The organism is Flavobacterium lacus (assembly GCF_003268815.1).
GTDB lineage: Bacteria > Bacteroidota > Bacteroidia > Flavobacteriales > Flavobacteriaceae > Flavobacterium > Flavobacterium lacus.
On the sequence record NZ_QLSV01000010.1, the window covers coordinates 57672 to 115342 of the forward strand.

Below are 57671 nucleotides of genomic sequence, written 5' to 3' on the forward strand. Positions count from 1 at the left end.
TAAAGTTGATTTTTCAACAATAATTTTATCTGTCTTTGCTACCTTCGCAATTTGTCTCGCACACAATTCTACGTATTTTAAATCAGCGGTCATTCCTTTGCCTAATCCATAGGTCTTAGTAGGTGTATTAACAGAAATGAAAATCATATCTGCTTCATCAATTGCCTCATCAACTTTTGTTGAGAAAAATAAATTTCTATTACGCGCCTCCCCAACAACGGTGACTAAACCCGGCTCATATATCGGAATAGCAGCGAGATTGACATTATTCCATTCTGCAATACGTGCTTCATCTACATCAACTACGGTGACATTTAAATGTGGACATTTTTGTGCAATTATGGCCATTGTCGGACCACCCACGTATCCCGCTCCGATACAACAAATATTTTTTATCATTTTTTTATTGTTAAGATTTTGATGTCAAAAAAAAATCTTATCACGCTTTATCTTTCAAATCATCGCCTCTAAAGTTAAATCGCCTCAGTTTTAAAAAAATACTAACACGTAACAGCTGCCAGTTTTTTATCCTAACAAAAACTTAAAATTACTTTATTCTTTATCATCGTAAACTATTATCAATAAGCTTGTGCGATGTAATTCAGCGGTAATAAAACTTTTTTAACAAAACCGAAACGATTTGTTGGAGAGTAAATTTCTGAATTCATCTTCGCAGAAAACAAATTACTCGCTTAGCAATTTATATAATAAAATCAATGAAAATCTAGGTTTTCTTGGATAAAATAACAAGCTAGCACCTAATTCATAAATACATCTTCCAAGATCATTTGTTCATATATGGCAGATAAAAATCGTACTACCCTCGAATCTGCTAAATAAATAATTAAATTAACTGCTAATTAATTGTAAGTGCAAAATAAATTGTTTTTTTTTTACTTTAATGAAGGTCGATTTCACGATCTCTTTTGATTAACAAATAAAGTATCTTAGCGACCCTGTTTGCATGTATTCACAAGGATATTATTCAATATATTAATTGCTATTTTTCTATTGTTAAAAGGTGTTTAATACAAAAATTGAAACGGCTTCGCCCCGTGAGTCACAGTTTGCGTCACATAAAAAACAACAAATAAACATTTAAAGGTTTCTAAAACCCTATTTGTGATTTTGTAAAAAAAACGGCATCCAATTGACTATAGTTCTATTTATAGTTACGTCATTTAGCTTTCAATCAATATTTTCTTCACATCACTATCAAGCCGCTGTAATTTAGACCTCTTAATAATTAATTTAAAACCTAAACTCGGAAGATTTAAATGAACCTTATTATTCGATACATACTCAACAATAGCATTCTGACCTCTGAAAGCCGTTTCTTTTATCTGAATACACTCTCCTTTAACTAAAGGTAAAATCATAACATCATCATTCGGCTTTGCCAGTTCCTGCTGCATTACCTCAATCTCTTTCGCTCGAATTACAGCGGGTTTACCAAGCCAATACACATAATTCATAATTCCGTCGATAATAAAAACTGTTGAACGTTTAGTATCTTCTATCTGTATAAAAACATAGGAGGAAAACAAAGGCGAAACAACCTTCTTTTTTCTATCGCTCCATGATTTAACTTCAATTTTCGTGGGAATATAAACTGTAAAACCAAGTTTTTCGAGTTGCTGTGCAATCTTGATTTCTTTTTTAGGTTTGGTGTATAGGGCATACCAATTAAGCATTTTATATCTTATTTTTTTGTCTATTTAATTTTATTACAAGGCCCGACCTTTAATACCTAAACCTATTTTTTATTTTTAACCACAATTGACTGTATTTTTTTTAGTGCTTAATTTTAGTTAAATAAAAAATCATAAAAAAACACTACAAAAAGAGAAACAGCGCATAGCTATTTCACCACGACATATATTTAAGTACAAAAAATATCTTTTTTCATAGCCATTCGTTGATACTGATAAACAATATTACAACCTAACCTATTGACGAGAATAGTTAATACGTATATTTTCAAATTTTATACCATGGTATTAAAATTTCATAAAAACAACGAACGAACTTGCTATTTAAAATTAAGACTTTGACTAAGAAAGTAGAATATCTACTACCAAAAAGAAGTTCTTAGTGTGGCTAATATCATAGATAAATTTTTGAAAGTATAAGTCTTATAAAAAAAACTCCAGTTAGCACCTTAACAAAAAAGATTTTTTTTTAACAACCAAAGATCTTCAAAGTGGAGTAATTTTTTTTACCGCCAAAGAACCCGGCAAAAGAAAAAAACCACTAGTTTTCTATACTGCTTTTGCTCCCCCAACCCTAAAGGGAGCAAAATCAAACTGCCTTTCAAAAGTAAATTTCATTGATGTAGTAGAATTTATTTCCTCAGTAGCACAGTTTTTTTCCGCAAGTACTGCGCAAAACTCTTCCCAAAACAAATTATAAATTAACAATACAGTTATTTCGACCCTTTGTACAAGACAAAAAAACTACACATTCATAAAAAAAGTCCAACAAAAACTATTTTCATTGAACTTTTCTAAATCTATTAAGTTGTAAAGTGATATAGCTCTAATCTACTTTAAAAGCTACTCTTCGAACCAATTGCCTCGCTAACGCCGATTCTTTAGGAACAGACCTATCCTCTCCTTTAACAACTAATTTTAATCTGTCGGGAGCAATACCAAGTCGCACAATCATCTCAATCACACGCTCTGCTCTTCGCTGTGATAAGCCCATATTGTAATTATAATCACCGTACTCATCAGCATAACCAATAACTTCAGCTTTAGAATTTGGATTGGCTTTCAAATATTTTAGTAAAAAATTAATAGCTGAAATAGTGCCTGTTGTTATTTTAGTTTCATCAAAATCAAAAAACACATTGACATATTGACCATTAATCATATTTCGCATTTGAGCATTCGAATAGTTAGTGTCACCGGAAATTAGATTATTTACTGTAGTCTGTAAATCACCGTACCTGTTATTAATATAGCTTTCTAATTCATCCGGTATACCATTATTATTAAAATCAATAGCTCTACCTTTCGTATCAACAGCAACACCAGCAATTGTATTATTCTCAACATCTAAATAATCCGGAACGCCATCACGATCAGTATCGAGCAGCATCGTTTCAAGTTCATTCATCCTGGTTAACAAACCTTCCAGTTCTTCTTTCTCTTCTTTCTGCTCGTAGTACCAATCCGCATGCCGTTCATGTTTTCCAAAATAAAGGGTCATACCCACGGAAGTAGTGTACATTGCCCCTGATCGACTCGTGCTGGGTGATACTTTAGATTGTCCGTCTAACGTAACATGATGACTAAGATTACTAATCATAGTAAAATCAACATTAAAAACTACATTGTCGGTGGCCTTTATCAAAATAGTTACCCCTCCCAAAAAACTATACATATTATCATAGCCATTAAATATTGTTGTACCGGGAGCTTCCAGAAATGATAATCCTGCACCTAAATGGAATTGTAAACCAAAAGTTTCAGTAAACTCCTCCCAATTCATGACGCGATGCATATTTAAAACACCTTGAATACTCGTCCTAAACAGGTTATTACTAAAATCAGGACTACCGTTATTGGCACTAAAGTTATCAAAACCAAAATCCCATAGCAAACCAAATTTGGTATTAAACATTTTACGCACATTAAAATCAAAATGGTTGAGTTGCGGATTATCTAAATAGTTTTGCGTCGTAGCAAAATAACCATCTGTAAAGGGTCTAATACCTATATTGGCTCCGCCATTCAAATTAACCGACCAACGATTATAATTTTTTTCTTTGTCTTTAGGACGTAAAGAGTCGGTGACTGTTAAATTTTGATTGGTTTGATTTCGAAAAGTGTATTGTTGACTTTCTTGTGCTTTGGCAAAAGAAAATAAAAAAAACGAGGAAATAAGTAATGGTAGTGTCTTTTTCAACATGATAAGAAGTTTAATAAAAAAGTTATTTTGATCTGTTTAAATTAACCTGATTTTTTTCTTTTTAGGCCAAGCGCTCTTAACCATCTTTTCCAAAGAGGTCGACTATTAAATTTGTCAGCACCATACCCATAATTATAGTTATAGTTATAGCTATAACCATAATGATAATTATACGCTTTTTGCTCGCCTATATTATTTAATATCAAGCCTATATTAGTAATCTTATTAATAGTTCTAAACTCATCAATAAAGTGTAACAAATTCATATCGGTATAATTAGACCGCACTAGATAAAGTAAAACATCCGCTTCTTGAACAATAGAAGTTGTATCAGTAACCAATAAACAAGGCGCAGTATCCACGACGATATAATCATAGTTTTGTCGTAAGCTTTCAAAAAATAAAGTCATTTTACCACTGGAGAGAAGTTCCGCAGGATTTGGAGGAATAGGTCCGGAAAATACAACATCAAAATTCACGCCTAGTTCTTGTCCGGATACGATGATTTCATCTAAGTTTGAGACATCAATTAAGTAATTAGAAAGCCCTTTGTCTTTCCGTGAAGTGTCAAATAAATTATGCAATTGGGGATTTCGTAAATCCGTACCCACTAAAACTACTTTTTTATTTAAAGTTGAAAGTGAAAACGCAAGATTTCTGGAAACAAAGGTCTTACCTTCTCCTTTGATAGAGGAAGTTACAAAGAGAACCTGTGAAGACTTTTTATTTTGGGTTAAATAATTTAAATTTGAACGCAATACTCGAAAGGCCTCGGACAAAAGTGAACGATCATCTAAAACAATTTTAGTAGCTAAGTCTTTAATACTGGGTATTTCTGCCAAGATTGGAATATCCTGAATTACATTTAATACATCTTTTTTAGAATATATTTTAGTGTCAAATAAAAATAATAGGTACAATAGTCCAATAGGTAATCCAATTCCTAAGGAAAAGGCCACTAAATAAGTAATGTTGGCGCGTGGACTAATAGGTATTTTATTTACTCGAGCAAAATCGATTACTTTGATGCTCGGATTAATAATAGCTAAATTGATAGCGGCTTCTTCTCGTTTTTGTAACAGCAAGACATACAACATCTCTTTAATTTCTTGTTGCCGTTCAATAGAACGAATAGCTTTTTCTTGAAAAGGTAAAGCGGCATATTGGGAGCTTTGAGTAGAACTTGTTTTACTGATGGCATTGATCTCAGATTGTAGTGCTTTTTTATAAGTGGATAAAGAAGATTTTAGATTATCTAATAACTTAAGCTGAGCTGCTCTGATGTCAATGATAGCAGGATGACTTTCTCCTATCGAGAGTAACATTTTTTGTTGTTTCAACACTAATTCGTTATACTGATTAACTAATGCGGCCACTTCAATTTTATCAATACCAACATTAGCGGGCAATAAATCAGTAACTTTAGCACTGCTCAAAGACTCTGTCAATATTTCACTTAAATAAAGTTGAATTTTAGCTTGATTTAAGGCGTCTGTTGTAATAGACTTGGTAGCTAATAAAGTACCGGCATCAGCCCTGAAGTCAGAAAGTTGCTCATTTCTTTTATAAGTAGCTTTACTGTTTTCAATAGAATCTAGCTCTTTAAATAGAAATGTAAAACGCTCGTTTACAAAATCGATTGTTTTAAGATGTACAGCCCGTCGATCATCAATACCGTCTTGGTTAAAAGCAGAAGAAATAGTGTTGGCAATGGTGGCCGCTAAATTTCTATTTTGCGAAGTGACCGTTATTTTGAGCAATTCACTTTCGTCAGAAACAGGAACTACTGTCAAAATGCTTTGAACCCTTTTGATAGTTTGATCTCGGGTTAGTTTAGTAACCGAATAAGATAAAGATTCATTTTCAAAGTCTTTTTTGGCATCTAATAATAAAACTTTGAAGGGGTGATTTTGATAGGCATAGTTTTTACCATATTCTAAGTCTTTTTGAAACCCTTCTATTGAAAAACTAGCGGGTAACAACTTAAGCTCTAATTGAGTACTAAAATCATGGATAGTAGAGGGATCGCCTAACCAAACAAATTGAAAGGGTACTTCATTCCCTATATCAATACTCTGAAATCTACCTTCTTTACGGTAGATATGATCCAAATCTAACGCAACAATAACTTTTTCAAGTAATATCGAGGATTTAATGACTTCTATTTCATTCTCTAAATTAATTTTGTTACTGGCAAAAAAAGAAATGTTATCGGTGGGCAATTTAAAACCAGACCTATTATTATCTAGAATTTTTATGATGGTAGAAGACTGATAAACTGGAGGAGTGTAACGAATGTAAAGAAAAGCAAACCCTAAAAAAACCAATACGCTCAGCAATATCCAATGAAGTTCTGAAAGGTATTTGAATAGGATCTCACGTAAATCAAAGTTGTCATTCATTTGATTTTGATGTTCAGATTCAGCCATTTATTTATAGATTTTTAATGATAATATAGGTGGATAAGATGACGGATAACAAACCAATAAAATTGCCGGGGTTTTCTATAATACCAGACGCTTTAACTTTCGATATATTGGGATTAACAATGATAACATCATTCGGTTTAATAAAGTAAAAGGGTGAAGTAAACCAATCTTTTTTCGTTAAATCAATGGAGCCGTAGGTTTGAATACCATCTTCAATGCGTACAATTCGAATTTCTTTTCTTTCCCCTTTAATCGTTAAATCACCGGCTAATCCGAGGGCTTGTAACAACGTCATGTTGTTTTCGTAAAAAGTATACGTCCCAGGCGATCGAACCTCACCAAGAACAGTGACTTTAGAATTTAATAACCTACAAATCACCACAGGATTTTTCAAGAATCCTTTATCAATCAATTCGTTTTGAATTTGATTTTGAGCCCGTTCTAGGGTTAAACCTTTAATTTTTTGCGACCCTAAAACTGGAATTGTTACGAAGCCTTCGCTCGTCACCAAATGACCCCTAATGTTCATCATGTCTCCCTGCATACCTCCCGGCTGTTGGGGTGGCACAACATTATACACAGCCGATAATTCCGGAGAATCCGATGTAATTAAAATCGAAACAATGTCACCCGACTGAATAGAAAAATCAGACCACTTAAAAGTATCCGTTTTGTTTACGTCTAAATCATTTAAGTACAAAACATTTTTCTTTGTTGCACACGAGGTAATACTTAACAAAATGACGATGAAAATAAAAAACTTAGTGACGTGTTCCCCTTTTCCAGGTGATAGCCTCTTGGTTATACCTTTTCCTATAATTTCAAACATTGCTATAATTCACTTATGTGGGTTAAAATAATTCTAAATGATAATGGAAAAATACGCAAGAACAAATACTTTTTCATTTGTAATAAAAATAGATAACAGCTGGTTGCTCTGCTAACAACAGCGCGAGAAAACAAAACAAAACTAGCTTTTGTACAGAAGAAGATCCTTTTAATACCAAATTGTTAAAAAAAATTGGCTTAAAGTTAAAAAGGTGGTAGTAATTGATGAAATTAACGTAGAAATACTATGGATTATTCGAAATGCTTTTTATATATTTTTTAGGTGAAACTTTTGTGTACTTTTTAAAGCAAATGGAGAAGTAAGAAAGTGAATTAAACCCCAAACTATCAGCTAAAAATTGAACATTAGTTTCACCTTCTTCAATCAAACGAATAGCGTATCGTATTTTAAATTCCCTAATATATTGGCTGGTACTGCAATCTTTGGCAGCCTTAATTCTTTTAAAAACAGTTGACTTACTAACAAAAAGCTCTTTCGCTATTTCATCAATCTCTATAGTAGAATTAATATTTTTTTCTAAAATAGCATGCAACGATTTAAAAAAATTTTTCTTCAAAAATTTTTCATTTATATGCGGTGATAATTTGTCATTTGTTTTAGTTAGTCTAATGCTATGGTCAATGATATTTTTCACCTTGAGAACTAATTCTTGAAATTTAAATGGCTTCGTTAAGTAACCATTTACCCCATTTTCTAATTGTCTTATTTTCGTATCATAAGCCGCGTTGGCGGTTATGACGATAAACGGAATTTTATCATACTTCGATATTTTTCTAATTCGTAAGAAAAACTCCTCCCCGGACATACCGGGCATCATTAAATCACAGACGATTGCATCGACCACACTATTTTCCAAATAATGCATTGCCTCGTGACCGGACTTACACCATTTGACATTATATCGCTCCGACTTAAATAAATCTAATAATGTTTGTCCAAGAGATAAATCATCCTCAATTAACAAAATACTATAATTTTCACTTTGCATAAGACGAATAGGGTTGAATGTGCATTAATTTTAAATTATTTATAATTAATTTGTTTTATCAGATAAATTTAAATCATCATCTAGAGGTACATTTTATATTTGTTTTGGCTGAATATTAAAAATTTATATATCTGTAAAAAAAAGATTATGCCGAACAAATTACAAAAGAAAGCAGCAAAACAAGAATTCACAGCAAATAATCAACCTGCGGTGTGGGAAGAAAATGATATTTTACACATAAATCAAAAAAACAAAATAATAACATTCGACAAAAGAACAATTACATTTGCAAAGTTAAAACAAAATAAGAAAAAGTCCTATGGTTTTTACGTTATTTTAATGCACTTACTTTTCTTTTCGTCATACATGATCTATTTTAGTTACGTGATTTGTCTACTACATATTTTTACTTATATATTTTTTTATTTCTATCTTACACAGTATCAATTTTATTTTGTTATTTTGGCAGAGAATAAGTGGTATGAGTTAGAAGTAAAGCCAAAGGATAAAGAAATTTTTAACGATTTTCTAGAAGACTTTTCATTTCAAAACCATGCTGATGTAAAACTGACAAAATTTGGCAACCATGGTGGAACTTTTAGAAAGTATATCGAAATCGAATGAAACGCTCCTTAGAGAAAATAACATCGACTTTTCACTCCAAAAATGTGTAAATTTTTTAGGAATTGGAACATCTGCGGACAGATGTTATATTTTTAAAAATAAAATAGCAAACGCGGAAATTATTATAGATTATGAATTTGAATGGTGTAATGATGGGATTATTCCGTACATTGACAATCCTGAACTTAATGGTCTCTCATATGACGCATTTCCGGGATTGTATGATATTTTATCATCAAACCAATCAATACATGGTTTAGTAAGTAAAATCAGTAATGAATATTTCAGAGATTTAATGACGATGCAGGGTATTAAATCCTACCTATTTATGCCGCTATTTTCAAACGATTTATTCTGGGGTTGGATTGGTTTCGATAATTGTAATAATGAGCGTCTATTTTGTGAATCGGAAGTGACTGCTTTAAAGTCGGTAGCAAACAACATAGGTTTAAGACTCGAACAAGAAACTTTTGAAAGAAATTTAACAAATATTATGAACGAACTTAATGCTTTTATCACAAATTCAAATCAAGCTAAATGGGAATGGAATTTAGAATCAAATATCTTTAAATTTAGTCATAATTGGTTTGGTATGCTGGGTTATAAAGAGACGGAGTTAAGTCAAGATTACGAAACTTGGAAATCTTTGGTACATCCTGAAGATCTCCCCGCAGCCGAAAAAAAAATTAAAAACTTTATCGAAGGCAAGTTAAATAAGTATGAAGGAAATCTGCGAATGATTCACAAGAAAGGGCATGAAGTATGGATTAAATATTCGTCGATGAAGTTTTTAAACAAAAAAAATAAGGTAATAAAATTAATCGGAACACACATTGATATAAGCGATTACAAATTAAAAGAAATGGAACTAAAAATATCGGAAGATAAATTTAAGTTTATAGCAGAAAACACAACTGATTTAATCTGTCAGCATAATACGCTGGGGGTTTTTACGTATGTCTCTAATTCGTCAATCGATTTAATTGGATACGATAGAGAAGATCTAATCGGTAAAAATCCTGATCGTTTTATTCATCCGGACGATATTGAAATGTTTGACAAGTTATTTATTGACAAAAAAGTAAATTCTTCAACTTTACGATTCCTGAAAAAAAACGGCGATTATTGCTGGTTGGAGGTCATCGCAAAACCAATTTCGCAAAACGGCAGAACAGTGGCGGTGCAGACTTCAAGTCGTGATGTTACATCCCGAATCACAGCTGAGAGAGAAACTGCAAATGCATTACAGAAAGAGAAGGAACTCAATCAGTTAAAATCCAATTTTGTCACAATGGCTTCGCACCAATTCAGAACACCATTGACAGTGATATACTCAAATATCGAATTAATGTCCTACAAAACTGGTGACGTAAGTAAAAAATTAAAAAGTGACATCGATACTATTTCAACCAGAATTATTAGTGAAGTAGATCGGATGACAGAATTGATGAATAACATACTTATTTTTGGAAAATATGAGTCAGGTAACCTTACCGTAGATATCCAGCAAATTAATTTAGAACTTTTTGTCAGTAATCTTCTTGATGTATATCATAGTAATAAGGTAGCCATAAGAAAAATGAAAGTCGAAGTAGTTGGGCAAACAAGACTAATCAAATCAGACGAAAATTTATTGATGGAGGTTCTAAATAACGTGATATCAAATGCCTTTAAATACTCACAAAATAAAAGAAGCCCAATTCTCAAAATTAGCTACCGCGAAGAGTGCTTCGAAATTAAAATTACAGATTTCGGAATCGGAATACCCGAGGAGGATCAAAAACACCTTTACAAATCCTTTTTTAGAGCAAGAAACACTACAACTATTAAAGGCTCAGGCCTAGGTTTAATCATTGCAAAACAATTTACCGAATTGCTTAACGGAACTATCCACATCGATAGTAAGATAGACGAGGGTACAACGGTTACTTTAAAATTTCCTTATGAAAACTAAAATATTACTTGTCGAAGACGAACAAAACATACGAGAAACTTTATACGAACTGCTAACCTTAAATAATTATGAAGTGCAGTTTGCAGACCAAGGTTTTAAAGCAATGAAAATATTAAGACAGTGGCTGCCTAATATAATAATCAGCGACATAATGATGCCAGGTTGCAATGGCTATGAATTTCATAGGTTGGTGCGCGAAAACCCTGTGTTCAATAATATTCCGTTCATATTTTTAACAGCCAAAAAAGCTGAGGAAGAATTGAGTCATGCCAACATGATTGGCGTTGACGCTTTCATCACTAAGCCGTTTAAATCAAAAGAGTTAATTTCAGTCATCGAAACCCGAATTAGCCGGCACGAAGAAATCAAGAACAATTATGATCTGTTAGATGTACATTTTGATGACTACATGGTGCATGAAATCTACAGTCCGTTAAAACGTATTATGGGTGTTACCAGCTTTCTTATCCAAAATAGTGATAAGTCAGACGAATATTTTAGACATATTACATCCATTGAAGGTTATGCTAATCAACTTAATAGAACCTTAAGCAATATAATCATGTACCAAAAAATTATCTCTGATGCCTATTTTTTTCAAAAAGACGCAATCACCGATCCTCAAAATTGTTACATGGAATTAGTTGCTAAATTACCTCGCGAAAGAAAAAAGAAAATTACATCTTTTTTTAAGAAAGCAAATGTAGCTATTGCTCGAATAGATTTACTAACTGTACTGAACGAAATTCTCGAAAATGCATTCAAATTTACGGACAAAAAAGAAGCAATTTCAATCAAAGGAAGTAGTAGCCTAAAATCATATACGATTAAAATTAAAGATTACGGAAAGGGAATGAATGCCGAACAGATTGAAAAAATTGGCCCATTTGTGCAGTTCTATAACAGCATAGACGACAAACAAGGCCTTGGCCTTGGCTTATTTATCTCTAAAAAAATAATTGAAAACTACCATGGTCAATTAGTTATAACTTCGGAAGAAGGAGTCGGTACGGAGGTTGAAATAACACTTCCAATCATTTTGTAAATAACTAAACATAGTTTAAGATTATTTTAACCCGTTGGGTGTAATTATCTAATTCAAGATTATTTTGTTTTTTTACCACGAATTCTCGAATTATAAATTAATCAAACGCAATAATTTGTTCATCTTCAATGAAAATTCGAATTAAATCGAATAATTATTATAAAAAATTAGTGAATTAGTGGCAAAATTATTTCCAAAATTTAATTACACCCAACGGGTTATCTTATTGAATTCACAGTTGATAAACGCTATTTACTAATAAAAAAAAATAAATCAGATATAAAATTTGAATTTTAATGAGATTTATAGCAACATTGCTTTCGCAAAATATTTTTCTTAATTGCAAAGTAATACAATGAACAATTTTTATACTAATATTATTGTGTTGCTTCGTCAAAATTAAACTATTGCACCAAATCGCTTGAAAAGTACGAATAAAATAATATTTTTTATTTGTCTCTGCAACAATAAACGAACAGAGATAAAATAGGTAAGCAATATAATTAAATGATAAATATTCGCCGCGGTAAAGTAGCCAGAAAATAGCAATTGAATTTATAAAAACATGGAAAATGAAACCACTAATATTTCTGTAACCTTCGTAAATTTTTATTTCGAGATTTCATAACAAAAATTACCAAAAACAACAAATGACAGAACAAATCAACAAACTAAAAAAAAGTATCGAGCCATTAAGGCAAGAAATTATAAGTCACAAAGTTTACGGAGCAATAAAAGACATCGACGACTTGAAAATTTTTATGCAGTATCATGTTTATGCAGTTTGGGATTTTATGTCTTTACTCAAAACATTGCAAAGTAACTTAACCTGTGTAGCAGTACCCTGGTTCCCCAAAGGCTCGCCGGACACGAGATACCTAATAAATGAAATTGTAGTGGGTGAAGAGGCCGACGTAGATTTAAATGGTATCAGAAAAAGTCACTTTGAGTTATACCTCGACGCTATGCACCAATGCGGGGCTGATACATCTAAAATTGAAACTTTTATTGAAATTGTAAAAAAAACAGACAATTTTGCTGCTGCTTTTACAGCATCTAACACACCATGCGAAGCGAAAGAATTTGTTAATTTTACATTCAAAATTATTCAAAGTAATAAAGACTATTTACAAGCGGCTATATTCTCTTTTGGTCGAGAGGATTTGATTCCGGGTATGTTCGTTTCAATAGTGAACGACATTTATAAAAACTTCCCAAATAACATATCAATTTTTAAATATTATCTTGAAAGACACATTGAAGTTGATGGCGGGCACCATAGTCACCTTGCTTTACAAATGACAGAAAACCTCTGCGGAGCAAGTGAACAATTCTGGCACGAATCACAAAAAGCTACAATTGAATCTTTACAAAAACGTATAAATCTTTGGGATGGTGCTTATAAAGAAATAATCAAACGCAAGTCTTAAAATAATAAACCGGCATATCAACTGCAAAATCAGCAATAACACTATTACCCAAATACCACAGTGTACTTTAATGTCATAAAAATAAATTTACTGGCAACTCAACTATTACAAAAAACAACAAAGAGGTCATCTGTCCTCTTTGCTATTTATAAACTTCTACATCTATAATAACTAAATCAAATTAAAAAATCTCCTACCCATTTATCTTTTATTTTTGACTCAGTTTACAAAACATACTCTTTCCTTGTTTTACAATAAACTAAAACGTCCAACGTACAGCCCACAACCTACAACCTAAAACCTACAACCTACAGTTCGCCAGTCAAACGCAGTTCTTGCAATAAACTATGAAGCCCTAATGCGTTAAACTAATCACATAAAGCTGGGAAACTGTCATATGTGGCAAAAATTTTGTGAAGTATAGAAGTAACCTCTAAAAGTGCAGTGTCTTATTGCGTGTTAAAAACGCTAGTGAGCATGAACCGAAAGATTTATCACAAAACAGACCTTTATTAAATGTAATCTTTTCATTTTTGTTTTTATTAGGATTAGTAATACTTTTAATATTAATATTTTATTGAATCCCACTACTGATGTTACGACAAAATAAGGCAAAGCATTGGTTTTTCACTATTGTGATTTTTCCATGTCTGAAAAATTTTCATCCAAAAAATCGGTAATAAATAAATTGAGATTACACTTTCCATAAGCTTCATTTACATTTTCACCAAACACTTCTTTGATCCATTCCAAGAATTCGACATACCTTTTATTACGCTCTCGTAATAGTTTAATTTCAAGCTCTAACTTTGAAATAAAATCTTGATTTTCATTATTCCTCGAATTTAAATCGCTTACTAATTTTAAAATGTTTTTTTCTAAATCAACATAATTTGAAATATCAAATATTTGAAAGGAAGCTCTAAAAAATGTTTCTACCGGCAAATTATCTTTTTTAATTCTTGAATTAAAAACTAGAATTACTTTTTCTAGCTGTAACTCAAAATTTTGTCCATTTAACCCACTAACTATAAAGCTTTCGTTTACTAAATCAAAAAAATTAGATAGTAGTTCTGTATCATTTAGATCATCAATAATAAGGACTTTGGTTTCTTTCGTACAATTCTGAAAACGAAATTCGTTGGTAACTTTAAAAGACAAACCATCAATTAATGCTACTGCAATTTTATTATAGTTTGCAACTAAATCAAATGCTAATCTTAATTTTGCAGATGTATTATCACCAATAATTAAAATCCTTTCTGCCATTTTATATTTTTTTAATAACTACCATATCGATTTAAAATGCCGCTTTCACTAGGATTCATCTATCAATTACACAGTCATATGATAGTATTTACTAAATCGTTAGCTACAAAGTATTTGGCAGTTAAAATGAACGAACAGCTCGTACCCGATTAGTTCCTGTCTTAAGATGGTCAGAATTAGACCCAGTATCGATACGTACCCGCATTGCACGCGTTGCATTATATTGTGTAGAACTCCAATACTGTGAAGTACCGCTACTAAGACCAATAAGTACCCTATTGGCTCGGAGTATATTCATTTCATCTAGACTTGGTAAATACCAATCGCTAAAGCCTCCCACTACTAAATCATTGCAAAGTCTTGCTGCATAATTACCCGAAGTACCTTGTGAGTTTACAATCGCGGTTGTATTTGCCTGACCTGACCCCAATGCAGTAGAAGTTCCATTGATTGAATTATTGTTTATGGACCACCTTATTGAGCCACTTTGGTCACTTGGTGCTGCGATTATACCATGTTGCTGATAGGGATCATAACCAGGATCACTAGGTTGTAAAATATAAACAATTTTACCACCTTGAAAAGTGTCTCCAACAACAAGTGGTACCGTAGGTGCCGCACCACCTAACATAGTAACCCATACAACACCATTAAAGAATTGAGGTTCGCCAGTCAAACCGCAGTTCGTGCAATAAACCATTAAGCCCTCGGCTTTTAAACTAATCGCATCTCGCTGAGCAGCTGTCATACGTGGGAATAAAAAACCTTGCGAAGTTGAAGCAACATCTAAAAGTGCTGTATTGTTTGGAATGTTAGTACCGATACCTACTTGAGCGTAAACAAAGGAATTGACGAACAAGAATACTAAAAAAATAGGGAAATGTTTCATTTATGTTTTAATTTTATTAGGTAGATGATTTGGTTAAAGCTGAACTTATCGCCCTAGAATGGAAGAAATTTATAACAAAAATAAAGAAGGCTTGAAAAAATTAAACTCAAAAGCCGGCCAACTTAATTCTACTTGAACAAAAAGAAGCTTCTATTTTTTTACTAATTAACACTCAATACAAAATCCCTAGTTTTAGCCTTCGTATGTCTTGTTTTGATATCTACCCATTCAACATCATTCCAATTCAATGCCTTAACGCCAGGATTACTGAAATAAAAGTCAGCACCCCACTCAGGATCATAAAACATTAACTCAGAAGAATAGGTTACGGTTAGACCGTTATTCGTAATCAAGGTAATATACGGAAGATCAGTATCTGTAAGAGGTTCTGCAGTCCAGTAAGTCTCTAAATTTTCAAGAATAAACGATGTAAAATCAAAAGAACCTGATGTTGATGTCAAGCGAAAAGTATTTTCATCATAGGCAGAGATTAATTCTGTTGTATCATAAAATAAAATTCCACCCTCGTGCGGGGTCTGCTTTGTAAGTACAAATGGAGAGGCATCTGCGGATTCGGCATCAATGTACTGATTGTAATAGGTAAGCTGCTGATAGGCAGTGCCTGTCGGAACGCCATTGGTATACTGATCAAGGATGGTGTAATTTCCGTCCGTTATAATTTCACCCTCAGTGGTTACAAAATTTGGTAAAACCAGATAATTTAAAGCATCCGACCCCCCAAGTGTATAAGTCACGGTAATCGTTTTTCCGGTGCCTACAAAAGGAGTGTCATAAGTAGCAACAGCACTCACCGTAACATTATCGCCGGGAATTAAACCAATCAATGTCCCAGCCGTCACCTGTGCATTGGTAGTACCGTCAATAATCTTTGAAGTGGTAATAGTGGGGTCGGTTATCGATAGAGACTGAATGATAGGTTCGTTAGAAAACAACGCCCATGCCGTGCCATTAAAATAATTTGGCAGGTGTGTAGTGGTATTATAAATCATCAAACCTACAGCTGGATTGGCGATCAGGTCTCGTTGAAATTGGGTCATGCGTGGCGGCAAAAAACCTTTGGTTGTCGAACTTACATCTAAAATAGCAGATGCATTTGGTGCACTACCATCTACATTAATTCCTACCGACTGCGAAGTGGAAGCAAAAGACACGCAAAAGAGTCCAAACAAGATTATTTTTTTCATAGTAACTTTATTTTTTATGTTTTATTTAATTTCTTTTGATATTTGTTTTTTTTGAATAAAATAGAAGGCTCCGGCTATCCCCAGCAAGAAGACCAGACCAACATGGTCATCAATGGGTGCACCAGGCGGTTCTGATTCTTCCGGAGTAAGATCATCCGTGTCTTCATCAAAACTGTCATCTGCCATCGCTAGGTGTGGTAGTAAACAAAATAATAAAGTAATTACAATTATTCGAAGTGATTTTAAGATTAATAGCATTTATTGAATGGTTATTTTTTTGGTTATTGTTTTTTCAGTATGGTTAATTTGAACTAAATAAATACCATGAGCTAAGGTGATTGTTGGTTTAATAATCAACTTCTTTTGTGCATCCGCTTTTGTTTCGTAAACAATTTGCCCAATGGTATTGATTATTTTTACACCAATACTTCCCGAGAGATAGCTTGGCAATTCAATAGTAAATTGATTAGTTGTAACCGGATTGGGATAGACCATAACACTTTCTGCATTGAAATTTTGTTGGCTTAAAATAGTACTTTGAAATACAATCTTAAAACGGTTTAAATCATATGACAGTGGATCAGCTGTGGTAATAAATGAAACGTTGGTCGAAGCACCATTAGCCAAGGAAGTATAATCATTTAAATAAGTATCATATAAAAAAGGTGTCGTTGATAAATCAAAATTGCTAAAAAGCGATTTGAATGTATACGACTTATTTGCCTTGAATTGTTGAAGTTGAACCTGCAGCTCATCAGTAGCCGTAACCGAAGGTCTGGCATCAATGGCTAAAGAAAGTCCGCTGTTTAAAAAAGAAAGGTTTTCTATACCGGAACTCATCTTGGTTACATCTCCTGCTTCGATGGCATTTGTATAGTGATTGTCAAAAATGGCAACGGTAGCATCAATTGGAAATACATCAGCAGTAGGCTCCATTCCCTCATATACTTGCAACTCTAAACGAGGTAATTCAACAGCTGAAAGTCTAAAAAAAGTATTGATATTGGTTCCTAATTTGTTTGCTTCAGTAAAGGTGATAGTGCCTGGTGTTCCTAATTCACTATTTTTAACAAAAAACGCTTGGCCTGGTTGAATGAACTGGTTCATGGAAGAGTCACTGTTTGTCAGCCCTGTTGAAGAGCTGTACGCAACATAACGACCCCGCTGCATAGCTGTGCCCATATTAGCATCCCAACTATAATAGGCATCTGTAAGTCCTGTTTTATTCAAATCATTCCAATCGACCGTATTCACATATGGATTTCCAATAAAACTATAACCGTTTGTTGTAGTGTTTGTTGTGCCGTTTATAGGAATTGCTGAACTACTGTTAAAGACAACTGTTCCGGTAACAACTGTTCCGGTCGCAGCTAAAGTAATAGCAGCATTCATCATTGGCTGAGATGTTTGTGTTATGAGAGAAGGAGTTCTATCGCCACGAATCAAAAGTCGATAGCCTTGTAGTGCATTAAGATTTGTTGCATCAGTATTGGGTATGGCTTCCCATCCTGTTCCAATCAATCTAGCGTTGTCATAGGTAAACAAGGATGGACTCCCGGAGGCCGTCGCATCAAATCCGTTTGCTCCTGCGGATGAACCGGTGATATGAGTCGATTCTTGCCAATTGTTGCTGATAAATTCATCGGTTGTAACACTCGGCGTTAAAAACCGAAAAGCTCTTTTTCCTTGAGCAATATAACGCTCCACGGTAACTTTACCGGTAATAGCACTACCGGAGGGCAGTGGTGCAATAATGGCAGACCCCGAGGAGTTCGAAATTAAGGTAAGGTTGTCATTCGCATGTAAAACACCATTTGAAACGGAAAGAACCCCTGTAACATTAACCCTATTATTCAATAAACTAGTCCCGGCGTGAGCTATTTCTAAATTTTTAATAAATGTAGTGCCGGAGCCTTCATACGATACTGCTCCGGAAAACTTTAAAGAGGCATCAAGGAAAGTAATCGTTCCATTGTTAACTATTGTCCCTCCGGTAAGCGATAAAACCGGTGAACCAGTAGTTACGATGTATGCAGCATTGGTAACCGTTACGTTTTGTGCAGCCAAATAACCGCTGGCAGCGAGCACAGTAACCGTTGTTAAGAAGTAATTTTTAAATGTCATAGATATAGTTTGAATTGTGATGCTTACTGAGTGTGATTAGAAAAAAGAAACGAAATGAAAGTACAATCAGTTCATCATGACGCACAATCTGAAAATCACAATGCAAACTAAACCTTATTTTTCGAGATTAAAAATCACGTACTTCCGGTATGTAGCTATTTACAACTATTTTTAAAAGATATACAACAAAAGAGAGAACACTTGGAATGCGTATAAAACATTGCAAAAGATAAAAAAAACATAATTACGCTGAAATTAAGCGATATAATTAAACTTCTTTTATCCGCTCGGTGTAATGATGTAATGCTCGATTATTATGGTTTTATTTTCTGCGAATAATCGAATTTTATGAAAAGTAAACGTAGTATTTTGTTCGTCTTTGATGAAAATTCGAATTAAATCAAATAATTTTTCAAAAAAATTACTGAACCAGTGGTTAAATTATTTTAAAATTGAGCTACACCCAACGGGTTGCTTTTAATTTTTGTACAACTCCTTTCACTGTATAAATAATTATTAAAGCAGCTAAATAAACAAAGTCAAAGCAAAGTGAATTGCAAGGAATTAATCTCTTAAAATCCTAACGCTTTTTTATAAAGTGGAAACGATAGTTAAAAATTATAATTTTAACCTTACAGTCATTTTTTTTAAATAATTACCACCTAATTAGATTTTTAACGAAAATAAAACTAAGTTTCCTTTCGATAGTTTTTAGTCAATTTTGGATGCTTTGACAAACAGAGTGAAGAAAATGCATCGGAATAAAACCAAGTAAAACGACAAAACATCGAACTAGTTAAATTGTAGTTCTGCACCTACCCCATTTAAAAAGTTATTAATATTTCATGAATTATAAGGATGTAATTTTAGTTGTAAGTGCACTACTGGGATTGATTACCATTTTTTTAATTGGCACACGATACAAGGAAAATCAGCACACAAATATCTATTTAATTGCTATTTTCTTGTTAAACTCCATTCGTTTTTTATTTAATGGTATTCCGGATTTTTCGGAGCAAACAAACATAAAAAGACAACTGGATTTATTATATTTTGTTAGCATCTCACCAGTCGCTTTTTTATATTTTAAAAAATCGATAAACCATGAAAAAAGTTCTACTAAGATAGATTTTTACCATTTTTTTTTACCTGCGATTTTATTTTTAGTGATAAACAATTTTATAAGTGCTTCCTTGGATATAAAAGAACTAAAAATAAGAACCAGTATTTTAATTTTTTTTAATTTATTTTATGTTGTAAAATCATATTTTATTTTAAAAAAATCAGTTTGGAATCGAAATAGTGAAATACTGGTAAAAAGTCAACAAAATGTGTTTGTGAAAAAATGGTCCTGCCTTTTGTTTGGTTTCTTGATCTTAATTTTTTTAATTTATTTTCTTAACTTACTGCTTTTAAAAACACAATTTTGGTTTCATTATACGAGTGAATTTCTTCTGTTTTCCGGAATAATGTGGACCTTTCTCTACCTAAAAGTTATCTATTCGCCCGAATTTTTGTATGGATACGATATGTTTCAAAACAAAATAAAAGAATACAACAAACATAAAATTATATTTGATAACATTTGGTCTACAAAAACCATAATTCCCGTAACTAATTTGCAAGATAAAAGACTTAAAGAAATAATAGAGGGTGAAATTGACAATTACATTTTGTGTATTGAAAAATTAGCATTAAACAAAGATTTATATTTTTCTGAATCGTTCAAAATACAAGATTTATCATTTAAATTGGACATCCCAAAAAGTCACATTACTTATGTATTTAAATACCACTCTAAAATTAGTTTTAACGATTTTAAGAAAATTATACGCATAAAAAAAGTGATTCATTTAATCGACGACGGCTACCTTAAAAATAATACGTTTGATGCATTAGCAAATGAAACTGGCTTCGCATCCTACAGTGCTTTTTTTAAAACTTTTAAAAATAGTATGGGTATTTCACCAAAAGAGTATTATGTAATACGCCAGCAAAAATTACAGTGACCATAAATAAAATGACAACGTTTACCGAACACTCATCCGGCTTTATTATAAATCTAACGTAGTGACTGACAAGATCTGCTGACCTCAATAACAATAATAAGACCGAAAGTCAACGCGTAAAAAATAATTTTCGGAGAAGTATTCTAACTATACCGCACCACTCCCTAATCCTTTCGGGTAGTTTTTATTGTAGAATAGATTGAAACTATTAAAATGTAAATGAATTTATTACAATCAAAAAACTTAAGAATTCCATAATCAAATAACTCTTCTCTGCCAGGTTGAATGTTTTAGTCCTTCGTTCGCCACACCTTCCCAACCCTCCAAAAGTTTTTGTATGCCAGAAGTTTGTCACTCCGATAGATAAATAGTTCAAGGCAACAAAAACTTTTCCCCAAGCTTCTTTACATAATGTGGCATTATAATTCATAAAGAATACCGCGATACTGCGAAGACCAATCGAATTTGAAAGGTGAGTGGATAAATTATTTACAAAATTCATTATATCATTCAGACTACACAAAAACCGTCTTTAGTCCAAGTATTCCTAAAGCCAATGCTGCCTTTTGCTTCATTTCGCTAATTTCATTTAAAAACACAGTATTTAAATAAATTAAAAATAACAGCGATAATCGCCGTTGAAATAAATTTACGCAAATTAAATAATTTACACTGCCTTTGCATAACGGCAATTAACACCGCAATAAGCTAAACTTTTAAATTATGGCTTTAAATGTTATACGAAGAAAAGAGTTATATAAAATAATGCCCGAGGGTTTAATAGCCACTCACAAATGGCTTATGGAAAATAATTTAACGCGTCACGCAATAGATAATTTGGTTAAAAGTAATCAATTAGAATCTATCAGCAAAGGGATTTATGTTAGAAATGTTAGCAAAATATCCTGGCAATCAGTGGTTTTCTCTTTGCAATCAATAATAAAGACAGATTTGGTTGTAGGTGGTTTAACATCACTTGAAATGCAAGGTTTATCACATTACTTATCTTTTTCTGAAAATAAAACAGTGCATTTATTCGGAAATGATGTATTGCCGGAATGGGTTAAGAATTTAAACTTGAATGTGAAATTTGTTAGACATACTACCAATAGTTTATTTGCTAAAAATTCAGGAGAAATCGGACAATTACATCCTTTTACGTCAGAAAGGGATTGGGATAATGACGATAGAAAATTAATCGTATCAACTCCTGAAAGAGCGTATCTTGAAGTATTAGTAGACGTGCCACAAAAAATTACTTTTGAACACGCAAATCAATTAATGCAAGGGCTAACAACATTGTCGCCTAGAAATCTTCAAAAAACATTAGAATGGTGTCAAAATGTAAAAGTAAAACGGCTTTTCTTTTGGTTTGCAGACCGTCAAAATTATGTTTGGTTAGGTAAAATAAATAGAGAAAGTATAACATTAGGTGCTGGAAACAGAATGCTCATAAAAGGCGGAAAATTAGATACTAAATATAAAATAACAGTTCCAGCATGGATATAGACCTAAACAATATATACCGCAGACAAGTGCAACTTTTAGTGCGTGTTTTACCATTGGTAGATACCGAAAAATGTTTTGCATTAAAAGGTGGTACTGCAATAAATCTATTTTACAGAGCTTTGCCTCGACTTTCGGTTGACATCGATTTGCTATACACTCCTATGGATGATCGAGAAACAGCATTGATAAATAGTAGAGCTGCTTTATCAAGAATAAGCAAATTGATACAACACAAAATACTGGGTACTAAAGTACAAAACACACACGATCAAAGCGATGCACTAAGATTAATTGTAAGTCATTAATTTAGAATTTTCATTTCCTAAATTTAAATTAAACTGTAATTTTTATTTACATATCCATTCAATACAAAAATCATCAATAGAACAAAAAGTCTACGTGATTTTATCTCGCTAAAGCAAAATTTTAGTACTATTTGAAAATAATCAGTTTAAAATAGACTACTTATTTTGCAAATAGTTTACAAATTTATGTGTAACTACATATAAATAAGATATTTAAATCAATTATTCCAACTTTTTCAAACTCAATAATAGTCGTAAATCAGACTCAAAAAAGTTCGAAATAACTCCCCTCTTCTCCACTAAAAACCCTGTAAAACATTGATTTACAGGGTTTTTTTATAAGATATTATCTAGATCGTTATTTGACCTCAGAAAAAGTACCAAAAGACATTTGATCTTTATCGGTTGTAGTAATTTTAGCAAATAAAAATTGATCTTTATCTCTGAAATAATGAAGTAATTGATTAACATAACGCACTTTAACTCCGGGACGAATGTCATCGTAAAAATGAAATGAAATGGTTCTGGCTAACTCTTCATTATTAAAAAGATAATTCCATTTGAAAAATCCATTATATAAGCCGGTTTGGACGAATAAATCGCCATTCCCTTGAACTAAACCAAAAGATTGAAACAATTCTGCTTCACCAATGGTGCCTTTTGGAAAAGGACTCGTTTTCTTCAATTTTCCGTCAAATCCTAACGTAAACATGAAAGAAGGTCCGAAAAGAAATTTCTTTTCAGGAAAACCCATAGTTCCCGGAGTTGGCTTTGGAGTAACATCTACTTTTGCTTCCGTAAAGACATATATTTCATCGTTTTGTAATAAAACGTCTCTTACTAATGCTGTTTCAATAGAAATCTCTGAATTAAAACCCTTTATTTCATTGTTTGCTAAAATGCTACCGCTTTTTAAATCGTAAACCATCAAATGACCAAAATCACCTCTTCTAATTCCTTTAGAAGGATAGTTAAATGCCAATAAATAATCTTGATCACCAATAGAGAAAGGATAGGGATCGTGAAGTTTAAGGTTTTCACCCACTATGATGTCTTTTTGTCCCTGAGCTGTTATTTCAACAAGATAATTATCTAATTTATAACTATAAGGAATGCGGAGCAAAACAGCATTTCCTGAATTTGTTACCACCAAAGAACGAGTGAAAAATCCTAAATCAAATTGAACTTCTTTCTGCCATTCTACCGCAAGTGTTTGACCATTTAGTGCAAACAAATGATTGATTTCGGCTTCTTTTTTAGAGGCCGGTACTTTATAATGCAACAAGATTCGGCTGCCATTTGGCGATCTTTTTACGGCCACATCACCTGATTTATATGCGGATGCAATGGGATATTCGGTAATAATGGTACTAGTAAACTGCTGCGATGCTTTGTCAAAAACATGCTGGTAAATTACATCACGTTTTGCCTTTGAGGAATAACTTTGTGTAAAAACGACCGCTCGATCTGTTCCCAAATCAAATGAACCTAAAAAATTATGAAGGGTTCCTCCTCCTTCCAGTTCAGGAAAACGGTGTTTGATGGTTTCAACTAAATTATTTTTTTGATCAAACTTTCGCAATAAAATTTGATTACTGGCCATCATCCCAGTGGTATTTAGAACCGTTAACAAATAATAATTATAATTGTCAACCAACACCAATTTAGGCTCTAATTCATTTTTAACATCAAAATCAAAGCGGGCTCCCCACGCCGGTTTTTGACCATATAATTGGCTTGCAAAAATGAATAGTAATGTTGTCAACAAAAGTTGCTGTACTTTATTTTTTATAGATTTCATTTTCTAATGCTTTTAATTCTTGTTCTTCATCATAACTTAACTTTATGCTGATTAAATTTTCTTGTAATTCATTTAAATATTTTTCAGCCACATCTTTTTTTCCTAAAGCTAAATGTAAACGAATCAGATTGAAATAAATATATTCTCCTATTTTAGCATTAAACGCAGATTTCGAATCTTTTTTAAACTCCACTTTTTGTAAGGTTGACAACCAGATATCAATTCCTTTTTGCATACCATTAAAAGCAGCTTCTGTTCGAACAGGGTCAGCAGGCTGAATTTTCTTCAGGTTGGTCGTTACATAGATATGAGCTTTCTCTAAATCATCATAATCACCTTTGTTTTTAACTTTGTCTAACTTAACGGTTCTTTTAACCGATTGGTAACCAAATTCATCATTCAAAAATTGATTAACAAACGTCATCACTTTTTTCAAATGATTTTTCTCTTCCAACGATTTATTTATATTGTTGGTGGGAACAGAGGATAAAAATTTATATTCCGTAAAAAACTTTTGATTTGTTTTTTCCTGACCATTTACTTTTACAATTAATGTTGTAGGCTGATTAACAAAAGATTGACCTGCATTATCTTGAAATTGAACAGCACTTATGGTCAATTGAACATCCAAATAAGACCCTTCTTTGGAAAAACCATCGATGATTATTTGAGAAGCCAACACATTGTTATCAACAATTACATGATTATTTAAATTGGGTTCCTGATAAACAGGCGGTGCCGGCTTATAATACGTTGGAGTTACAGGAATAACTAACTTTGGTCCTTTCCCTTGATCGGTAATCGTCATTCTTTCCAGTAAAGTTAATTTTTTGTGTTCAGCAGATTCTAACTCATAACGTTCTTTTGCTTTGGCAACTTCCACATCATGATCTTTTAATTTTTTTTGAAATTCTGCCTCGCTTTTTTTAACAACACCATCATATTCAGCCAAGGCCGTTTGACGGTCTTTTTTTGCTTTGTTTATCACATCCTCAGCAGTGACATTATAAGGTGAATTCACCGTTACGTTATAAAAACGAGTTGAAACTTCTGTTTGGTTTTTAGGATTTTTGAGCATTTCAAATTCAACTTGTTCAGCTGAAATGTTTTGTGCTTGTAGCGTTACACAGCAAATTAATGATAATAGTATTTTGTACATTTCTTTTATTTTCTACAAAAGTAAGGTTATTTTATTAGTTACCGGTATTTATATAAATTAGTCGCTCATCTTGAATTTGCTATTTTTGTATCTTGTAATAGAGTTCTCTTTCACAGCAAAATCAATCATTTAAAAGTAACAAAAACAAAGCATGTCTTTTTGAAAAGTTGGAAGATTGCACTAGTAGTTTATTGAGAACGCTTTCTATTCTAAAAAATTAATCCTCTAGATTCTGATTTCTGCCAATTTCATCAATCGTCTCAATTTCAACCTGAATCATTTTATTCCATTTATTTTCTAAAAGTTTATAAAAACCCCAACACCCCAATAAACCAAACGGAATAGAAATATAGCCAATAGATTTATCTAAAAAACCTTCATACCCCAAAGAAAAAATCAATTCTAATCCCATTATAATAAACGCAAATAGAAAAGTTGATACATAATAGACAAAAACACCCAAAATTGCATAAAGCCATTCGTTTTGTTTATGTTTTTCTGCCAGTGTGTAGAAATATTTTCCCAAAAAATAAATAAAAAGTAAACTTAGCATAGCTGTAAAAAATTGGTTCCCACTTCAAAAATAACTTTTTTACAGATAAAACAAGGTTTGTAATTTGTAAAAATATCATTTTCTACCTAAATAATTCTTAACACATCTTGTCCTTCCTTCATTTTTAGTAATTTTGGCAAAATTATACTTTTGAGAACTATTCTTTTTATCGTTTTCTGTTTGATAAGCTTTCAACAAAGTTGGGGACAAAAAAGCAAAGAAATCTTTGTGGAATACTCCGAATTTTTTGATGTGGATGAAGATTTATACCCGGATGCTGTTTTGCTAACCGGAAATGTTCGCGTTAGTCATGACGGAGCAGTGCTATTTTGCAACAAAGCTTATTTGTTTAAAAAAGAAAATTACATCAAAGCGTTTGGCGATGTGCGAATGATTCAAGGCGACACCATCACCATGACCAGCACGTATGCCGAATATAATGGCGAAAACAAACAAGCGTATGCTTCCGGAAATGTGATTATGAGTTCGCCAAGCTCTACTTTAAAAACTGAAGTACTGAATTTTGACCGAAATGCGCAACAAGCGTTTTACAAAACCGGCGGAACTGTAACTGATAAAGAAAACACACTCATTAGCCAAGCTGGAACTTATGTAATTCAGCAAAAAATGTATCAATTCAGAAATGCTGTGACTATTACTAATCCAAAATATGTAATCAAAACCAATCATTTAGATTACTATGAAAATGTAAGTCATGCCTATCTTTTTGGTCCCTCAACCATCACGAGCGAGGCTAATTATATTTACACCGAAAAAGGCTTTTATGATACGAAGAAAAACTTTTCTCACTTTGTAAAAAACTCCTATATCAAATACAACAATCGATTGATCGAAGGAGATAGTTTGTATTATGATCGAAATCGAGAATTTGCCTCTGCTACTCGAAATGTAAAAGTAACCGACTCCATCAACAACAGCATTGTGAAAGGCCATTATGGCGAGGTGTATCGTGAAAAAGATTCGTTAATGATGACCAAACGAGCTGTAGCAATGACACTAGTTGAAAAAGATACGTTATATATCCACGGAAAAAAATTAATTGTTACCGGAAAACCCGAAAACCGTGTAGTTCGAGCATTTAATAAGGTACGCTTTTTTAAAATTGATATGAGTGGAAAATGTGATTCGCTTCATTCCGACGAAAAAACAGGTCTTACCAAATTGATGAAAAATCCCGTGATGTGGAATTTTGATAACCAAATGACGGGAGACCTTATGCACTTAATTTCAAATAAAGAAACAGAAAAGCTCGATTCGTTGAAAGTGCTAAACAATACATTCATTGCTTCAAAAGATACTATTGGTACAGGCTATAATCAAGTGAAAGGCTTAAATCTCTATGGTAAATTCAGAGATAATAAATTGTATGAAGTTGATGTGGTAAAAAATACTGAAGTGATTTATTACATGCGAAACGAAAACCAAGAACTGATTGGTATCAACAAAAGCAAAAGCAGCAGTATCAATATGACACTAGACGGCAACCAAATTAATACCATTACGTTTTTTAAACAAGTAGAAGGAGAAATTTACCCCGAAGAAGAACTTCCGGAAAACGCACGAAAACTCAGGGGATTCATATGGCGTGGCGACGAAAGAATTAAGACCAAAGACGATATTTTTCCGCCTGAAGAAAATGAATATGACGAACAAATGAAAAAAGATAAAGAAGTAGAAGATACTCTAGAATTGGTACCAATGGAGGTTCGCAAAGAAACGTTGGAAGGCCAAGAAACGGAAAAAGACAGTTAAAAATGTTGCGGGTTGCGAGTTTCGGGTTGAAAGTTTATTCCTGACTCATCACCCATTACCCATCACCCATTACCATTTATGAAAGAAGATTTCCTTAAATACCAAGCTCAAACTTCACCCTATCCACTTGCGATGGAAGTTTCGCATGCCAAAGGAAGTTACATTTATGACACCAACAACAAAAAGTATTTAGATTTTGTGGCAGGCGTTTCGGCGTGCAGTTTAGGGCATCAGCATCCGAGAGTCAATCAAGCCATCAAAGATCAATTGGATAAATATTCACATGTCATGGTTTATGGCGAATATGCTCAACATCCAGCTGTTGAATTTTGCAAATTGTTGGCCGCAAATATGCCGGAGCCACTCAACAAAACCTATCTTGTAAATTCCGGAACCGAAGCCACCGAAGGTGCATTAAAACTCGCCCGAAGAGTAACCGGCAGAAGTCAGCTCATCTCCTGTTTCAATGCTTATCACGGCAATACAATGGGTGCGATGAGTGTCATGGGCTTTGAAGAACGCAAACAAATTTTTCGTCCGCTAATTCCGGATGTGGATTTTATTACGTTTAATAATTTGGAAGACATCCAAAAAATAACAACCAAAACCGCCGGAGTAATTTTAGAGAGTATTCAAGGTGGAGCCGGTTTTATTCAACCTGAAAATGGTTTTTTAACCAAAATCAAACAAAGATGTGACGAAGTAGGTGCCTTATTAATTATAGACGAAATCCAACCTGGATTCGGTAGAACCGGAAAAATGTTTGGTTTTGAAAACTATAATGTTGTGCCTGACGTAGTTATTATGGGAAAAGGAATGGGTGGCGGAATGCCGGTGGGTGCTTTTACTGCCAAAGCCGAATACATGGATTTATTGAGTCACGACCCAAAATTAGGCCATATTACCACTTTTGGCGGACATCCTGTCATAGCCGCAGCTTGTTTGGCAACCCTGCGAGAAGTCACTGAAACTAGCCTAATGGCTCAAACGTTGGAAAAAGAAGAGCTCTTTAGAGAACTTTTGGTACATCCTTTGATAAAAGAAATAAGAGGAAAAGGATTAATGTTGGCCGCAATGGTGGAAACAGCGGAAATTACAAACGAGGTAATTTTTAAATGCCAAGACAAAGGATTAATTCTTTTTTGGTTGCTTTTTGAAGGAAGAGCAATCCGAATTACACCACCGTTAACGATTTCTGAAGAGGAAATTAGAGAAGGTTGTGCAATTATAGTAGAAGCTTTAAATGAAATGGTATAAATTGGTAATAGGTTATTGGTAATGGGTAATAGGTTTTAATCCTTTACAAATCAATCACCTTTTACCCTTTACCTTTCACCAACTAATCTTCCGCAAAACCTGTTAATTAAATTGTTTACAACAATTCAACAAAAAAATAGAATCAGAGCATTCCTTTTCTAATTTAGAGAAGGATAATTTTTAAACAATCGAGTATGCATTTAAGTCACGAAGAAGACGATTACAACGTATCCTTGTCGAGATTTGAATCGATGTTGAAAACCAACAAAGTTTTCTTTTTCGATTCCGAGGAATTTGAAGAAATTATTCTTCACTATCTTGATATGGGCAAAGCATCGCTGGCCAAAAAAGCCTTGAAATTAGCTCTCGAACAACATCCAAGATCAACCGGTTTAAAATTGGTTCAAATTGAAATGTTGATTTATGATGACAAACTTGAAGTAGCCGAAAAAATGCTCAACGAGTTGTATGCCATTGAACCCCACAATGAAGAGATTTACATTCAAAAAGCAAATATTTATTCTAAACGGGATCAACACGAAAAAGCGATTGAAGAATTAGAAAAAGCATTAGAATTTACCGATGATTATGCTGATGTCTTTAATTTAATGGGAATGGAATACCTGTTCATGGATAATTTAGAATTGGCAAAATACAATTTTATAAAATGTTTAGAAGTAGATGTCGAAGACCAAGCTGCGTTGTATAATGTGGTCTATTGTTTTGAATTTTTAGATCAACAAAAAGAGGCCATTGTCTATCTAGAAAATTATATTGACAAAAATCCGTACAGTGAAATCGCTTGGCACCAACAAGGTCGATTAAGTTATAGCATTAAAAACTACGAAAACGCATTGCGTTGTTTTGATTATGCCACTTTAATTGATGACGAATTTATTGGTGCTTTTATGGAAAAAGGCAAATCACTCGAAAAACTGAAACGTTTTGAAGAAGCTATTGAAGCTTTTAATCGCACAATTGAATTAGAAGATCCAACGTCATATGCTTTGTTACGAATTGGAAAATGTCATGAAAAGTTAGGCAATAAAGCCGAAGCAATTAAATTTTACAATCAAACCGTCCACGAAGATCCGTTGTTGGATAAAGGTTGGATAGCCATCACTGATTTCTATATTCGATTAAAAAATTATCAAAAAGCATTGTTTTATGTAAATAAAGCCTTAGCAATTGATAATGAAAATCAGTTGTATTGGAAGCGATATGCCAACATTAACCGCCAAATGAATTTTTATGAAGAAGCAGAATTTGGTTATCGAAAAGCTGTAGAATTTGGCGACACCCAACTAGACACTTGGTTATTTTGGGTCGATATTCTCCAGTTTTTAGGCGAATTTGATAGTGCGATTCAAACGTTATTACAAGCAGCTGAATTTTTCCCGGACGAATATCAAGTAGAATATCGTTTGGCCGGAATGTACTATCTGTTACAACAAAACGACAAAGGAAAATTCCACCTTACCAACGGACTACGTCTAAATAGCAATAACAGCACTTTAATCGCTGAATTATTTCCGGTGGTTTGGAACAAAAAAATTGTTCAAAATGTAATTACAAAACATTTAAAATCTTAGGCTAATTTAGAATATAATTATAAAAAATTTCCCTAATTTGCGTTCCGTTTCAATAGCGGAACGCATTTTTTTATGAGAAAACTTTTCCCCGATTATTTTTTAATAACGCTCAAAGGTTTAGCGATGGGAGCGGCCGACGTGGTTCCGGGAGTTTCCGGTGGAACAATTGCTTTTATTTCAGGTATTTATCAGGAACTTATTGACAGTATTAACAAAGTTGATTTATCTTTTTTCTCTTCTTGGAAAAAAAACGGGTTCAAAATCGCTTGGCAACAAATTAATGGTAGTTTTTTATTAGCTCTTGTTTCAGGAATTGCCATCAGCATTTTGTCACTTTCCAAAGTGATTACGAATCTTTTGGCAACACAACCCATTTTGGTTTGGTCGTTTTTCTTTGGATTAGTAATTGCCAGTATCTTTTTTGTGGGAAAACAAATTACAAAATTTAATGTACCCTCCTGGTTAGCTTTTATTGTGGGAACTGCTCTCTCCTACTACATCACGATTGCAGAACCTTTTGCATCACCCGATAGTTATTTTTACCTATTTATTTCCGGATTTATAGCCATTATTGCGATGATTTTACCGGGGATTTCTGGAGCTTTTATTTTATTATTGATGGGCTCATATACCGTAGTCATTGGAACTATTAATTCATTCAGAGAAGCTATTTTGGGAATGAACATGCAACTTTTGGGACAAGCTATTTTGAAATTAGGTACATTTGCTATTGGTGCCATTTTAGGGCTCAAGTTGTTTTCAAAAGTGTTGCATTGGATGTTCGACAATCAACGAAATGCAACCTTAGCTTTGCTTACCGGATTTATGTTAGGCTCACTCAACAAAGTTTGGCCTTGGAAAAAGGTCATTTCAACCCGAATTGACTCACATGGAAACGAAGTTCCTTTTATGGAAAAAAGCATTCTTCCACATTACTTTGAGGGAGAAAATCACCTAATCATGGCAATTGTGTTGATGGTTTTCGGGTTTTTAACTATATTTATTCTTGAAAAAGTAGCTGTAAAATTCTCTAAATAAATGCAAGTCCAACGTTCCTTTTCCGATAAAATATATCTTGTCCTAAAAGGGATTGCAATGGGATTGGCCAACAAAATTCCCGGCGTTTCCGGCGGAGTTGTGGCTTTTGTAGCCGGTTTTTATGAAGAATTTATTTATTCGTTTAAGCGTGTGAATAAAACTGCTTTTAAATTTTTAATCGCAGGAAGATTCAAAAGTTTTTATCGTTATATCAATGGTCCATTTTTGTCACTATTGATTCTGGGTATAATCATCAGTTTTTTTAGTATTTCAAAAATATTAGACTTTTTACTAACGCGATATGAAATTCAAGTTTGGGCATGTTTTTTCGGCATGATCATTGGCTCCATCTATTACATCAATAAAGATTTTGAAGGAGCTTGGACAAAAACAGCCAGAACGGCACTAATTTTTGGGGCATTACTCGGAATTGGCATCAGTTTTTTTGATCCAGCAACCGAAAATTCAAATCTGCTTTTTGTGTTTCTATGTGGCATTATTAGCGTGTCGGGAATGACTTTACCCGGTCTTTCCGGTTCGTTTATCATGATGTTGATGGGAAATTATGTGTTGCTTTTAGTAGATTCTGTTAATTCATTATATGATACAATAGCTGATATGTTTGTAGGCGATTTCAGTTTTGTTGACAACCCTGCTCGTATACATTTGCTTAAAGTTTTAGTTTCCTTTACACTTGGTTCGTTAACTGGTCTAGTTACGTTTTCTAATTTACTAAGCTATTTGATTAAACATTTTAAGAAAGTAACTTATGCCTCTATTTTAGGCTTTATCATTGGTTCACTAGGAGTCGTTTGGCCCTGGAAACATAAAATTTATGCCACACAAAATGGAAATCTTCTTGTTGATAGAAACGGAAATCATATTGTGGCAACGTATAAACGATATTTACCCGAAATGTCAGCAGATACGTATTGGGCTGTTTTTTATATAATGGTGGGAATAGTACTTGTTTTAGCATTAGAATGGTATGGAGCACGAACACGAAAAAAATAGACTTTTTGGTCTGATTGGAAAAAATATTGGTTACTCATTTTCAAAAAAATATTTTACAGATAAATTTGAAAAGGAAGAACTGACGGACTGTTTATATGAAAATTTTGATTTACAAGCGATTTCTCAATTTCCTAAGATCATTAGAGAAAATCCAACCTTAAAAGGATTAAACGTTACCATTCCTTACAAAGAAAAAATTATTCCTTTTTTAGACAAATTGAACAAAAAAGCGACTAAAATTGGAGCAGTCAATTGCATTAAAATCACTAAAAAGGGCAAGTTAAAAGGTTATAATACTGATTATTATGGTTTTAAAAAATCATTGGAACCGTTATTGCAACCGCATCATCAAAAAGCATTGATTTTGGGTACAGGTGGAGCTTCGAAAGCCATCGCTTTTGCCTTGGAAGAGTTGGGTATTTTGTACACTTTTGTCTCGCGAAGCAAGAGGGAAGATGCCTTAGATTATAAATTCATTAATGCTACTACGTTTGATAATTATCAGCTCATAATCAATTGCACTCCGATCGGAACGCATCCTAACATTGAAGAATGTCCACCAATTCCGTATGATTTTTTTACGGAGGAGCACATTGCATTTGACTTGATTTATAACCCCGAAGAAACCGAATTTTTAAAACGTGCGAAAGCCAAAAATGCCGTGACTAAAAACGGTCATGAAATGCTGGTTTTACAGGCGGAAAAGGGTTGGACGATTTGGAACAAATAGGGTTAGTTTTGTTTTAAGTTTCAAGCTATTGGAAAATCGCTTCGCTTTTTTTAATAGCACACGGATAAGACGTATAAAACCGATTTTCACAGACTTGATCGCTTTGATAGCTTTGCAATAATTGATTTTCAAGGATTCGCTTTGAGAACAATTTCGTTCTTGAAACTTGAAACCTGAAACTCCAAACCCAACTACATCTCCCTTCTAGCCCCGATTGAAGTGGAAATCATCTTTGGCAAAGTTTTTAACTTTTCCAAAGATATTGTAACGGAAAGCGGGAACATGGTTACCTGAAAATGCCCAAGCCATTCGCTCCAAAAAAAACTAAAAACAACTTTAAAAGTCTGATTTCTTTGAATTTTGCTCACTCTTTATTATCTTTCGCCTTTATTTATATGAACCTTAAACATTTGTTCGATGTTAGAAGAAAAGAATGATAACCTGTCGCCTATTGAGAATGAGACAGATGGAAACCAAGAAAACGTTTTGAAAAGCGGGGCAGAAGCGACTGTTGAAGCTGTTTCTGAGGAAGTTGTAACTGAAAACACAGCTCCGATTGAGGAAGATGTAGTGGTTGAAATTTCTACCGAAGAATTGGCCGATGATAGTTCGGAAACAGAAAGCGAACACCAAAAAGCATTGAATGCGATTGATGATTCGAATGCGGAAGAAAGTGAAGACGAAACGTTGAAAGACCGCCATGTTATTCCTTTATTGGATTATCATGCAATGTCGATGGAAGCCTTAGTTGATGAATTGGAAAAGCTTTCTACGGTTGAAAAAATCATGTCGATTAAGGAACATGTTGAGGAAATTAAAAAAGAGTTTTTATCAAAATACACTCATTTTATTGATGAAAAAAGAGAAGAGTTTGTAGCTGAAAATCCGGATACAACAGAAGAGTTTGAGTATCATTTACCTTTGAAAGCCAAATTTGATTTGTTCTACAAACTGATTAAAGGTAAGCAAAATGCTCATTTTAAAAGTTTGCAAAACAATTTACAAGCTAATTTGAACAGACGATTAGCCATTGTAGAAGAAATCAAAAACCTCATTAATCCGCAGGAAAACATTAAAGATACGTTGAAACACTTTAATGAATTGCGAGAAGAATGGCGAACAATTGGGTCGATTCCGCGAGATAAATATAACCATGTGTGGAATAATTATCATTTTCATGTGGAAAATTTTTATGATTATTTGCATTTAGATCGTGAAGCGAGAGATTTAGATTTTAAGCATAACTTAGAGCTAAAACAAAAAATTATTGCACGCGTAGAAGAACTGGTGAACGAGGAAGATGTGACCAAAGCTTTCCGTGAATTACAAGATTTACACCGTATTTGGAAAGAAGAAATTGGGCCGGTTGACAGAGAACACCGTGAGGAAATCTGGAATCAATTTAGTGCGTTAACAAAGCAAATGCACGATAAACGCGAAGGTTTGTTTGCTGGTCTCAGAGAAAAAGAAACAGAAAATTTAGAAAAAAAGAAAGCCATTATTGCAGAAATTGAAGAATTGGCAAAAGTAGAAGTTACAGCTCACTCACAATGGCAAGGCTATATTGAAAAAGTAGAAGCGTTACGCAATGCTTTCTTCTCTGCCGGGAAAGTTCCGAGTGAAGTAAATGAAGATACTTGGGCTGAATTTAAAACGGCTGTTCGCAATTTTAATTCGCATAAAAATGCGTTTTACAAAGACATTAAAAAGGACCAGAACGATAATTTGAATAAGAAAATGGCTTTGGTTGAAAAAGCAAAAGCCATGAGTTTGAGCGACGATTTTACTGCCACTACTCCATTGATGAAACAAATTCAGGAAGAATGGAAGCTAATTGGTCATGTTCCAAGAAAATATTCTGACAAGGTTTGGAAAGAATTTAAAGATGCTTGTAATCAGTATTTTGACCGTATGAAAGCAACAAGAAACGATGCTAACTCGGAAGAAATTGAAGCGTTTGACAAGAAAAAAGCCTACTTAGATTCGATGAAAGATTTTGAATTGATTGGGGATCACAAAACTGATTTAGATGCCATTAAAGCGCACATTGAACAGTGGAAATCGTTTGGAAAAGTGCCTTTTTCCAGAAGACATATTGAAGGAAAATTCAATAAAATTCTGGATGCCTTGTTTGAAAAATTAAGTTTGAGTAAGAAAGACAGCGATATGATGCGTTTTTCTAACAAATTAGAACAACTAGCCGGTTCAGATGACAGTAGAAAATTGGAAGGCGAAAAGATTTTTATTATTCGTAAAATTGACGAAGTACAATCAGAAATCTTTCAGTTGGAAAATAATATTCAGTTTTTCACACATGCCAAAAAAGATAATCCACTGGTGAAAGAAGTTTTTAAAAATATCGAAAAACATAAAGACGAATTGCAAACATGGAAAGATAAATTGAAACAATTGCGGAATTTATCGCAAGAATAATCATCCTATTTTGACATACAAAACCATTCTATACTAGGATGGTTTTTTTTATGGATTAAATACAAACATATCAAACTTAATGATACATTTGCAACGTGAAATGGTTTAAAAATAGTGTTGCGTTAGCCAGTCTTTTGATGCTCTTTGTTTGGGGTGTAAAAGACAATACGTTTGTTGTAGAAAATAGTGCTCCAACTTCGCAAACGGTTCGTTCTATTGAAATAGTTAAAGTGGTTGGCACAAAACAAACCATTGCAGAACATCAGTTTCAAAGTGTTGTAAAGAATAATTCTGCTTTTTTATTATCTTTTTCACCTTTTATTCTTGCGGAAAGCAGCACATTTTTACTTTCAAAATTTACTTCCTTTTTATCAAGGCAAGATCACAATCGTTGTGAAAAAGTTTCTAAACTCTTGTTTCCCTATCATTTTTTTTGGTGATTTAATCGGTTTTCTCGGTTAATCAATTGCTGTAAATAAAATTTACGGCTCGTTTATAATTTACTTAAAAAAATAAAAAAAATGGAAACATCCACCACTTTAATTGGGTTAGTACTAGTATTGATTACTATTCTACCCATCGCCTTTTTATTGAGAAATCAACACATCAATAAATCAAAAATTGAAAACATTTTAAAACAATATAGTCAAGGAAACGCAAAAGCTTTCACTGTTCGAGATACGATAAATAATAAAATTGTTGCCTTTGACGAACAAAACAAAAAGTTATTGTTAATTGATATGAATGCTAAACCGGAATTGGTCACTTTTGCTGATTTGAATGAAATTGCTCATTGCGAAATTCATCGAAAAGTGGAACATTCGCAAACTGCAAACAAAAAAGAACTAGTTACAAAAGTTGAAGTTGTTTTAGAAAAAAAAGCAGACAAAACCAAAATTCCGTTTAAGTTTTATGATTTTGAGTATGAAAAACCAATTCAAATTACTCATTTTAGGGATAATCAATTGGCAGAAAAATGGCTTGATGTGATTAAAAAAGCAATTTAATAGTAGTTATTTGTTTGTGTAATTTCCTTTTCTGATTTATCGGAAAAGGATTTTTTATTTAAATTAAAATCAACACGGCAATTGCGATGAAAACTACAATTTGAAACCATTTTAAAAACAAGGCAAAATGATTATTATTTCGAATGAAAACAGTAAGACTATCCGCCAAAATACTTACCAAAGAAAAAATCACAAATGCTTGGAGCATAAATAAAAAACCAAGTAAATAAATTTGTTGCGTTACATTGACTAATTTTTCGTTAATAAACCCGGGAAAGAAAGCTAAGAAAAACAATGTCACTTTTGGGTTAAGTACATTCATGATAAATCCTTGTCGAAATAATGAAAGTAAGGATCTCTTCTGATTAGTGCTGGTTTTCAGATCTATCGATGAAGAAGATTTATATACTTGAAAAGCTATCCAAAGTAAATAACATGCTCCTAATATTTTAATCCCGGTAAAGATTAATTCAGATTGTTTAATGATAGCTGAAATGCCTAAAGCAATTAACGTGGTATGCGCCAAAATTCCGGAAACCAAACCTGCAGCCGTGGCAATTCCGTACCTTTTCCCGTTAGAGATACTTTGAGTTAAGACATATAAAATATCCGGTCCGGGAGAGAGTGTTAAGGCGATTGATGCGAGAAGGAAAGTAGTAATCATAGTTTACAGTTTGTAGTCGCAGTATTCAGTTAGGTTTTACGATCAACAGACAACTGAAAAGACACAACTTTAATTATTACTTAAAATCTTTTTATTAATCTCTTTAATTAATGCAGGCCCTTCATAAATAAAACCAGTATAAAGTTGCACTAAACTAGCACCTGCATTCAACTTTTCAATTGCATCATCGGCAGTATGAATTCCGCCCACGCCTATAATTGGGAAGGATTTGTTGCTTTTTTCACTCAAAAAACGAATCACTTCAGTGGAACGGTTGGTTAATGGTTTTCCGCTAAGTCCGCCCATTTCTGTTCTATTTTCAGATTGTAAACCCTCACGAGAAAGTGTTGTATTCGTTGCAATTATACCTGCAATTTTGGTTTCATCGACAATGTCAATAATTTCCAACAATTGTTCGTTGGTTAAATCCGGTGCAATTTTGAGTAAGATTGGTTTTTGTTTCGGTTTTTGTAAATTCAAATTTTGAAGTGTTTGCAACAAGTGTGTCAACGGTTCTTTGTCTTGTAACGCACGTAAATTGGGAGTGTTGGGCGAACTTACATTTACGACAAAATAATCAACATGCGGAAATAAAGCTTCAAAACAAATTTCGTAGTCGGAAGTAGCTTCTTCGTTGGGCGTATTTTTATTTTTACCAATATTACCACCAATTAAAACGCCGTTATTTTTTTTCAATCGTTCAACAGCATCCAAAACGCCGTCATTATTGAAACCCATTCGGTTAATGATTGCCGAGTCTTCTTTTAATCGAAATAAACGCTTTTTAGGATTTCCTTCTTGTGGCTTTGGCGTTAATGTTCCTATTTCGATAAAACCAAAACCAAAATTGGATAATTCTTTGTATAATTTGGCATCTTTATCAAAACCCGCTGCTAAACCAACCGGATTTTTAAATTTCAATCCAAATACTTCTCGTTCTAATGTTGGATTTTTGACTTCATAAATGGACTGAAAAAGCATTCCAAAACCGGGAATTTTATTCAAAATACGAATTAATGAAAACGTAAAATGATGCACTTGTTCCGGATCAAAACAAAATAAAATCGGTCGAATCAGTAGTTTATACATGGTCGTTGAGTTGTTGGGCAAAAATACTCATTCTGACTTACATCGCCGCTAAACACGAAATAAAATAATCGATTTCTTCTCGTGTATTTTGATGATTGAATGAAATTCTGAGACTTGGTTTTCTAAGTTCTTCTTCCGATAAAATTTCGGCTAACACATGCGAAGGTTTGATACTTCCCGATTGGCAAGCACTTCCTCGCGAAGCCGCAATTCCTTTCATATCCAATTCAAATAAAATCATCGCTGTTTTTTCAGGTGCAAATGGTAATTGAATATTCAAAATAGAATAAAATGTTTCAAATCCGCCATTGAATTTAAGCAAATGAAACTGATTCATTAATTGCTCAATGGTGTATTTTTTCAATTCAAAAATGGCATTTCGTTCGTTACCTAAATTTTGATAAGCGATTTCTAAAGCTTTAGCCATTCCGGCAATTTGATGAACGGCTTCAGTTCCGGCACGAAGGCCTTTTTCCTGTTCGCCACCAAAAATTAGGGGTGAAATAGTTGTGTTTTTCTTTATATAAGCAAAACCAACTCCTTTAGGTCCGTGGAATTTGTGAGCACTTGCGACTAAAAAATCAACTTGGATTTCCTGCAAATCGATTTCAGTTTTTCCCATGGACTGCACTGTATCTGAATGAAAATAGGCATTTGCGGATTTGCACAACTCGCCTACCCGATTCAAATCTAAAACCACTCCGGTTTCATTGTTCACGTGCATTAGACTTACTAAAGTGGATTTTGGATCTTCTAATAAAGTGGCCAATTGCAAATAATCGAGATGTCCGTTGGCTAAAATCGCCAGGAATTCAACTTCAATTCCAAATTCTTTTTGCAATTCTAAAATGGGATACAAAACAGCATGATGTTCGATTTTGGTTGAAATGATCCTTTTTACGCCAATTTTTGTTACTGCATTTCGCAAAATCCAGTTATTGGCTTCCGTTCCGGAAGAGGTGAAAATAATTTCTTGTCCGGAACAATTTAATTGTTTAGCAATACTTTTTCTGGCCGATTCCAAAATCACTTTTGCACCACGACCAAAACTGTGTGTGGAAGATGGATTTCCGAATTCGGTTTGCATCACATTGGCCATTTCCTGAATTACTTCGGGACGGATGGGAGTTGTTGATGCGTTATCGAGGTATATTTTATTCATTATTTAGTTCGTTGCTTTTTGACCCGCCTAGGCGGGAGATTGCTTTGCCAGTTCGCTATAGCTCGTGTCCTATTTCGACTTCGTCATCTTGCGGAATGACAAAAAGAAATTAAATTACCTTTTACCCATTACCAATCACCTTTCACCCTTTACCATTACAAAGGAAAGAAACTAATCGCTGTTCCGCCGCCGGCTGCTAAATTCAATTTTAATTTGGTTTTAGCAGTTACTTCAATGGTTTTGATAGAATACGCTTTTGGATTTTGCTCCCAATGAGCGTCTTTTCCGTCTTGGTAAATGGTGGCTTTGTATTTTTTTCCGGGTGTTAAAAAGTCTAATGCAATTTCTGTCTTTCTCGGATTTTCATCGGTAATGGCTCCTAAAAACCAGGATTCTTTTCCTTTAGTTTTTCGGGCGATGGTGACATAATCGCCAGGTTCGGCCTCCAAAATCTCTGTTTTATCCCAATCTACTTCCACCTCTTTAATAAATTGAAAAGCATCCGAATAACGTTCGTAATTTTCCGGTAAATCCGCAGCCATTTGTAGCGGACTGTAAATCGTTACATACAAGGCCAATTGTTTTGCCAACGTGGTGTGCACTTGCTCCTTTTTAGTAGCATCATAATAACTCATTTTAATTTCAAAAATTCCCGGCGTATAATCCATCGGACCACCCAGAAAACGTGTAAACGGTAAAATCGTTTCATGAGCGGGTGGATTTCCCACACTCCACGCATTGAATTCGTTGCCACGAGCTGCTTCTGCCGCAATGTAGTTTGGATACGTTCTGTGGTAACCGGTTGGTCTGGATGATTCATGTGAATTAACCATAATTTTATATTCTGCGGCTCTTTCCACCGCATAATTAAAATGATTCACCATCGCTTGTCCGTCATGCCATTCGCCTCGAGGAATAATTTTTCCCACATAACCCGATTTAACAGCATCATAATTATGCTTTTTCATAAAAGAATACGCTCGGTCTAATCTTCTTTCATAATTTGAAACAGAACCCGATGTTTCGTGGTGCATAATCATTTTAACACCTTTTGATTCGGCATATTTTTGTACTTCTTCCACATTAAAATCCGGATAAGAAGTGACAAAATCGAATACATTTTCTTTCCAATTGCCAAACCAATCTTCCCAACCTACGTTCCATCCTTCCACTAAAACACCGTCAAAACCGTGCTTTGCAGCGAAGTCGATGTATTTTTTAGTGTTTACGGTGGTTGCTCCGTGTTTTCCGGTTGGTTTTAATTCGGCATCTTGAGCCATTTGTGCATTTTGTGAACCGGCATAATCCCAAGTTGCTTTACCTACGTGCATTTCCCACCAAATTCCAACATATTTCATCGGTTTGATCCAAGATGTATCTTCAATTTTTGACGGTTCATTTAAATTTAAAACCATTTTTGAGGTTAAAATTGTCCGGGCATCGTCACTTACCATTATTGTTCGCCAAGGTGAGTTAGCCGGAGCTTGTAAATACGCTTTATCGCCAATTGCATTGGGAACCAAATGCGATTGCATTACAAATGATTTTGTATTAACATCCAAATGCATAATTGGATAGTTAACCACGGCAGCTTCAAAAATATTGAGGTATAAGCCGTCGGAAGATTTCATCATAACCGGTGATTGAATGCGGGATTTTGTCATTGGTCCTTTCATCCCAATTCCGTTATTCATATCCAATTTATCCACATCAATTTGTGATAATTTCGTCTCATTATAACTGTACTCTTGGCTGTCATAATCACCCGGAATCCAAAAAGCTTTGTGATCTCCGGTTAATGAAAACTGCGTTACTTCCTCCGAAATAACAAAATAATTTAATTTTTCTTGGGTTGGAATTTCATATCGAAAAGCTAGTCCTTCATTGAATAAACGAAAAACTAAATTCATTTTTCGACCGGTTGCTTTTTGAACAAGTTCAACAATCAATTGATTGTGCTGATCGAGAATTTCTTCTTCTTCGCCTAAAACGGGCTTCCATTTATTTGAAAATGAAGTAGTTTTAGCATTTATTACTTCAAAACCATCCAATAAATCGTCATTGTTTTTTAGCATCAATCCCAAATTACTGGACTGAATGACACTTTTATTTTTATATTTTAGTTGATAGGATGGTTTTCCTGCTTGACTCAATTCAAAAATCATTTGTAACTGATTATCAGGCGATTTCAATTCTTGGCTGTGAGCAAATCCAACAAACATCAGACAAAAAAAGGCAATGGAATTTTTCATTTCGATAATTTTTATGAAGAAATCAAAGATAAGAATTATGGTTAAAATCATACTAATTAAAGTGAAATGCTTTTTAGAGAAATTAAAAATCCTATTTTTGTTTATTATTTTGATACTCTTATGAAAAAAATACTTGGTTTTTTTGTGCTTTTACTTTCATTGAACGCGTGCGACGATGGTGATTTTAACATTGAGTCGTTTGATTTTACAACCGCTAGTACGAATTCGTGTAACAGTGGTGAATCAGGTTTTTTTATATATAGAATTAATGATAATGAAGCTTTGATTATTCAAATTCCGGAAAATAGTTTTAGAAATGAAATTACCCCTCCGGGAGTGCCAAGAATAATTAATATCACTGGCACAAATAAAGTGTTTTACAGGCTATATAATGGTTCTTTAAGTGCAAATGTAATTTGCAACACTATTCCTCCTGCCACACCAACTGTCTCCACAGAGTGGAATGCAGTTTCTGGAGATATTGAAATTAGTACTTTTGTAAATAAACAAGTTAATGAAACCACCAATGCTTCAGAAATAACCGGCTATACACACACTATTGTTTTACGCAATGTAAATTTTGATACAGGAAACGGCAACCAACAATTGTTTACCGAATTGGTTTTTGGTGACTATGTTACTTCCTCTTTTCGTCAAGGAAATTACAATATAAACATCACGTCTTGCAATATAGCACCTGTTGGTTTAGACCCTATTTATGACTATTCGTATTTGTTTAAAATTCCAACAACAGGTCCGTCTACACCGGCAAATGTACCACCACAAGCCATGACGTTAAAGATAGATCCTAATCTGTTTGTGGCAGAGGCAACTTCTGAAAACAACCCCCCAAGAACAGACATCATTGATGGCGATCTAAATGTATTAAAAATAATATATTATGGATCAAGTATCAGCTCTGAATTATTATGTGCTAATGAAACTCCAACTCCTCTAGAGGAGTTTATATCTGAGGATGGTGTGACTGGAATAAGCGGTATTATTGAAGTGAGAACCACTATTGAATATGAAATTCCAACTGATAATCTTAGCCCAGTAATTGGTCATCGTCATAAAATTACTTTGAAAAATGTAACGATGACAAAAGTGGTTCTTCCGTCCCAATTACCAGTATCATTTAATTTAGGTGATGTGTATGAATTTGGAGAGTTTGTAATCAATCTCCCTTAAAAAATTATACCATTTTCTTTTGGATAAAATACACCTCGGTTGCACCCAATCCGTATTTTTGATAATTGGCATCTTGAAAAGTGATGTTGTCATATCTGCCTAATAAAAAATCGAGTTCGGCTTTTAGAACACCTTCACCAACGCCGTGAATAAAAACGACTTTTGGCATACGGTTTTTTTGAGCAAATTCGAGTTGTCTTTTGGCGGTTTCCATTTGAAGATTTAGGATGTCATAATTGTTCATTCCGCGTTTGGAAGGAACTAATTTTTCAATGTGTAAATCTACTTCCAACACAAATTCATCCTTCTTAGATTTCTTTTCTTTGGTAAAATTTCGCTTGATTGGCTCAACTTTTTCTTTGATAGCATGACTTACTTTTTCTCTTGAAATAAATCCTTTTAACTCGTTGGAATTGTTTTCTTTAATTAATTCGTTGACAAAATATGTCATCAAAAAACCATCGGTAGTTTCTACTTCAATTTGATCATTTTTAATTGAAACTACCACTCCGGAAATATCTTCATCCAACGCTGCTACTTTATCTCCAATATTAAATTTCATCCTCTTCTTTTTCTTGATTTCTACTAGGTACTTTTTGCATTAATTTCATCACTCCTATCATCACAATTACAATAGCGGCAACTTTAATATAAATTGAATAGTTACTACTCTCTTTAGGTGTATAAAATGCAAAAAAAGCAGCAATTAATACGATAAGGATAAATACTTTTTTCATCAAATAAAATTTAGATTTCAAAGGTAAAGATTAAAATTAAATGTAGAACAATGATAAATCAATCTCTTTTTTTTGTAAAATTGTATTCTTAAAATTAAAAAATTATGGAAGACTATATGCTTCCCTGTTTATCAAAAAAATTATTTGGCGTGGATTGCTTTGGATGCGGCATTCAACGTTCATTTACATTGTTGTTGCAAGGTAATTTTGAAGCAGCTTTTTATATGTATCCGGCAATTTATTCAATGATGCTGTTTTTTCTATTCATTGGCATAAGTATGATTGATAAATCACGAAGCTATCACAAACTAATTGTTTTTTTAGGAATCATCACAGCATTTATAATGATATTTTCTTATTTTTATAAACTTTTATATTATTAATCAACCAACAAATTAAACATTACATTATGGAAAAGCAAAAATTACCTAATGCTACGGCAGTCATTATTTTGGGGATTTTATCGATCGTAACCTGCTGTTGTTACGGAGTTTTAGGAATTATTTTAGGTGTTATTGCTTTGGTATTAGCAAAAAAGGACACTCAGCTTTATTTAGAAAATCCCGAATTATATTCAAATTATAGAAATATCAAAACGGGTAAAATTTTAGCTTATATTGGATTGGCATTGAGCCTTATCTATCTTTTGTTGGTAATTTGGATGATTGCAACGTTTGGTTTTGAAGGAATGCAGGATCAAGAATTGATGCAAGAAAAATTAAGAGAAATGCTTGGTCAATAAATAATAAATTAAAAAGGGTGGAATTTTATTTTCACCCTTTTTTTTTATCTTTCAAATTCTTTCAACGTCTTGATAATTATCGAAACACAATCGAGCAACTGTTCTTCGTTCATCACCAAAGGCGGAGCGAAACGAATGATATTTCCATGCGTTGGTTTGGCTAAAAGACCGTTTTCGGCAAGTTTCATACAAATATCCCAAGCAGTTGAGCTTTCTTCGGAATCATTAATCACAATGGCATTTAAAAGCCCTTTCCCTCTTACTAAAGTAACAATGTTACTGTTTTGAATGTATTTGCCCAATTCACTTCTAAAAAGTTTTCCTAATCTGCGAGCATTTTGAATTAATTGTTCATCTTCAATCACTTCTAACGCTGCTGTTGCTACTGCCGCTGCTAACGGATTGCCACCAAAAGTTGAGCCATGCTGACCGGGTTTAATCACATTCATGATGTCATTATCAGCCAAAACAGCAGAAACCGGATAAACTCCGCCTGAAATAGCTTTACCAAGTATCAACAAATCGGGTTTAACATAGGTTTGTGGATTGCGTTCACATTTGCTCTCACAACTACAATTTCCGCAAACAGCTAACAAAGAGCCTGTTCTAGCAATTCCTGTCTGCACTTCGTCAGCTATAAAAAGCACGTTATTTTGCTTGCACAAAGCTTGTGCTTGAGCAATAAAATTCTCAGAAGGAACATATACACCGGCTTCACCTTGAATTGGCTCTACTAAAAATCCGGCAATATTTTTATTATTCTCTAAAACATTTTTTAAAGCATCTATATCATCATATGGAATCTTAATAAAACCTTCGGTGAACGGGCCAAAGTTTTTCCTTGCGTTTTCATCATTTGAGAAAGAAATAATCGTGGTTGTTCTTCCATGAAAGTTGTTTTCACAAACTACAATTGCTGCTTGATGTTCATCGATACCTTTCTTTTCGTAAGCCCATTTACGACAAATTTTAAGTGCGGTTTCAACGGCTTCTGCCCCTGTATTCATGGGTAAAACTTTATCAAACCCAAATAAATCGGTAATAAATTTTTCATATTTACCCAACTTATCGTTATAAAAAGCTCTTGATGTTAAGGTTAACGTTTGAGCTTGTTCTATCAAAGCGTTCACAATTTTTGGATGACAATGACCTTGATTGACAGCCGAATAGGCAGAAAGAAAGTCATAATATTTTTTTCCTTCCAGATCCCAAACATACACGTCCTTTCCTTTACTCAACACAACGGGTAAGGGATGATAATTATGTGCTCCGTGTTGATTTTCTAAGGCAATGAGTTCTTCTGAATTGATTTTTTCTAAAACTGACATTGTAATAAATTTTAAATGCGATACATATCAATTCCTACTTGATGGAGAGAAATCATCCAAATAAGTAGCAAAAATAAGCAATATTCTTTGAAAACGTTTGCGTGAATGGTTAAAATAAAATGACATTAATCAGTCCAGTTGTTCAAGATTGTTACTATTTTTACTCTAAATTTAAAACTATGTCTGATTCAAGGAATTATTCGATAAAACAACTGACTAAAATTCAACTAAAAGTTGCTCGTCAAAGCAGGACAATTATGTTTCTTTTTTCTGCAGTTATCGCAATTTTATTAGTTTTACTGCTTAGAGATTCTGCTTTTACACCTACACAAGATTATGTGCTTTTTTTACTTTTTTTCTCGATTGGGTTATGGATTACAGAGGCAATTCCACCTTTTGCTGTTGGTATTTTGATTGTTGGTTTTTTGGTCTTTACGATGGGTCAAGAAAACACGATGGATGCCAAGCGATACGTTCAAACTTGGTCCGATGGAGTAATATGGTTATTTCTTGGGGGATTTTTTCTGGCGGAAGGAATGAAAAAAACGAAACTAGATTTTTTACTTCTAAAAATTGCAGCTCCAAAATTCGGTTCGCAAGCCCAATACATCATTCTTGGATTGATGATGACCACCGCAATAATCTCAATGTTGATGAGCAATACGGCAACCACGGCGATGATGATTGCAACGGTCACGCCATTATTCACTCAATTGGGTAAGACTTCAAACATTTCAAAAGTATTGGTATTGGGCATCCCAACAGCTGCCGCTATTGGTGGAATGGGTACAATCATAGGCTCTGCTCCAAACGCAATTGCCGTTGGTGCTTTGGAAGGTATTGGAATAAAAATCACATTTATTGAATGGATGATTATTGGTGTTCCGGTGGCTTTTATTTTAATTTTTATGTTTTGGAAAATTTTATTAATCAAGTATAAAATTAAAAAAGAAACACTTTCGCTGGACTTTTTGCAAGAAGAAGAAATTCAGGAAGAAGAATACAGCGAAGAAGATAAAATTAGAAAAAGAATCGTATTAATCGTTTTAGTTACAACGCTATCACTTTGGTTAACTTCACAATGGACTGGCATACCTGTAGCAGCCGTATCGGGCATTCCAATTGTTGCTTTAACAATGTTGGGCATTATTGATGCAGATGATGTTCGCTCACTCCCCTGGGATACACTCATGCTTGTTGCAGGAGGTTTAGCTTTAGGATTAGCAATTCAAGAACAAGGTTTAGCCGATTATTTCATTTCAAAAATTAGTTCGGTTGATATAAATTTTTATTTGTTACTGTTTATATTCTCGCTAACCACTGTAACATTGTCTAACTTTATGAGCAACACGGCTGCAACAACCATTTTAATTCCGGTGGCTATTTCATTAATGAGTATTACTGAAGGTGTTGATCCTATGGTTTTGCCTTTTGTGATAGGTCTAAGTGCATCTTGTGCACTATTATTGCCCGTTTCTACGCCGCCTAATGCAATTGCATACAGCACCGGTTTAATAGAACAAAAAGAATTTAGAATTGGAGGAATATTTATTGGACTAGTTGGACCAATCTTGATTATCACATGGACTTTACTGTATGCAATGATCAATTAATAACAAAACGAACAGCGATTTTTTTTACCAATTCATCGAAATGTTTTGTACATTCTTATCTTTTTTGATAATTTTAAAGAAAAAAATCATGAAAAACATTTTACACATTACTGCAACTTGCCTACTCTTTTTATTGTCTTCCTGTTCTGATAATGATGACGATTTGGCCTCAAATGATCAAACAAATAAAGTTTTTGCAACAATAAATGGTGAAGTAATTAAATTTGAGAACCTTGTGATTACCAAACAACCCTACACCAATTCAGAAACTAGTTTTGAATGGGTTGACATTCGTGTTTTAGGATACAATACTGAAAATTCGCTAAATGCAATTGAATTTATTGCTGAAGAAGGCTTATTGGGGGCAGAATCCATTTGGCGATTCAATATTACTATCAACGGTTTTACGTATGTGCAAGACAGTAGTGCCTTCACAACTTTAGTTACAGAAAGCACCGAAAACAAGTTAACAGGAACTTTTTCTGGCGTTTTAACAGAGCCTAATAACGGACAAACTATCACAGTTACCAATGGCCTTTTCAACTTAGACCACTAATCGTATTTTTTCTTAAATCATGTTAAATAATTCATATTAAAACATTAAATTTGTTTATCTTATACTGATAAACATGAAAAACAAATTATTACTTATTCTGTGTTTTGCTTTGATTGGAATTTATTCTTGTTCAACGGATGATGATAAATCAGAAGTCAATTTTATTCGGGCAAAATTCAATGGTGTAGAACAAAAGTTTAACATTATAAGTGTTGACATAGTTGATTACGTTATTGAAGGATATTCCGATATAGAAGTAACAGCCACAATGACTAGTGATGCTACAAAAACAATTGTTCTGAAATCTGAATATGGCACAACCGGAGACATCATCTGGGGAATGTATTATACGACAGACGGAACTTATTACCAAAATGATGAAAACCTTACCAATTCAAATGTAACTGTAAATTCTCCCGGCAGATACACCGGCACATTTTCAGGCACTTTAAACAGTTCTACTGGAATTGTGCTAGTAACTGAAGGTTCATTTGATATCATTTACTAGATTCTTAAAAATTATATTTTTAAACGCCTTTTTACTATAGGCGTTTTTTTTATTGTAAAAAATTCACAAGTCGCTAAAATTTTACTAGCTAATAACTTATTTTTGCTCCATGGGAAGAAAGAATACAGACAAAATTATATTTAGGGAAGTACCCGTTTTAGATGCCGGAGCAAAAGGTGTTTCGGTTGCCAAGGCAGAAGATGGAAGAGTTATATTTATTCCAAATGTGGTACCCGGTGATGTAGTGGATGTACAAACTTTCAAAAAAAGAAAATCTTATTTTGAAGGAAAAGCCATTCATTTTCACAAATTTTCAGAACATCGTGTTGAACCGGAATGTCAACATTTTGGAGTTTGTGGTGGTTGCAAATGGCAAAATATGAACTATAGCCAACAATTATTTTATAAAAATAATGAAGTTTTTAATAATTTAAAACGAATTGGAAAAATTGAACTTCCAGAATTTGAAGAAATTTTAGGCTCCAAAAAACAATTTTTCTATCGCAATAAGATGGAATTCTCTTTTTCAGATAGTCGATGGCTCACCGAAAATGAAATTCAAGATGATACAGAAATTCATGATAGAAATGCGTTAGGTTTTCATATTCCAAAAATGTGGGATAAAATTTTAGACATTCAAAAATGTCATTTGCAACAAGATCCGTCCAATGCAATTCGAAATGCCATAAAAGAATTTGCTACAGAAAATAACATTCCTTTTTTTAATGCGCGGAATCATGAAGGTTTGTTGAGAACGTTGATGATTAGAACTACTTCCATAGGTGAAATCATGGTGCTCATTCAGTTTTTTAAAGAAAATAAAACGCAACGTGAATTGGTGCTGAGTTTTCTTTCTGAAAAATTTCCTAAAATCACCTCTTTACTGTACGTGATTAACGGAAAAGCAAACGATACTTTGTACGACCAAAACATCAAATTATTTAAAGGGAGAGAATATATTTTAGAGGAAATGGAAGGCTTGCAATTTTCAATCAATGCCAAATCATTCTATCAAACCAATTCTGAACAAGCGTACGAACTTTATAAAATTACCCGAGAATTTGCCGGTTTAACCGGAAATGAGCTAGTGTATGATTTATATACAGGAACAGGTACCATTGCTCAATTTGTCTCTAAAAAAGCTAAAAAAGTGATTGGTGTTGAATCCGTTCCGGAAGCCATTGCTGATGCCGAAGAAAATGCAAAACGAAACAACATCACCAATTGCGAATTTTTTGTGGGTGACATGAAAGACGTGTTTAATGCAGAATTTATTGCCACTCACGGAAAACCGGATGTTATTATCACCGATCCGCCACGAGACGGCATGCACGCAGCAGTTGTTGAACAAATCATGAAAATCGCACCGGAAAAAGTGGTGTATGTCAGCTGTAATTCGGCCACACAGGCACGTGATTTAGCCTTGATGGATTCATTATACAAAGTTACACGCGTTCGCCCGGTGGATATGTTTCCGCAAACACATCACGTTGAAAATGTTGTACTTTTAGAAAAAAAATAATGAAAAACAGTTTAAAAATTTTCTTTTTACTACTCACAACAGGGCTTTTTTCAGGATGTGAAAAAGACGATATTTGTGCTGACGGAACCCCAACAACCCCTCGATTAATTATTGAGTTTTACAGTAAAGATAACAGTACGGTAAGAAAAATAGTTGCCAATTTAAAAATCCAAGGAGAAGGAGCGGCGACAACTTTAAATTTTAATCAAGTGGATACGATTGAGCTACCACTTAAAACGAATGAAAATTTCACAAACTATAGTTTTAACATCAATTCCACATCGAGTACAGCGACTAACAATACCGATTTAATTCGATTTAATTATATTGTCAATGATATTTATGTTTCGAGAGCATGCGGATTTAAAAGCTTTTTTAATCTAAATTTAGCAAATGGTGTGGTAAAAACAAATCCTGAAGGAGACGATTTCTTTTGGATAGAAAATGTAGAAATTGTAAAAAGTAATGTTGAAACCGAAGAAGATGTCCATATCAAAATGTATTTTTAGTTTTTTACTATTCTTGTTTTCTCAAACTATTTTGGCTCAGGAAACAAAAAATGACAGCATTATTACTCCTTTAAAAACAGAGCGTTATGGACTGCGGCTGGGAATTGATGCCTCTAAATTGGCACGAAGTTTTATACAAGAAGATTACAGAGGTCTAGAAGTTGTTGGAGATTATCGCCTCACAAAAAAATATTATCTAGCCGGAGAAATTGGAAACGAAAAGCGAACAATCGACGAAGATCGTGTGAATTTTACCATTTCGGGAACCTATTTTAAGGTGGGTTTCGACTATAATTCGTATGAAAATTGGTTGGATATGGAAAACCTCATTTATGTTGGTATGCGTTTTGGAACTAGTACGTTCAGTAAAGAATTAAATACTTATCGAGTCTATAATCCAAATCCTTATTTTGGGGAGTCACCAACCATTGCTTCCGGAAGAAAATTTGATGGTTTATCGGCCCAATGGATAGAAATTGTTGCTGGGGTTAAAGCCGAATTGTTTTCAAATTTTTATGCCGGTTTCAATTTTAGAATTAATTATTTAGTGGGAAATAAAGAACCTAATGACTTTGAAAATTTATATATACCGGGTTTCAATAAAAAGTATGAAGGTAAATTTGGGGTTGGTTTTAACTATACTCTTTCTTATTTCATCCCTCTATATAAAAAGAAACTCCAACCAACCTCTGAGGGAACCAAAAAGTAATTAAATTGATTTCACTCCTTTTAAAAAAATCCATTTCACAAATAATTGCTCGCCCTCTTTCGTTTTGGCTACTTGAAACTTCGGAGCTAAAATAAGTGTAATGATAAATGCAATAAAAGGAGGCCAAAATCTTTCTAACGTTGTCATGTATTCAATTGCAATGCGAAAAGGAATAAAAAAAACAGCAAAAGAAATCAATTGAAATAGAAACGCTTTTGTTTTGAGACTCATAAATTTTAATTTTAGCAAAGTTACAAAATTTTAAACGCATCAGGTTGTTGTTATTTTTTTGACTTTCTTCGAGTATTAAAAGTTTTATTTTACTTTTACGAAATTGTTGTACTGATTTTATACCCAAAAAACAATTCGATTTGATGTACTATAAAAGTTTAAACAAATTATCACCATCTGTTTCTTTTGAAAAAGCTGTTGTTTTTGGACTAGCTCCAGATAAAGGGCTATATTTTCCGGAAGAAATAAACCCTTTACCCGCCTCTTTTTTTGAGAATATTGAAACATTCACTTTCACTGAAATTGCATACGAAGCAATAAAACAATTTATTGGAAACGAAATTTCTGAAAATGAATTGAAAAAAATTCTTTCGGAAACATTAAATTTCGATTTCCCTCTCATAAATGTAGAAGAAAATGTTTATTCATTAGAATTGTTCCATGGTCCAACTATGGCCTTTAAAGATGTTGGTGCCCGCTTCATGGCGAGATGTCTTGCTTATTTCAATAAAAAAAATCCGTCTCAAAAAAACACTATTTTGGTTGCTACCTCCGGCGATACAGGTGGTGCAGTAGCTAATGGCTTTTTAGGCGTTCCCAATGTAGAAGTTATCATATTGTATCCTAGTGGAAAAGTGAGCGATGTTCAGGAACGTCAATTAACTACACTTGGTCAAAATATAACAGCATTAGAAGTCGATGGCGTTTTCGATGATTGTCAAGATATGGTAAAAAAAGCTTTTTTAGATTCCGATTTAGCCCATAAAAATTTAACTTCTGCTAATTCCATCAATGTGGCCAGATGGTTACCACAAATGTTTTACTTTTTCTTTGCATATAAGGAATTGAAAAAATACAATAGACCACTTATCGTTTCCGTTCCGAGTGGTAATTTTGGGAATATTTGTGCCGGTATAATGGCAAAAAAATTGGGTTTACCCATTGCGCATTTTGTAGCTTCCACCAATGAAAACGATACAGTTCCTCGATTTATGACAACTGAAATCTACAGCCCAAAAGCTTCCGTACCTACTTTATCCAATGCGATGGATGTGGGAAATCCAAGTAATTTTATCAGAATTCAGGAATTATATCAGTTTGACATGGACGCTTTTAGAAACGACTTTTCATCCTATCATTTTTCAGATGAAGAGACAATCAATCTGATGAAAAAAATATATGACCAGTTTAATTATATTACAGAACCTCATGGGGCAATAGGCTACTTGGGGCTAAAAAAAGAACTCGTTAATTACCCTAATCACATTGGTGTATTTTTAGAAACAGCACATCCTATTAAATTTTCAGCTATTGTAGAATCTGCTTTAAAGTTGACATTACCCATTCCAAAACAGATTGAAGGAGTATTAAACAAAGAAAAGAAAAGTTTTAAAATCAAAACTTATGCTGATTTGAAAGAGTTTTTAAACTAATTCAAATTCCAAAACAACAAAATACCACATTATTTTATGATTCAAATTCAACAACCAAAACTCAACTATCGAATCAATGTAGAAAAGATATTAATTTATTTATATTTGGATAATGAAAAGTAAATCAAATATCATCGCTTTTGTTTTTATTATTGCTTCGCTTTTTTTAGCTATCATCATGCATTTGGTCTTGAGAGGAAGTTTTAAAAACGATTTTCAAAGCTTAATCACTTTTCATTTTATTAAAGATGTAAGTTTTATTATAGCTGCAGGTTTACTTCTTCGCTTTGTAATCGCCCGAAACGACAAACGAAATATTTCTATTTTAGAGCAACTTCAAACTATTAACACCGAAATAAAAGATTCTAACGAACGCTATGACATTGTTGCAAAAGCAACCAGTGATACAATTTGGGATTGGAAAATACAAGAAGATGAATTTATATGGAACAAAGGAATTCAGGGGATTTTTGGGTACAAAAAAGAAGATGTAGGTCAAACCTCTAGTTGGTGGTTTGACAGAATTCATCCGGAAGATAGTTTAAAAATGTCCGTAAAACTGTACTCATTTTTAGAACAAAAAACAGAACGATGGCAAGACGAATACCGTTTTAAATGTGCAGACGGTAGCTATAAATATGTTTTTGACAGAGGATTCTTGGTTAAAGACGCAGATGGTAAAGCAATCCGTATGATTGGAGCTATTCAGGATGTTACAAAACAGAAAGAAGAAGAACAACGTTTGAGACTTTTAGAAACGGTAATTACCCAAACCAAAGAGGCCGTTGTGATTACAGATACCGATATTTCTAACAATCCAATTCCGAATATTATTTTTGTCAATCCTGCTTTTACAAAAATGACAGGATACAAACCTAAAGAAGTAATAGGAAAATCACCAATAATGTTCTCCGGACCAAAAGCTGACATGAGTGAACTGGAAAAACTTTCAACTGCGATCAAAAATTACAAAGAATGTTTTATTGAAACCCTAAGCTACAAAAAGAATGGAGAAGAATATTGGGTAAACTTTTCCATGATACCGGTTACCAACAAAGAAGGAGAACATTCGCATTGGATTTCTATTCAGAGAGATGTAACAAAAGAAAAAAATCAAGAACGCGAAAGAGAACAGCTTATTCGAGAGTTGACTCAGAACAACAAAGATTTAAAACAATTTTCTTATATCACATCGCACAACTTTAGAGCTCCGCTTTCAAATCTAACCGGCCTTTTACATTTGTTAGAGGATGTGCCAATAGAAAATGAAGAACTTCAAGAGATTTTAAACGGATTCAAGCGATCAACTCATCTGTTGAATGAAACGATTGAAGATTTAGTAAAAGTGGTAATCATTAAAGACAACCCGTCAATATTAAAAGAAGATATTTCTATTAAAGAAATTTTTGAAAATGTATTCTTTCAATTAAATAATCAAATTAATCTTTACAAACCAACCATTAAATTTGATGTGGATGAAACACTTTCAATTCACATCAATAAAGCCTATATGGAAAGTATCATTTTAAATTTAATGTCCAATGCCCTTAAATATCGCTCGAAAGATAAAGTATCAAAAATTTTAATAAAAGCTGTAGATAAAGAAAATTTTGTAAATTTGATTATCAAAGACAATGGAATTGGAATTGACTTAGATAAAAACGGGGATAAAATATTTGGACTGTATCAACGCTTTCACAATTATCCGGATAGCAAAGGTTTAGGATTGTATTTAGTTAAATCTCAAATTGAAGCAATGGGTGGATCTATTGAAGTTGAAAGTCAAGTAGGAAAAGGAACCCAATTTACACTAACCTTTAAAAAAGAATAATGTTGAAAACTATATTGTGCGTTGATGACGATCCAATCACACTGATGCTTTGTAAAAAAGTTATTAAAAAAGCTGAATTTAGTGAAGATGTACTATTTGCAAATAATGGTCAAGAAGCATTTGAGTTAATTCAATCATTGGTAAATAAAAAACAAAATGATACAGAAATTAACTTACCTCAACTTATTTTTTTGGATTTGAATATGCCTGTGAAGAACGGTTGGGAATTTTTAGATTTATTCAATACTACTATCTCAAATGAATTTTTGGAAACAAAAGTAATTATTCTATCATCGACTATTGACCCCTCTGATTATAATAAAGCCAAACAATATGATATTGTCTCCCATTTTTTATCAAAACCAATTACGGTAGAAATGCTTGAAAATCTAAAACCAATATATTCTTAAAACAAAAAGAGCTCTCCGTGAGGAAAGCTTTTTATATTCTGTATGAGGTTGTAACTAATTATAATTTGGCTACGTGCTTCGTTAATTTTGATTTTAAATTAGAGGCTTTATTATCGTGAATGATATTTTTCTTTGCTAATTTATCAATCATAGAAATTACTGAGTTTAACTTTCCAGCTGCATCAGCTTTCTCAGTAGATAATCGTAATGCTTTAATTGCGTTACGAGTTGTTTTGTGCTGGTATTTGTTTAATACTCTTTTCTTTTCGTTGCTTCTTATTCTTTTTAAAGCTGACTTATGATTTGCCATTTTCTTTTAATTTTAGATGTAATAATTTATAAAATACTAGTTAAAAAAGAAAAACCTCCCACATTCACCTAGGCGAACACTTTGGTTTTAACTAATAAAATAAGAATCGAGACACCAATTTTTATTTTATAAAACTAATTTACAACTAATTTTGTAGTCCGTAGGGGAATCGAACCCCTGTTACCAGGATGAAAACCTGGCGTCCTAACCCCTAGACGAACGGACCATTGATTCCTCTAGTTTAAGCTTTTCAATCTATTCATTGAACTTGTAGCCCGTGGGGGAATCGAACCCCCCTTACCAGGATGAAAACCTGGCGTCCTAACCGATAGACGAACGGGCCAATTGCTAATTGCGAGTGCAAAAATACAACTATTTTTTATACTCGCAATAGTTATAAAATATTTTTTTGCTTTTTTTTAATAAGCTTTAGCAAAAAGCACTCTTCCAATCGATGGTTTCCCGCTAAACATGCAAACTCCAGCCTCTTCTACTCTATCCAAAGGAATACAACGAATGGTTGCTTTTGTCAGTTCTTTTATTTTTTCTTCAGTTTCGGGAGTTCCATCCCAATGGGCAGCGAAAAATCCTGCTTTTGAATCTAATAATTCTTTGAATTCTTCAAAACTATTCACCTCCGTAATGTGACTATTTCTGTACTCTAATGCGTTGGCAAACATACTATTCTGAATTGTTTCTAATAAATTTTGAATGTAAATTTCAATACCTTCTTTAGCAACAACTTCTTTGGTTAACGTATCTCTTCTAGCCACTTCAAAAGTACCATTTTCCAAATCATTTGGTCCAATTGCAATTCGCACTGGCACCCCTTTCAATTCGTATTCATTGAATTTAAATCCCGGTTTATGCGTAGTTCTATTGTCAAATTTGACAGAAATTTTTAATTTTCGTAAAGCTGAAACTAATTTATCAACTTCGGTTGTTATCGCATCAAGTTGTTCATCTGATTTATAAATTGGAACAATTACTACTTGAATAGGAGCCAAATTTGGGGGTAGAACTAAACCATTATCGTCAGAATGTGTCATCACCAAAGCCCCCATTAAACGTGTTGAAACTCCCCAAGATGTGCCCCAGACATGTTCTTGTTTTCCTTCTGAAGTTGCAAATTTCACATCAAATGCTTTAGCGAAATTTTGTCCTAAAAAGTGTGAAGTTCCTGCTTGAAGAGCTTTACCGTCTTGCATTAATGCTTCAATACAATACGTCTCAACCGCACCGGCAAAACGTTCGGATTCAGTTTTTACACCTTTTACAACCGGAATTGCCATGAAGTTTTCGGCAAATTCAGCATACACATTCATCATTTTCACAGATTCCTCAATAGCTTCAGCTTTTGTTGCATGAGCGGTGTGTCCTTCTTGCCATAAAAATTCAGCAGTTCGCAAAAACAAACGCGTTCTCATTTCCCACCTTACAACATTTGCCCATTGGTTAATGAGCAAAGGTAAATCTCTGTAGGACTGGATCCAATTTTTATATGTGCTCCAAATAATCGCTTCACTGGTTGGGCGAACAATAAGTTCTTCTTCCAATTTCGCATTAGGATCAACCATTAATTTTCCTTTGTTGTCGGGATCATTTTTCAAACGATAATGCGTCACAATGGCACATTCTTTGGCAAAACCTTCTGCGTTTTTTTCCTCTGCTTCAAACATACTTTTGGGTACAAACAATGGAAAATAGGCATTCGAATGTCCCGTTTCTTTAAACATTCTATCCAATTCGGCTTGCATTTTTTCCCATATTGCATAACCGTAAGGCTTTATTACCATGCAACCTCTAACCCCGGAGTTTTCAGCTAAGTCGGCCTTAACAACAAGTTCATTGTACCACTTTGAATAATCCTCGGATCTTTTTGTTAGGTTTTTGCTCATATTGAATAATTTGGCATAAAAATTGTTTAACTAATTTTAACTAAATAGTTCGGCAAAACTAACTATTTTTGTAA

52 protein-coding genes and 2 tRNA genes (1 of these 54 only partly in view) are annotated in these 57671 nt (G+C 33.5%); 28 read left to right on the top strand and 26 right to left on the bottom strand.

The window, feature by feature from the left end:
* The 6 genes from B0I10_RS10765 to B0I10_RS10790 all read right to left on the bottom strand — a co-directional run.
* Nucleotides 1–399: the start of a nucleotide sugar dehydrogenase gene (locus tag B0I10_RS10765; protein ID WP_112086523.1), read on the bottom strand. It extends 990 nt beyond the left edge of the window; 399 of the gene's 1389 nt are visible here — the first part of the coding sequence; the start codon lies at nt 397–399; its stop codon lies off the left edge, out of view.
* A 782-nt stretch (nt 400–1181) separates the two neighbouring features.
* Complete coding sequence (locus tag B0I10_RS10770; RefSeq protein WP_112086524.1) at nt 1182–1694, bottom strand: UpxY family transcription antiterminator; 513 nt, start codon at nt 1692–1694, stop codon at nt 1182–1184.
* Nucleotides 1695–2538: 844 nt separating this feature from the next.
* A complete protein-coding gene (locus B0I10_RS10775) occupies nt 2539–3915 on the bottom strand; it encodes an OmpA family protein (RefSeq protein WP_112086525.1) in 1377 nt (458 codons plus the stop codon).
* Between the two features lie 41 nt (nt 3916–3956).
* Nucleotides 3957–6344 (bottom strand): GumC family protein, encoded by a 2388-nt coding sequence (locus B0I10_RS10780; protein ID WP_112086526.1) that lies wholly within the window; start codon nt 6342–6344, stop codon nt 3957–3959.
* Nucleotides 6345–6348: 4 nt separating this feature from the next.
* Nucleotides 6349–7173: a polysaccharide biosynthesis/export family protein gene (locus B0I10_RS10785; protein ID WP_112086527.1), complete on the bottom strand. Its 825-nt coding sequence runs from the start codon at nt 7171–7173 to the stop codon at nt 6349–6351.
* Nucleotides 7174–7417: 244 nt separating this feature from the next.
* Entirely contained in the window at nt 7418–8182 is a 765-nt protein-coding gene (locus B0I10_RS10790) for a response regulator transcription factor (protein WP_112086528.1), read from the bottom strand.
* A gap of 147 nt (nt 8183–8329) precedes the next feature.
* On the opposite strand from B0I10_RS10790, the gene B0I10_RS10795 reads away from it, so the two are divergent.
* From B0I10_RS10795 to B0I10_RS10810, 4 genes are all read left to right on the top strand, one after another.
* Nucleotides 8330–8806, top strand: a complete 477-nt coding sequence (locus tag B0I10_RS10795) for a hypothetical protein (RefSeq protein WP_112086529.1) — start codon at nt 8330–8332, stop codon at nt 8804–8806.
* Nucleotides 8769–10760 carry a PAS domain S-box protein gene (locus B0I10_RS10800; RefSeq protein WP_112086530.1) on the top strand — a complete coding sequence of 664 codons (1992 nt, stop codon included), beginning with the start codon at nt 8769–8771 and terminating at the stop codon, nt 10758–10760. The genes B0I10_RS10795 and B0I10_RS10800 overlap by 38 nt, the downstream gene beginning before the upstream one ends.
* Nucleotides 10750–11805, top strand: coding sequence for a hybrid sensor histidine kinase/response regulator (locus B0I10_RS10805; RefSeq protein WP_112086531.1), 1056 nt, complete (start codon nt 10750–10752; stop codon nt 11803–11805). The genes B0I10_RS10800 and B0I10_RS10805 overlap by 11 nt, the downstream gene beginning before the upstream one ends.
* 650 nt (nt 11806–12455) lie before the next feature.
* Nucleotides 12456–13235 (top strand): DUF3050 domain-containing protein, encoded by a 780-nt coding sequence (locus B0I10_RS10810; RefSeq protein ID WP_112086532.1) that lies wholly within the window; start codon nt 12456–12458, stop codon nt 13233–13235.
* A gap of 630 nt (nt 13236–13865) precedes the next feature.
* Here B0I10_RS10810 and B0I10_RS10815 read toward each other — a convergent pair.
* The 5 genes from B0I10_RS10815 to B0I10_RS10835 all read right to left on the bottom strand — a co-directional run bounded on the left by B0I10_RS10815 (nt 13866) and on the right by B0I10_RS10835 (nt 18722).
* The gene (locus tag B0I10_RS10815) at nt 13866–14504 is read right to left on the bottom strand and encodes a hypothetical protein (protein ID WP_112086533.1); all 639 of its coding nucleotides are present in this window, start codon (nt 14502–14504) and stop codon (nt 13866–13868) included.
* Between the two features lie 121 nt (nt 14505–14625).
* Nucleotides 14626–15363, bottom strand: a complete 738-nt coding sequence (locus tag B0I10_RS10820; protein ID WP_146740343.1) for an Lcl domain-containing protein — start codon at nt 15361–15363, stop codon at nt 14626–14628.
* Between the two features lie 191 nt (nt 15364–15554).
* On the bottom strand, nt 15555–16598 hold the full coding sequence (locus B0I10_RS10825; protein WP_146740344.1) for a YDG domain-containing protein: 1044 nt from the start codon (nt 16596–16598) through the stop codon (nt 15555–15557).
* Between the two features lie 21 nt (nt 16599–16619).
* Nucleotides 16620–16856 (bottom strand): hypothetical protein, encoded by a 237-nt coding sequence (locus tag B0I10_RS15575; RefSeq protein WP_146740345.1) that lies wholly within the window; start codon nt 16854–16856, stop codon nt 16620–16622.
* Nucleotides 16857–18722, bottom strand: a complete 1866-nt coding sequence (locus tag B0I10_RS10835) for a T9SS type A sorting domain-containing protein (RefSeq protein ID WP_112086537.1) — start codon at nt 18720–18722, stop codon at nt 16857–16859.
* A gap of 1469 nt (nt 18723–20191) precedes the next feature.
* On the opposite strand from B0I10_RS10835, the gene B0I10_RS15685 reads away from it, so the two are divergent.
* From B0I10_RS15685 to B0I10_RS10855, 3 genes are all read left to right on the top strand, one after another.
* Nucleotides 20192–20731: a helix-turn-helix domain-containing protein gene (locus B0I10_RS15685; RefSeq protein ID WP_181456940.1), complete on the top strand. Its 540-nt coding sequence runs from the start codon at nt 20192–20194 to the stop codon at nt 20729–20731.
* Nucleotides 20732–21454: 723 nt separating this feature from the next.
* The gene (locus B0I10_RS10850; RefSeq protein ID WP_112086540.1) at nt 21455–22240 is read left to right on the top strand and encodes a type IV toxin-antitoxin system AbiEi family antitoxin; all 786 of its coding nucleotides are present in this window, start codon (nt 21455–21457) and stop codon (nt 22238–22240) included.
* Nucleotides 22231–22545 (top strand): nucleotidyl transferase AbiEii/AbiGii toxin family protein, encoded by a 315-nt coding sequence (locus B0I10_RS10855; protein ID WP_220086205.1) that lies wholly within the window; start codon nt 22231–22233, stop codon nt 22543–22545. The genes B0I10_RS10850 and B0I10_RS10855 overlap by 10 nt, the downstream gene beginning before the upstream one ends.
* Nucleotides 22546–22903: 358 nt before the next feature.
* Here B0I10_RS10855 and B0I10_RS10860 read toward each other — a convergent pair whose 3' ends face one another.
* From B0I10_RS10860 to B0I10_RS10870, 3 genes are all read right to left on the bottom strand, one after another.
* Nucleotides 22904–24346, bottom strand: a complete 1443-nt coding sequence (locus B0I10_RS10860) for a hypothetical protein (protein WP_112086541.1) — start codon at nt 24344–24346, stop codon at nt 22904–22906.
* The gene (locus B0I10_RS10865; protein ID WP_112086542.1) at nt 24327–25505 is read right to left on the bottom strand and encodes a hypothetical protein; all 1179 of its coding nucleotides are present in this window, start codon (nt 25503–25505) and stop codon (nt 24327–24329) included. The genes B0I10_RS10860 and B0I10_RS10865 overlap by 20 nt, the downstream gene beginning before the upstream one ends.
* A 217-nt stretch (nt 25506–25722) precedes the next feature.
* The gene (locus B0I10_RS10870; RefSeq protein WP_112086543.1) at nt 25723–26058 is read right to left on the bottom strand and encodes a hypothetical protein; all 336 of its coding nucleotides are present in this window, start codon (nt 26056–26058) and stop codon (nt 25723–25725) included.
* Nucleotides 26059–26208: 150 nt separating this feature from the next.
* Here B0I10_RS10870 and B0I10_RS10875 point away from each other — a divergent pair, with 150 nt between their 5' ends.
* From B0I10_RS10875 to B0I10_RS10915, 9 genes are all read left to right on the top strand, one after another.
* Nucleotides 26209–27831 carry an OstA-like protein gene (locus B0I10_RS10875; RefSeq protein WP_112086544.1) on the top strand — a complete coding sequence of 541 codons (1623 nt, stop codon included), beginning with the start codon at nt 26209–26211 and terminating at the stop codon, nt 27829–27831.
* A 78-nt stretch (nt 27832–27909) separates the two neighbouring features.
* The gene (locus B0I10_RS10880) at nt 27910–29088 is read left to right on the top strand and encodes an aspartate aminotransferase family protein (RefSeq protein ID WP_112086545.1); all 1179 of its coding nucleotides are present in this window, start codon (nt 27910–27912) and stop codon (nt 29086–29088) included.
* 194 nt (nt 29089–29282) lie between these two features.
* Nucleotides 29283–30680: a tetratricopeptide repeat protein gene (locus B0I10_RS10885; protein ID WP_112086546.1), complete on the top strand. Its 1398-nt coding sequence runs from the start codon at nt 29283–29285 to the stop codon at nt 30678–30680.
* 72 nt (nt 30681–30752) lie between these two features.
* On the top strand, nt 30753–31718 hold the full coding sequence (locus tag B0I10_RS10890) for a DUF368 domain-containing protein (protein ID WP_112086547.1): 966 nt from the start codon (nt 30753–30755) through the stop codon (nt 31716–31718).
* Nucleotides 31719–32732 (top strand): DUF368 domain-containing protein, encoded by a 1014-nt coding sequence (locus tag B0I10_RS10895; RefSeq protein WP_112086548.1) that lies wholly within the window; start codon nt 31719–31721, stop codon nt 32730–32732. It begins immediately after the preceding gene.
* Nucleotides 32707–33462 carry a shikimate dehydrogenase family protein gene (locus tag B0I10_RS10900; protein ID WP_112086549.1) on the top strand — a complete coding sequence of 252 codons (756 nt, stop codon included), beginning with the start codon at nt 32707–32709 and terminating at the stop codon, nt 33460–33462. The genes B0I10_RS10895 and B0I10_RS10900 overlap by 26 nt, the downstream gene beginning before the upstream one ends.
* Nucleotides 33463–33879: 417 nt before the next feature.
* A complete protein-coding gene (locus B0I10_RS10905; RefSeq protein ID WP_112086550.1) occupies nt 33880–35895 on the top strand; it encodes a DUF349 domain-containing protein in 2016 nt (671 codons plus the stop codon).
* Between the two features lie 95 nt (nt 35896–35990).
* Nucleotides 35991–36335, top strand: coding sequence for a hypothetical protein (locus B0I10_RS10910; RefSeq protein ID WP_112086551.1), 345 nt, complete (start codon nt 35991–35993; stop codon nt 36333–36335).
* Nucleotides 36336–36416: 81 nt separating this feature from the next.
* On the top strand, nt 36417–36902 hold the full coding sequence (locus B0I10_RS10915; RefSeq protein ID WP_112086552.1) for a hypothetical protein: 486 nt from the start codon (nt 36417–36419) through the stop codon (nt 36900–36902).
* A 58-nt stretch (nt 36903–36960) separates the two neighbouring features.
* On the opposite strand, the gene B0I10_RS10920 is transcribed toward B0I10_RS10915, so the two are convergent.
* The 4 genes from B0I10_RS10920 to B0I10_RS10935 all read right to left on the bottom strand — a co-directional run bounded on the left by B0I10_RS10920 (nt 36961) and on the right by B0I10_RS10935 (nt 42069).
* On the bottom strand, nt 36961–37566 hold the full coding sequence (locus B0I10_RS10920) for a LysE family translocator (protein ID WP_112086553.1): 606 nt from the start codon (nt 37564–37566) through the stop codon (nt 36961–36963).
* 69 nt (nt 37567–37635) lie between these two features.
* Nucleotides 37636–38655 (bottom strand): quinone-dependent dihydroorotate dehydrogenase, encoded by a 1020-nt coding sequence (locus B0I10_RS10925; protein WP_112086554.1) that lies wholly within the window; start codon nt 38653–38655, stop codon nt 37636–37638.
* 37 nt (nt 38656–38692) lie between these two features.
* Nucleotides 38693–39817, bottom strand: coding sequence for a cysteine desulfurase family protein (locus B0I10_RS10930; RefSeq protein ID WP_112086555.1), 1125 nt, complete (start codon nt 39815–39817; stop codon nt 38693–38695).
* A 155-nt stretch (nt 39818–39972) separates the two neighbouring features.
* A complete protein-coding gene (locus B0I10_RS10935; RefSeq protein WP_112086589.1) occupies nt 39973–42069 on the bottom strand; it encodes a glycoside hydrolase family 97 protein in 2097 nt (698 codons plus the stop codon).
* Between the two features lie 120 nt (nt 42070–42189).
* On the opposite strand from B0I10_RS10935, the gene B0I10_RS10940 reads away from it, so the two are divergent.
* Complete coding sequence (locus B0I10_RS10940; RefSeq protein ID WP_112086556.1) at nt 42190–43260, top strand: hypothetical protein; 1071 nt, start codon at nt 42190–42192, stop codon at nt 43258–43260.
* Nucleotides 43261–43264: 4 nt separating this feature from the next.
* Here the strand turns inward: B0I10_RS10940 and B0I10_RS10945 are convergent, their stop codons facing one another.
* A complete protein-coding gene (locus B0I10_RS10945) occupies nt 43265–43822 on the bottom strand; it encodes a Smr/MutS family protein (RefSeq protein WP_112086557.1) in 558 nt (185 codons plus the stop codon).
* Nucleotides 43812–43997, bottom strand: coding sequence for a hypothetical protein (locus B0I10_RS10950; RefSeq protein WP_112086558.1), 186 nt, complete (start codon nt 43995–43997; stop codon nt 43812–43814). The genes B0I10_RS10945 and B0I10_RS10950 overlap by 11 nt, the downstream gene beginning before the upstream one ends.
* Before the next feature lie 104 nt (nt 43998–44101).
* On the opposite strand from B0I10_RS10950, the gene B0I10_RS10955 reads away from it, so the two are divergent.
* Nucleotides 44102–44380, top strand: coding sequence for a DUF2752 domain-containing protein (locus B0I10_RS10955; RefSeq protein ID WP_112086559.1), 279 nt, complete (start codon nt 44102–44104; stop codon nt 44378–44380).
* Nucleotides 44381–44406: 26 nt separating this feature from the next.
* Complete coding sequence (locus B0I10_RS10960) at nt 44407–44739, top strand: CCC motif membrane protein (RefSeq protein ID WP_112086560.1); 333 nt, start codon at nt 44407–44409, stop codon at nt 44737–44739.
* A gap of 44 nt (nt 44740–44783) precedes the next feature.
* Here B0I10_RS10960 and rocD read toward each other — a convergent pair whose 3' ends face one another.
* Complete coding sequence (rocD, locus tag B0I10_RS10965; protein WP_112086561.1) at nt 44784–46067, bottom strand: ornithine--oxo-acid transaminase; 1284 nt, start codon at nt 46065–46067, stop codon at nt 44784–44786.
* 179 nt (nt 46068–46246) lie between these two features.
* Here rocD and B0I10_RS10970 point away from each other — a divergent pair, with 179 nt between their 5' ends.
* From B0I10_RS10970 to B0I10_RS10995, 6 genes are all read left to right on the top strand, one after another.
* Entirely contained in the window at nt 46247–47680 is a 1434-nt protein-coding gene (locus tag B0I10_RS10970) for an SLC13 family permease (RefSeq protein ID WP_112086590.1), read from the top strand.
* 88 nt (nt 47681–47768) lie between these two features.
* Nucleotides 47769–48236 carry a hypothetical protein gene (locus B0I10_RS10975; RefSeq protein ID WP_146740346.1) on the top strand — a complete coding sequence of 156 codons (468 nt, stop codon included), beginning with the start codon at nt 47769–47771 and terminating at the stop codon, nt 48234–48236.
* Between the two features lie 73 nt (nt 48237–48309).
* The gene (locus B0I10_RS10980) at nt 48310–48744 is read left to right on the top strand and encodes a hypothetical protein (protein WP_112086563.1); all 435 of its coding nucleotides are present in this window, start codon (nt 48310–48312) and stop codon (nt 48742–48744) included.
* 109 nt (nt 48745–48853) lie between these two features.
* Nucleotides 48854–50266, top strand: a complete 1413-nt coding sequence (rlmD, locus tag B0I10_RS10985; RefSeq protein WP_112086564.1) for a 23S rRNA (uracil(1939)-C(5))-methyltransferase RlmD — start codon at nt 48854–48856, stop codon at nt 50264–50266.
* Nucleotides 50266–50775, top strand: a complete 510-nt coding sequence (locus B0I10_RS10990) for a DUF6452 family protein (protein WP_112086565.1) — start codon at nt 50266–50268, stop codon at nt 50773–50775. The genes rlmD and B0I10_RS10990 overlap by 1 nt, the downstream gene beginning before the upstream one ends.
* Nucleotides 50750–51484 (top strand): DUF6048 family protein, encoded by a 735-nt coding sequence (locus tag B0I10_RS10995; RefSeq protein WP_112086566.1) that lies wholly within the window; start codon nt 50750–50752, stop codon nt 51482–51484. The genes B0I10_RS10990 and B0I10_RS10995 overlap by 26 nt, the downstream gene beginning before the upstream one ends.
* On the opposite strand, the gene B0I10_RS11000 is transcribed toward B0I10_RS10995, so the two are convergent.
* Entirely contained in the window at nt 51485–51715 is a 231-nt protein-coding gene (locus tag B0I10_RS11000) for a hypothetical protein (RefSeq protein WP_112086567.1), read from the bottom strand.
* A gap of 143 nt (nt 51716–51858) precedes the next feature.
* Between B0I10_RS11000 and thrC the strand changes: the two genes are divergently transcribed.
* The 3 genes from thrC to B0I10_RS11015 all read left to right on the top strand — a co-directional run bounded on the left by thrC (nt 51859) and on the right by B0I10_RS11015 (nt 55389).
* The gene (gene thrC / locus B0I10_RS11005; RefSeq protein ID WP_112086568.1) at nt 51859–53148 is read left to right on the top strand and encodes a threonine synthase; all 1290 of its coding nucleotides are present in this window, start codon (nt 51859–51861) and stop codon (nt 53146–53148) included.
* Nucleotides 53149–53260: 112 nt separating this feature from the next.
* A complete protein-coding gene (locus B0I10_RS11010; protein ID WP_112086569.1) occupies nt 53261–54979 on the top strand; it encodes a PAS domain-containing sensor histidine kinase in 1719 nt (572 codons plus the stop codon).
* Entirely contained in the window at nt 54979–55389 is a 411-nt protein-coding gene (locus tag B0I10_RS11015; protein WP_112086570.1) for a response regulator, read from the top strand. The genes B0I10_RS11010 and B0I10_RS11015 overlap by 1 nt, the downstream gene beginning before the upstream one ends.
* 58 nt (nt 55390–55447) lie before the next feature.
* Here the strand turns inward: B0I10_RS11015 and rpsT are convergent, their stop codons facing one another.
* The 4 genes from rpsT to proS form a co-directional block, all read right to left on the bottom strand.
* Entirely contained in the window at nt 55448–55699 is a 252-nt protein-coding gene (gene rpsT, locus B0I10_RS11020; RefSeq protein WP_112086571.1) for a 30S ribosomal protein S20, read from the bottom strand.
* A gap of 154 nt (nt 55700–55853) precedes the next feature.
* Nucleotides 55854–55925 (bottom strand) — tRNA-Glu (locus tag B0I10_RS11025).
* Between the two features lie 45 nt (nt 55926–55970).
* Nucleotides 55971–56042: transfer RNA gene (locus B0I10_RS11030), tRNA-Glu, on the bottom strand.
* Nucleotides 56043–56118: 76 nt separating this feature from the next.
* Nucleotides 56119–57597, bottom strand: coding sequence for a proline--tRNA ligase (proS, locus tag B0I10_RS11035; RefSeq protein WP_112086572.1), 1479 nt, complete (start codon nt 57595–57597; stop codon nt 56119–56121).
* Between the last annotated feature and the right edge of the window lie 74 nt (nt 57598–57671).

Excerpts from the sequence above, each read along its gene's own strand:
- B0I10_RS10975 (WP_146740346.1), top strand. The coding sequence starts at position 47,769 with ATGAAAAACATTTTACACATTACTGCAACTTGCCTACTCTTTTTATTG.
- B0I10_RS10835 (WP_112086537.1), bottom strand. The coding sequence starts at position 18,722 with ATGACATTTAAAAATTACTTCTTAACAACGGTTACTGTGCTCGCTGCC.
- rocD (WP_112086561.1), bottom strand. The coding sequence starts at position 46,067 with ATGTCAGTTTTAGAAAAAATCAATTCAGAAGAACTCATTGCCTTAGAA.
- B0I10_RS10980 (WP_112086563.1), top strand. The coding sequence starts at position 48,310 with ATGAAAAACAAATTATTACTTATTCTGTGTTTTGCTTTGATTGGAATT.
- B0I10_RS10935 (WP_112086589.1), bottom strand. The coding sequence starts at position 42,069 with ATGAAAAATTCCATTGCCTTTTTTTGTCTGATGTTTGTTGGATTTGCT.
- B0I10_RS10805 (WP_112086531.1), top strand. The coding sequence starts at position 10,750 with ATGAAAACTAAAATATTACTTGTCGAAGACGAACAAAACATACGAGAA.
- B0I10_RS10970 (WP_112086590.1), top strand. The coding sequence starts at position 46,247 with ATGTCTGATTCAAGGAATTATTCGATAAAACAACTGACTAAAATTCAA.
- B0I10_RS10880 (WP_112086545.1), top strand. The coding sequence starts at position 27,910 with ATGAAAGAAGATTTCCTTAAATACCAAGCTCAAACTTCACCCTATCCA.
- B0I10_RS10790 (WP_112086528.1), bottom strand. The coding sequence starts at position 8,182 with ATGCAAAGTGAAAATTATAGTATTTTGTTAATTGAGGATGATTTATCT.
- B0I10_RS10905 (WP_112086550.1), top strand. The coding sequence starts at position 33,880 with ATGTTAGAAGAAAAGAATGATAACCTGTCGCCTATTGAGAATGAGACA.
- B0I10_RS10920 (WP_112086553.1), bottom strand. The coding sequence starts at position 37,566 with ATGATTACTACTTTCCTTCTCGCATCAATCGCCTTAACACTCTCTCCC.
- B0I10_RS10940 (WP_112086556.1), top strand. The coding sequence starts at position 42,190 with ATGAAAAAAATACTTGGTTTTTTTGTGCTTTTACTTTCATTGAACGCG.
- B0I10_RS10855 (WP_220086205.1), top strand. The coding sequence starts at position 22,231 with ATGGATATAGACCTAAACAATATATACCGCAGACAAGTGCAACTTTTA.
- B0I10_RS10785 (WP_112086527.1), bottom strand. The coding sequence starts at position 7,173 with ATGTTTGAAATTATAGGAAAAGGTATAACCAAGAGGCTATCACCTGGA.
- B0I10_RS10990 (WP_112086565.1), top strand. The coding sequence starts at position 50,266 with ATGAAAAACAGTTTAAAAATTTTCTTTTTACTACTCACAACAGGGCTT.
- B0I10_RS10925 (WP_112086554.1), bottom strand. The coding sequence starts at position 38,655 with ATGTATAAACTACTGATTCGACCGATTTTATTTTGTTTTGATCCGGAA.
- B0I10_RS10795 (WP_112086529.1), top strand. The coding sequence starts at position 8,330 with ATGCCGAACAAATTACAAAAGAAAGCAGCAAAACAAGAATTCACAGCA.
- B0I10_RS10960 (WP_112086560.1), top strand. The coding sequence starts at position 44,407 with ATGGAAAAGCAAAAATTACCTAATGCTACGGCAGTCATTATTTTGGGG.
- B0I10_RS10860 (WP_112086541.1), bottom strand. The coding sequence starts at position 24,346 with ATGAAATCTATAAAAAATAAAGTACAGCAACTTTTGTTGACAACATTA.
- B0I10_RS15685 (WP_181456940.1), top strand. The coding sequence starts at position 20,192 with ATGTGGACCTTTCTCTACCTAAAAGTTATCTATTCGCCCGAATTTTTG.
- B0I10_RS10825 (WP_146740344.1), bottom strand. The coding sequence starts at position 16,598 with ATGAAAAAAATAATCTTGTTTGGACTCTTTTGCGTGTCTTTTGCTTCC.
- B0I10_RS11010 (WP_112086569.1), top strand. The coding sequence starts at position 53,261 with ATGAAAAGTAAATCAAATATCATCGCTTTTGTTTTTATTATTGCTTCG.
- B0I10_RS10995 (WP_112086566.1), top strand. The coding sequence starts at position 50,750 with ATGTCCATATCAAAATGTATTTTTAGTTTTTTACTATTCTTGTTTTCT.
- B0I10_RS10775 (WP_112086525.1), bottom strand. The coding sequence starts at position 3,915 with ATGTTGAAAAAGACACTACCATTACTTATTTCCTCGTTTTTTTTATTT.
- B0I10_RS10850 (WP_112086540.1), top strand. The coding sequence starts at position 21,455 with ATGGCTTTAAATGTTATACGAAGAAAAGAGTTATATAAAATAATGCCC.
- B0I10_RS10815 (WP_112086533.1), bottom strand. The coding sequence starts at position 14,504 with ATGGCAGAAAGGATTTTAATTATTGGTGATAATACATCTGCAAAATTA.
- B0I10_RS10930 (WP_112086555.1), bottom strand. The coding sequence starts at position 39,817 with ATGAATAAAATATACCTCGATAACGCATCAACAACTCCCATCCGTCCC.
- rpsT (WP_112086571.1), bottom strand. The coding sequence starts at position 55,699 with ATGGCAAATCATAAGTCAGCTTTAAAAAGAATAAGAAGCAACGAAAAG.
- B0I10_RS10800 (WP_112086530.1), top strand. The coding sequence starts at position 8,769 with ATGGTGGAACTTTTAGAAAGTATATCGAAATCGAATGAAACGCTCCTT.
- B0I10_RS10865 (WP_112086542.1), bottom strand. The coding sequence starts at position 25,505 with ATGTACAAAATACTATTATCATTAATTTGCTGTGTAACGCTACAAGCA.
- B0I10_RS10770 (WP_112086524.1), bottom strand. The coding sequence starts at position 1,694 with ATGCTTAATTGGTATGCCCTATACACCAAACCTAAAAAAGAAATCAAG.
- B0I10_RS10900 (WP_112086549.1), top strand. The coding sequence starts at position 32,707 with ATGGAGCACGAACACGAAAAAAATAGACTTTTTGGTCTGATTGGAAAA.
- B0I10_RS11015 (WP_112086570.1), top strand. The coding sequence starts at position 54,979 with ATGTTGAAAACTATATTGTGCGTTGATGACGATCCAATCACACTGATG.
- B0I10_RS10870 (WP_112086543.1), bottom strand. The coding sequence starts at position 26,058 with ATGCTAAGTTTACTTTTTATTTATTTTTTGGGAAAATATTTCTACACA.
- rlmD (WP_112086564.1), top strand. The coding sequence starts at position 48,854 with ATGGGAAGAAAGAATACAGACAAAATTATATTTAGGGAAGTACCCGTT.
- B0I10_RS10915 (WP_112086552.1), top strand. The coding sequence starts at position 36,417 with ATGGAAACATCCACCACTTTAATTGGGTTAGTACTAGTATTGATTACT.
- B0I10_RS11000 (WP_112086567.1), bottom strand. The coding sequence starts at position 51,715 with ATGAGTCTCAAAACAAAAGCGTTTCTATTTCAATTGATTTCTTTTGCT.
- thrC (WP_112086568.1), top strand. The coding sequence starts at position 51,859 with ATGTACTATAAAAGTTTAAACAAATTATCACCATCTGTTTCTTTTGAA.
- B0I10_RS10895 (WP_112086548.1), top strand. The coding sequence starts at position 31,719 with ATGCAAGTCCAACGTTCCTTTTCCGATAAAATATATCTTGTCCTAAAA.
- B0I10_RS10955 (WP_112086559.1), top strand. The coding sequence starts at position 44,102 with ATGGAAGACTATATGCTTCCCTGTTTATCAAAAAAATTATTTGGCGTG.
- proS (WP_112086572.1), bottom strand. The coding sequence starts at position 57,597 with ATGAGCAAAAACCTAACAAAAAGATCCGAGGATTATTCAAAGTGGTAC.
- B0I10_RS10885 (WP_112086546.1), top strand. The coding sequence starts at position 29,283 with ATGCATTTAAGTCACGAAGAAGACGATTACAACGTATCCTTGTCGAGA.
- B0I10_RS10890 (WP_112086547.1), top strand. The coding sequence starts at position 30,753 with ATGAGAAAACTTTTCCCCGATTATTTTTTAATAACGCTCAAAGGTTTA.
- B0I10_RS15575 (WP_146740345.1), bottom strand. The coding sequence starts at position 16,856 with ATGCTATTAATCTTAAAATCACTTCGAATAATTGTAATTACTTTATTA.
- B0I10_RS10780 (WP_112086526.1), bottom strand. The coding sequence starts at position 6,344 with ATGGCTGAATCTGAACATCAAAATCAAATGAATGACAACTTTGATTTA.
- B0I10_RS10950 (WP_112086558.1), bottom strand. The coding sequence starts at position 43,997 with ATGAAAAAAGTATTTATCCTTATCGTATTAATTGCTGCTTTTTTTGCA.
- B0I10_RS10810 (WP_112086532.1), top strand. The coding sequence starts at position 12,456 with ATGACAGAACAAATCAACAAACTAAAAAAAAGTATCGAGCCATTAAGG.
- B0I10_RS10945 (WP_112086557.1), bottom strand. The coding sequence starts at position 43,822 with ATGAAATTTAATATTGGAGATAAAGTAGCAGCGTTGGATGAAGATATT.